This is a genomic window from Desulfonauticus submarinus (assembly GCF_900104045.1).
Classification (GTDB): Bacteria; Desulfobacterota; Desulfovibrionia; order Desulfovibrionales; family Desulfonatronovibrionaceae; genus Desulfonauticus; species Desulfonauticus submarinus.
In genome coordinates this window covers 1-42,444 of record NZ_FNIN01000015.1, presented here as the reverse complement: position 1 = coordinate 42,444, position 42,444 = coordinate 1, and the positions used below count along the sequence as shown (strand labels likewise).

General features: G+C 32.6%; 36 protein-coding genes, 2 tRNA genes and 1 other RNA gene. 20 read left to right on the top strand and 19 right to left on the bottom strand.

Annotation, left to right across the window (positions count from 1 at the left end):
- Positions 1–103 precede the first annotated feature (103 nt).
- On the bottom strand, positions 104–1,636 hold the full coding sequence (locus BLP60_RS09585; protein WP_159427727.1) for a sensor domain-containing diguanylate cyclase: 1,533 nt from the start codon (positions 1,634–1,636) through the stop codon (positions 104–106).
- A gap of 427 nt (positions 1,637–2,063) precedes the next feature.
- Here BLP60_RS09585 and BLP60_RS09580 point away from each other — a divergent pair, with 427 nt between their 5' ends.
- From BLP60_RS09580 to lon, 7 genes are all read left to right on the top strand, one after another.
- Positions 2,064–2,270 carry an AbrB/MazE/SpoVT family DNA-binding domain-containing protein gene (locus BLP60_RS09580; RefSeq protein WP_092066393.1) on the top strand — a complete coding sequence of 69 codons (207 nt, stop codon included), beginning with the start codon at positions 2,064–2,066 and terminating at the stop codon, positions 2,268–2,270.
- Positions 2,267–2,650, top strand: coding sequence for a type II toxin-antitoxin system VapC family toxin (locus tag BLP60_RS09575; protein ID WP_092066391.1), 384 nt, complete (start codon positions 2,267–2,269; stop codon positions 2,648–2,650). The genes BLP60_RS09580 and BLP60_RS09575 overlap by 4 nt, the downstream gene beginning before the upstream one ends.
- Positions 2,651–2,836: 186 nt before the next feature.
- Positions 2,837–2,920 (top strand) — tRNA-Leu (locus tag BLP60_RS09570).
- A gap of 25 nt (positions 2,921–2,945) precedes the next feature.
- Positions 2,946–4,292, top strand: coding sequence for a trigger factor (gene tig, locus BLP60_RS09565; RefSeq protein ID WP_092066389.1), 1,347 nt, complete (start codon positions 2,946–2,948; stop codon positions 4,290–4,292).
- A gap of 135 nt (positions 4,293–4,427) precedes the next feature.
- On the top strand, positions 4,428–5,024 hold the full coding sequence (clpP, locus tag BLP60_RS09560; RefSeq protein ID WP_092066387.1) for an ATP-dependent Clp endopeptidase proteolytic subunit ClpP: 597 nt from the start codon (positions 4,428–4,430) through the stop codon (positions 5,022–5,024).
- 12 nt (positions 5,025–5,036) lie between these two features.
- A complete protein-coding gene (gene clpX, locus BLP60_RS09555) occupies positions 5,037–6,290 on the top strand; it encodes an ATP-dependent Clp protease ATP-binding subunit ClpX (protein WP_092066385.1) in 1,254 nt (417 codons plus the stop codon).
- A gap of 30 nt (positions 6,291–6,320) precedes the next feature.
- Positions 6,321–8,759, top strand: a complete 2,439-nt coding sequence (gene lon, locus BLP60_RS09550) for an endopeptidase La (RefSeq protein WP_092066383.1) — start codon at positions 6,321–6,323, stop codon at positions 8,757–8,759.
- 62 nt (positions 8,760–8,821) lie between these two features.
- On the opposite strand, the gene BLP60_RS09545 is transcribed toward lon, so the two are convergent.
- From BLP60_RS09545 to BLP60_RS09535, 3 genes are all read right to left on the bottom strand, one after another.
- Entirely contained in the window at positions 8,822–9,655 is an 834-nt protein-coding gene (locus tag BLP60_RS09545; protein WP_092066381.1) for a transposase, read from the bottom strand.
- A 14-nt stretch (positions 9,656–9,669) separates the two neighbouring features.
- A complete protein-coding gene (gene topA, locus BLP60_RS09540; protein WP_092066379.1) occupies positions 9,670–11,904 on the bottom strand; it encodes a type I DNA topoisomerase in 2,235 nt (744 codons plus the stop codon).
- Positions 11,905–12,003: 99 nt separating this feature from the next.
- Positions 12,004–12,393: a Ros/MucR family transcriptional regulator gene (locus BLP60_RS09535; RefSeq protein ID WP_092066377.1), complete on the bottom strand. Its 390-nt coding sequence runs from the start codon at positions 12,391–12,393 to the stop codon at positions 12,004–12,006.
- A 514-nt stretch (positions 12,394–12,907) separates the two neighbouring features.
- On the opposite strand from BLP60_RS09535, the gene BLP60_RS09530 reads away from it, so the two are divergent.
- Positions 12,908–13,426 (top strand): hypothetical protein, encoded by a 519-nt coding sequence (locus BLP60_RS09530; RefSeq protein ID WP_092066375.1) that lies wholly within the window; start codon positions 12,908–12,910, stop codon positions 13,424–13,426.
- 77 nt (positions 13,427–13,503) lie between these two features.
- On the opposite strand, the gene pruA is transcribed toward BLP60_RS09530, so the two are convergent.
- Together pruA and BLP60_RS09520 are read right to left on the bottom strand one after the other, a co-directional pair.
- Complete coding sequence (gene pruA / locus BLP60_RS09525) at positions 13,504–16,515, bottom strand: L-glutamate gamma-semialdehyde dehydrogenase (protein WP_092066373.1); 3,012 nt, start codon at positions 16,513–16,515, stop codon at positions 13,504–13,506.
- Between the two features lies 1 nt (position 16,516).
- Positions 16,517–17,017 carry an Lrp/AsnC family transcriptional regulator gene (locus BLP60_RS09520; RefSeq protein WP_092066371.1) on the bottom strand — a complete coding sequence of 167 codons (501 nt, stop codon included), beginning with the start codon at positions 17,015–17,017 and terminating at the stop codon, positions 16,517–16,519.
- Between the two features lie 318 nt (positions 17,018–17,335).
- On the opposite strand from BLP60_RS09520, the gene BLP60_RS09515 reads away from it, so the two are divergent.
- The 3 genes from BLP60_RS09515 to BLP60_RS09505 are packed head-to-tail and all read left to right on the top strand — an operon-like array spanning position 17,336 to position 20,786.
- Positions 17,336–17,812 carry a hypothetical protein gene (locus tag BLP60_RS09515; protein ID WP_092066369.1) on the top strand — a complete coding sequence of 159 codons (477 nt, stop codon included), beginning with the start codon at positions 17,336–17,338 and terminating at the stop codon, positions 17,810–17,812.
- A gap of 15 nt (positions 17,813–17,827) precedes the next feature.
- A complete protein-coding gene (locus tag BLP60_RS09510; RefSeq protein ID WP_092066367.1) occupies positions 17,828–20,275 on the top strand; it encodes a UvrD-helicase domain-containing protein in 2,448 nt (815 codons plus the stop codon).
- Positions 20,268–20,786: a hypothetical protein gene (locus BLP60_RS09505; RefSeq protein ID WP_092066365.1), complete on the top strand. Its 519-nt coding sequence runs from the start codon at positions 20,268–20,270 to the stop codon at positions 20,784–20,786. Before BLP60_RS09510 ends, BLP60_RS09505 begins: the two co-directional genes overlap by 8 nt.
- Here the strand turns inward: BLP60_RS09505 and nadB are convergent.
- Genes nadB through nadC form a run of 3 tightly spaced genes read right to left on the bottom strand, consistent with a single transcriptional unit; the run spans position 20,783 to position 24,220 of the window.
- Entirely contained in the window at positions 20,783–22,354 is a 1,572-nt protein-coding gene (gene nadB / locus BLP60_RS09500; protein ID WP_092066363.1) for an L-aspartate oxidase, read from the bottom strand. The genes BLP60_RS09505 and nadB overlap by 4 nt on opposite strands.
- On the bottom strand, positions 22,354–23,361 hold the full coding sequence (gene nadA / locus BLP60_RS09495) for a quinolinate synthase NadA (protein WP_092066361.1): 1,008 nt from the start codon (positions 23,359–23,361) through the stop codon (positions 22,354–22,356). Before nadA ends, nadB begins: the two co-directional genes overlap by 1 nt.
- Positions 23,354–24,220: a carboxylating nicotinate-nucleotide diphosphorylase gene (gene nadC, locus BLP60_RS09490; RefSeq protein ID WP_092066359.1), complete on the bottom strand. Its 867-nt coding sequence runs from the start codon at positions 24,218–24,220 to the stop codon at positions 23,354–23,356. The genes nadA and nadC overlap by 8 nt, the downstream gene beginning before the upstream one ends.
- Positions 24,221–24,454: 234 nt before the next feature.
- Here nadC and mgtE point away from each other — a divergent pair, with 234 nt between their 5' ends.
- The 6 genes from mgtE to BLP60_RS09460 all read left to right on the top strand — a co-directional run bounded on the left by mgtE (position 24,455) and on the right by BLP60_RS09460 (position 30,478).
- Positions 24,455–25,846, top strand: a complete 1,392-nt coding sequence (gene mgtE / locus BLP60_RS09485; RefSeq protein WP_092066357.1) for a magnesium transporter — start codon at positions 24,455–24,457, stop codon at positions 25,844–25,846.
- A 52-nt stretch (positions 25,847–25,898) separates the two neighbouring features.
- On the top strand, positions 25,899–26,972 hold the full coding sequence (locus tag BLP60_RS09480) for an NAD(P)H-dependent flavin oxidoreductase (RefSeq protein WP_092066355.1): 1,074 nt from the start codon (positions 25,899–25,901) through the stop codon (positions 26,970–26,972).
- A gap of 25 nt (positions 26,973–26,997) precedes the next feature.
- Entirely contained in the window at positions 26,998–27,609 is a 612-nt protein-coding gene (locus tag BLP60_RS09475; RefSeq protein WP_159427726.1) for a CDP-alcohol phosphatidyltransferase family protein, read from the top strand.
- Between the two features lie 24 nt (positions 27,610–27,633).
- Positions 27,634–28,443: a pseudouridine synthase gene (locus tag BLP60_RS09470; protein WP_092066351.1), complete on the top strand. Its 810-nt coding sequence runs from the start codon at positions 27,634–27,636 to the stop codon at positions 28,441–28,443.
- 86 nt (positions 28,444–28,529) lie between these two features.
- The gene (locus BLP60_RS09465; protein ID WP_092066349.1) at positions 28,530–29,066 is read left to right on the top strand and encodes a NapC/NirT family cytochrome c; all 537 of its coding nucleotides are present in this window, start codon (positions 28,530–28,532) and stop codon (positions 29,064–29,066) included.
- A gap of 20 nt (positions 29,067–29,086) precedes the next feature.
- Positions 29,087–30,478, top strand: a complete 1,392-nt coding sequence (locus BLP60_RS09460; RefSeq protein ID WP_092066347.1) for a multiheme c-type cytochrome — start codon at positions 29,087–29,089, stop codon at positions 30,476–30,478.
- Positions 30,479–30,609: 131 nt separating this feature from the next.
- On the opposite strand, the gene ffs is transcribed toward BLP60_RS09460, so the two are convergent.
- The 6 genes from ffs to hisD form a co-directional block, all read right to left on the bottom strand.
- An RNA gene (gene ffs / locus BLP60_RS09455) (signal recognition particle sRNA small type) lies at positions 30,610–30,706 on the bottom strand.
- Between the two features lie 12 nt (positions 30,707–30,718).
- Positions 30,719–30,812 (bottom strand) — tRNA-Ser (locus tag BLP60_RS09450).
- 73 nt (positions 30,813–30,885) lie between these two features.
- Positions 30,886–31,839, bottom strand: coding sequence for a D-2-hydroxyacid dehydrogenase (locus BLP60_RS09445; RefSeq protein ID WP_092066345.1), 954 nt, complete (start codon positions 31,837–31,839; stop codon positions 30,886–30,888).
- A gap of 166 nt (positions 31,840–32,005) precedes the next feature.
- Positions 32,006–32,770: an enoyl-ACP reductase FabI gene (locus BLP60_RS09440; protein WP_092066343.1), complete on the bottom strand. Its 765-nt coding sequence runs from the start codon at positions 32,768–32,770 to the stop codon at positions 32,006–32,008.
- Positions 32,771–32,870: 100 nt separating this feature from the next.
- Positions 32,871–33,761: a phosphoribosylaminoimidazolesuccinocarboxamide synthase gene (locus BLP60_RS09435; RefSeq protein WP_092066341.1), complete on the bottom strand. Its 891-nt coding sequence runs from the start codon at positions 33,759–33,761 to the stop codon at positions 32,871–32,873.
- Positions 33,762–33,777: 16 nt separating this feature from the next.
- The gene (gene hisD, locus BLP60_RS09430; RefSeq protein WP_092066339.1) at positions 33,778–35,088 is read right to left on the bottom strand and encodes a histidinol dehydrogenase; all 1,311 of its coding nucleotides are present in this window, start codon (positions 35,086–35,088) and stop codon (positions 33,778–33,780) included.
- Between the two features lie 114 nt (positions 35,089–35,202).
- On the opposite strand from hisD, the gene ansA reads away from it, so the two are divergent.
- Positions 35,203–36,222: an asparaginase gene (ansA, locus tag BLP60_RS09425; RefSeq protein WP_092066337.1), complete on the top strand. Its 1,020-nt coding sequence runs from the start codon at positions 35,203–35,205 to the stop codon at positions 36,220–36,222.
- Here the strand turns inward: ansA and nspC are convergent.
- The 4 genes from nspC to BLP60_RS09405 all read right to left on the bottom strand — a co-directional run bounded on the left by nspC (position 36,215) and on the right by BLP60_RS09405 (position 40,280).
- Positions 36,215–37,405, bottom strand: a complete 1,191-nt coding sequence (nspC, locus tag BLP60_RS09420; RefSeq protein ID WP_092066335.1) for a carboxynorspermidine decarboxylase — start codon at positions 37,403–37,405, stop codon at positions 36,215–36,217. The two genes, ansA and nspC, sit on opposite strands and share 8 nt — an antisense overlap.
- Positions 37,406–37,436: 31 nt before the next feature.
- Positions 37,437–38,654: a saccharopine dehydrogenase family protein gene (locus BLP60_RS09415; RefSeq protein WP_092066333.1), complete on the bottom strand. Its 1,218-nt coding sequence runs from the start codon at positions 38,652–38,654 to the stop codon at positions 37,437–37,439.
- Between the two features lie 69 nt (positions 38,655–38,723).
- Positions 38,724–39,140: a hypothetical protein gene (locus BLP60_RS09410; RefSeq protein ID WP_092066331.1), complete on the bottom strand. Its 417-nt coding sequence runs from the start codon at positions 39,138–39,140 to the stop codon at positions 38,724–38,726.
- Positions 39,141–39,149: 9 nt separating this feature from the next.
- Positions 39,150–40,280 carry an OmpA family protein gene (locus BLP60_RS09405; protein WP_092066329.1) on the bottom strand — a complete coding sequence of 377 codons (1,131 nt, stop codon included), beginning with the start codon at positions 40,278–40,280 and terminating at the stop codon, positions 39,150–39,152.
- Positions 40,281–40,578: 298 nt separating this feature from the next.
- Between BLP60_RS09405 and BLP60_RS09400 the strand changes: the two genes are divergently transcribed.
- Together BLP60_RS09400 and BLP60_RS09395 are read left to right on the top strand one after the other, a co-directional pair.
- A complete protein-coding gene (locus BLP60_RS09400; protein ID WP_092066327.1) occupies positions 40,579–41,202 on the top strand; it encodes a hypothetical protein in 624 nt (207 codons plus the stop codon).
- 65 nt (positions 41,203–41,267) lie between these two features.
- Positions 41,268–42,335, top strand: coding sequence for a hypothetical protein (locus BLP60_RS09395; RefSeq protein ID WP_092066325.1), 1,068 nt, complete (start codon positions 41,268–41,270; stop codon positions 42,333–42,335).
- Positions 42,336–42,444 lie beyond the last annotated feature (109 nt).

Sequence of the window (42,444 nt, the reverse complement as noted above, 5' to 3'; positions counted from 1 at the left end):
GCGCCAATGATACTGCCCTATTTAAAGGGTGGGAAAGTAGGTCGATCCCAGAACGGTCTTCTCTTCTATATCCCACATAAATCAATCCTAACTCTGATTAAAATTAATAAACTATTACATCTCGCCCTCTTCTTTTAGCAACGTATAATTTATCATCAACCTCTTTTAAGAGTTCTTCTATGCTTTTATTAGAATTGTATTCTGCAATGCCAATACTTATTGTTATTTTTTTATTTATTTTAAATTTATGGCTTGCAACTGCTGTTTTGAGCCTAGTTGCAATTACTTGAGCCTCTTCCATAGATGTCTCAGGGCATAAAATCATAAATTCTTCTCCACCCCATCTACTAATGGTGTCGGTAATGCGAAAAATTTTTTTAGTAATGTTAGCAATATCTTGTAAAACAGCATCTCCTGCTTGATGACCATAAGAGTCATTTATTTGTTTGAACCAGTCTATATCAAACATAATAATAGAGAATACCTTACCATATCTAGTAAATCTATTTTTTTCATTTTCCAATTCCTCAATTATTTTCCGTCGATTGAATAGCTTAGTTAACTGGTCAGTTATTGACATCATTGCAAGTTGGTTATTGGCTTTTTGTAATGCTTTATTTTTATTATATAATTCACTCCTTGTAAGCTGTTCTATATATGACGCAATTGCCCCTATTTCATTTTTAGGATATTTAGGAATTTTATTGGATAAATTATGTCCTTTTACAACCATTTCAACGTCTTTTTTTAGATTTAATAATGGCAATACAATTTTTTTACTTAATGATCTACTATATAGCCATCCTAATAATATAGATATAAAGCTTATACTAATAATAATGACTAATATTTTGTTTATTATTGGACTAGTAATTTCGCTCATATTAACAGTAGTGATTACAACCCATCCTACTGCATCTATACGGTTAAAATAGGCAAGTTTTTTTGAATTATTATAAGTATACGTAAATGTACCTGACTTATTTTTATTAAAATCAATTGATATATGAAAAATATCAAAAATTTTTTTACCAAAAAAATTTTTGTTTTTATAAGCTATAAAACTTCCATCAAGTTTAATAATATAGCTGAACAATGTATTTAAATTCTTGTCCTTTGCGTTTAGTATATGTAAAATTCGGTCAAGAGAATAGTCTACAGCTATGACTCCAGAAATTTTATTTTGATCATCTACCAAGACTTTACTTACAGAAATTAACCATTCTTTACTTTTCATTTCTTGATATAAGACTCCATCAGATATTTTAGGATTAGACTTAATCGCAGCTTGGTACCATGGACGAGTAGTAGGATCGAAATTAATAGGTGGTATATAGTTATTTATAACTAGTGATTTATTTTTATATCCTGAATAGATATAATTAATGCTTTTATCTATTTCAGATAATGTTTTGTATAATCTCAAAACATCTTTTTTAGCACTTTCATCTAAGGTTAATAAATTCCTAACCTTTTTATTTTTACTTAAAAATTTAACAGAATTATAGATTTTTATAAATTCACCTTCTATAAAATATTTTAGGGATAGGTTTTTGTATTTCAAAATAGTATTTATGTTTTCTATGCGAGAGTAATAAAAAATAATAGAAAATGATATTGAAAATATCATTATCATGAATATAGCATATAATATGCTATATTTAAATAGTTCTTTTTTTAATGTTCTATTGTTTTTCATTTTTTTACTAAAGTAAATAATTGGTTTATGAAAAATTTTATATCCATAATTTATTATATTTAGAAACTATTAAGTTGTTTTCTTAGTATAGTTTTTTAGATATTTTTTTTGCTCTTAAATTATAAGTTTTATTTTTACAATTTCTTTTTTATTGAAAATTTGGTTTGAGATTATATTTTAAGGTAATTCCTAAATTTATTCCATAGCTGTTTTATCTAAATTGTCAAAATAAGAAAAAAGAGATGGATTGTGTTAAGTAATTACTTAAAATTTATATAGCTCGCCTTTAAAATATTAAATTAATTTGACAATTTTTATCGTTCGAACTAAAGTTTTACAAAATATCTATCGATGGAGATTTAGTATGCAAATTATAACAGTGTCTCCTAAATATCAAATTGTTATACCAAAAACAATTAGAGAATCTCTGCGTCTTCATCCTGGCCAAAAAATGTATATTGTGGAATATGAAGGCAGGATTGAACTTATTCCTGAGCGAGATATAAAAGAGCTTCGCGGATTTCTTAAAGGAATAAATACTGAATTTAAGCGTGAGGAAGATAGGGTATGAATAACAACATTGTGGATTCTTCAGGTTGGTTAGCTTATTTTGCCGATGAACCAAATGCAAAACATTTTTATGAACCTTTAAGTAATTTTAATTCACTTATTGTTCCAACCATAACAATATATGAGGTTTTTAAGGTAGTATGTCGGGAAGCAAGTGAAACTAAAGCTCTACAGGCAATTGTGGCTATGGGAAAAGGAAAGATTGTGGATTTAACACCCTCTATAGCAATTGCTGCGGCGAAAATAAGCCTAAAATATCAAATACCAATGGCTGATAGTATTATTATCGCAACGGCAGAAGAATATAATGCTACTATATGGACTCAAGATTCAGATTTTAAAAATATAAATAACGTGGAATATTTTCCTAAGAATATGTAAAATGTTAATTATTTAGGACAACACTATTTTTTGTTCTTAGGTTGAAAAATTCATTTTTAATTGGATAAAATTTTTTTAGGTTTAGTTAAAAATGATTTAATATTTTTAATTTTAGGAAAAAGAATAACATTTAACATTTGGTTGACAAGACCTAGGTAAGAAGATTAAATCTTATTTTTCCTTTTTGCGAGAGTGGCGGAATTGGTAGACGCACTGGACTTAGGATCCAGCGGCTTGTCCGTGGGGGTTCGAGTCCCCCCTCTCGCACCATTATTTTAAGGAGGTTATTTTTATTATGGAATATCAAGTGGAACAGGTATCCCCTGTTAAACGCAAAATTAATGTTCAAGTACCTAAGGAAGAAGTAGAAGCTGCTCTTTCTGCGACAATTGCTCTTTATAGAAGAGATGTAGATTTGAAAGGTTTTAGAAAAGGTAAAGTTCCTGCTTCAGTTATTGAGAATCGTTTTAGGAAACAAATTTATAACGAAGCTCAGACTGATTTAATTAATTTACATATAAATGAAATTTTAAATGAATTAAAAATTACCCCTATTTCACGAATAGATGTAGATGCTAGTGAATTAAAAAAAGGAGAAGAGTATTCTTATTCCTTTAGCTTTGAAGTGGCTCCTGAATTTGAATTGCCAGAATATAGAGGGTTGGAAGTTGAAGAAGAAGAGGTGGTAGTTAAGGAAGAAGAAGTTGAAGCAGTAATTGAAAGGCTTAGAAATAGAATGGCAGAGTTTGTAGTGGTAGAGGAAAATAGAAATCCTCAGCCTGGGGATGCAGTAGTGATAGATTTTAAGGCATTTGATGGAGAAGAGCCTATAGAAGGAATTGCTGCGAGTAATTTTCAGTTAGTTTTAGGAGAAGGGCAGGCATTAGAAGATTTTGAGAAAATTATTTATGGTTTGAAAGCAGGAGAGAGTGGGTCTGGAGATGTAAAATTACCAGATGATTTTATTAATAAAGATTTGGCAGGCAAAACTATTAAGATGGAAGTGACTTTGCACGCAGTAAAAGAGAAAAAATTGCCTGCTTTAGATGATGGTTTTGCTCGTAAGGTGGGTAATTTTAAGAATCTTAAAGAGTTACGGGATTCGATTTTTAAATCCTATGAGGCTACGCGTAAAGAATTAAGTAAAAGCGTAGCTCAGAAAAAGCTTTTAGATGACTTAAAAAGCAAAGTAGAATTTGACTTACCTCCTTCCTTGGTTGAATTTCATCTTGAGCAAAAGATCAAAGAATATATAGATAAATTGGAGAGACAAGGTAAAAATCTTGAATCCACAGGTAAGACTATAGAGGATTTGAAAAAAGAGTTTAGAGAAGAAGCTGAAGAAATTACAAAGTCAGAGATTTTTCTTTTAGCTGTGGCTCAACAAGAGGGGTTAAAGGTTGATTATAGTGAAGTTGATGCAGAATTACAAAAAATAGCTACCTATAGTGGACAGTCTTTTGAAGCGATTAAAGAGTTTTATGAAAAAAATAATTTGTTAGTTGCTTTAAAGGATAAAATTTTGGCAGATAAGGCCATGGAGTTAATTTATTCTGAAGCTAAGGTAAAGAAAGTACCTCCTCAAGATAAGGAGCAGGAGGCAGATGAATCTTCTACAGATAAAGATAAAGAAAATAAATAAAGAAGATTAGGGCCGCTTTTTAAAGCGGCCCTAGTTTTATCTCCTTCCCCTTATATTTTCTTTCAAAAAACTCTAGTCAGGGATTTAAAAAAAGTTTATCTTACTAAATATTAAATTAGTTAAAAGGAGAAAGTTATGTCTTATTCCATTCCGATGGTTATAGAAACCACTGGAAGAGGCGAGAGAGCTTATGATATTTTTTCTAGATTATTACGCGACAGAATTATTTTATTAGGAACACCTATTGATGATCATGTCGCTAATCTTATTTGTGCAGAGTTATTGTTTTTAGAATCTGATAATCCTGAAAAAGAAATTAACTTTTATATTAATTCCCCAGGAGGTTCTGTTACCGCTGGCTTGGCTATTTATGATACTATGCAATATATTTCTGCACCTGTGGCCACTGTTTGTATCGGACAAGCAGCTAGTATGGCTGCATTGCTTTTAGCTGCTGGAGAAAAAGGGATGCGTTATGCTTTGCCTCATAGTAGAATACTTATTCACCAACCTATGGGGGGATTTCAAGGACAAGCTACTGATATTGATATCCAAGCTAAAGAGATTATCCGCTTAAAGAGTATTTTAAATGAAATTTTGTCTAAACATACGGGTAAAGATATTAAAAAGGTAGAAAAAGACACTGAAAGAGATTATTTTATGGGAGCTAAAGAAGCTTTATCCTATGGGATTATAGATAAAGTTTTAACGTCACGAGAAGATATAAAATAAGGAGAATTTTTTATGGGTAAGAAACCTTCCACTTATTTAAAAGATATAAAGTGTTCTTTTTGTGGAAAGAATCAAGATGAAGTGGATAGATTGATTGCAGGACCAAATGTTTATATTTGTAATGAGTGTGTAGCATTGTGTGAGGAAATTATTTCCCAAGAAGAAGAACCTACTCAGGTAGCACAAGAAGAATTACTTCCACCAGCAGAAATAAAAAAAGCTTTAGATGCCTATGTTATAGGACAGGAGCAGGCAAAAAAAGTATTGTCAGTAGCTGTGTATAACCATTATAAAAGAATTTATTATAAAGATTTTAAAGTAACTAAAGATGATGTAGAACTAGATAAATCCAATATTTTGTTAATTGGGCCAACAGGCTCTGGCAAAACTTTATTGGCCAAAACATTAGCTAAAATATTAAGAGTGCCATTTGCTATAGCAGATGCTACTACTCTTACTGAGGCTGGATATGTTGGAGAAGATGTAGAAAATATTTTAGTTCAATTAGTTCAAAATGCTGATTATGATCTTGAAGCTGCTTCAAAAGGAATTATTTATATAGATGAGATAGATAAAATAGGACGTAAAGGAGATAATCCTTCTATTACCAGAGATGTTTCTGGAGAAGGGGTGCAACAAGCACTTTTAAAAATTATAGAAGGAACTGTTGCTAATATCCCCCCCAAGGGTGGTCGTAAACATCCTCAGCAAGAATTTTTAAAAATAGATACTTCTAATATTCTGTTTATTATGGGAGGAGCTTTTATTGGATTGGAAAAAATTGTTCAACAGAGAATTGCTGGCAGTGCTTTGGGGTTTGGCGCAAAGATTGTACGAAAAGAATATGACGCCAATGAGCTTTTATCTCAAGTAGTTCCAGAAGACTTAATTCATTTTGGTTTAATCCCAGAATTTATAGGTAGGATACCAGTGATAACAGCTTTAAGAGAGCTTACAGAAGAGGATTTAGTTAGAATCTTAATAGAGCCTCGTAACTCTCTTACTAAACAATATCAGAAGTTGTTTGAATTAGATAATGTAAAATTAAGATTTACAAGGAATGCGCTTAAGGCAATAGCTAAAAGAGCTCATGCTAATAAAACTGGTGCTAGAGGACTTCGTAGTGTAATGGAAAGTATTATGTTAGATATTATGTATAAGTTACCCTCTATGCAAAGAGTAAAAGAATGCTTAGTTAATAAAGCTGTAGTAGAGAATAATTTAGAACCAATTGTAATATATGACCAAGAAAGTAAAAGTGCTTAAATAAAAAAACGATAGAGAGGTATAAGGCTTATGAATAAGGATAGCCTTTTGTATTTTGCTCCAGATGAAGAGATATTGCCTGTGATGTCCCTTAGAGAAGTGGTAATGTTTCCTAAAGCGATAATACCACTTTTTGTGGGACGTAAGCAGTCAGTTAAAGCGATAGAAGCTGCTTTGAACGATTTTGATAAAAGAATTTTTTTGGTGACTCAAAAAAATCCAGAGGTTGAAGAGCCAAGTTTAGATGATATTTATGAGGTTGGATGTGTAGCCAGAGTGCTGCAAATGTTTAAATTGCCAGATGGAACTCGTAAGGTTCTTTTTGAAGGTATTTATAGAGCTAAAATAGATAAACAAAGTTTTTCAAAAGAAGAATTTTATAAATCTAGAGTATTTAGTTTTCCAGATAGTGATTATGATGAAAAAAAAGCTGAGACTTTTATTCGATTAGTGCAAGAAGCTTTGGAAGAGTTTTCTAAGTTAAATCCAAAAATGGCTAAGGAATCTTTGTTAACATTAGCTAATATAAAGGACCCTTCTTTTTTGGCTGATGGAATATTACCCCATTTAAGTAATGTTAAATTCCAAGAAAAACAACAAGTTTTAGAAATAGCTGATCCTTTAGTACGTTTAGAAAAGGTTTATGGGTATTTAATGGGGGAAATAGAGATTATAGCTTTGGAGCAAAAAATAAAAGAACGAGTTAAAAAACAAATGGAGCAAAATCAGAGAGAGTATTATCTTTCTGAGCAGCTAAAGGCTATCCATAAAGAGATGGGAAGAGATGTTGATCCCAAGGCAGAGCTGGATAAACTAGAGACAAGAGTAAAAGAAAAAAATATGCCAGAAGAGGCAAAAGAAAGAGCTTTTGAAGAGATTAAGAAATTACGTATTACGCCTACAAATTCAGCTGAATATACCGTTAGCTATAATTATATAGATTGGATTTTGTCTTTACCTTGGAATGAGATTAAAGAAATAAATATAGATTTAAAAGAAGCCGCTAAAATTTTAGATAATGATCATTATGGATTAGAGAAACCAAAAGAAAGAATTTTAGAGTATTTAGCAGTGCAAAATTTAGTGGATAAAATTAGAGGACCTATTTTGTGTTTAGTAGGTCCTCCTGGAGTGGGAAAAACTTCTTTAGCTAAATCTGTTGCAAGGGCCATGAAAAGGGAGTTCGTGCGTCTTTCTTTAGGGGGAGTTAGAGATGAGGCAGAGATTAGAGGTCATAGGCGTACTTATGTAGGGGCCTTACCAGGTAAGATCATTCAAAGTTTAAAAAAAGTAAAATATAATAATCCTGTTTTTTGTTTGGATGAAGTTGATAAAATGAGTACAGATTTTAGAGGAGATCCTTCTGCTGCTTTGCTTGAGGTGCTAGATCCAGAACAAAATTACGCCTTTAATGACCATTATTTGGATTTAGATTATGATTTATCTAATGTTTTTTTTATAACTACTGCTAACAGCCTTCATACTATTCCTCTTCCTTTGCAAGATAGAATGGAAATAATAAAACTGCCTGGTTATCTTGAGACAGAAAAGAAAAAGATAGCAAAATATTTTTTATTGCCAAAACAGTTGAAGATGCATGGACTAGATAAAAAACAAATAAAATTTTCTGATGGAGCTATAGAAAAAGTTATTAGAGAATATACAAGAGAAGCTGGGGTTAGAAACTTGGAAAGGGAAATTGCTTCTATTTGTAGAAAGGTTGCTAAAAAAATTGTAGAAGATAAAATAGAGCAAGTTCAGATTACTAAAGTTAATTTATCTTCTTATCTTGGAGTACCTAAAGTACGCCATAGTGAAAAAGAAGAAGAGCCTTTAGTTGGTGTAACAAATGGTTTGGCTTGGACAGAAATGGGAGGGGAGATATTGTTGGTTGAAGTTACTATTATGCCTGGTACTGGAAAATTAGAGATTACTGGCAAGCTTGGAGAGGTGATGCAAGAAAGTGCCAAGGCCGCATTTAGTTATGTCCGATCTCGTTCAGAGGTGTTTGGTTTAAAACCAGATTTTTATAAAGAAATAGATGTGCATATTCATGTGCCAGAAGGAGCAACTCCAAAGGATGGTCCATCTGCAGGAATAACTTTAGCCACTAGTTTGGTTTCTGCATTGCTTAATATTCCTGTCCGAAATGATCTTGCTATGACAGGAGAGATTACTTTAAGGGGAAGAGTACTTCCGATTGGAGGATTAAGAGAAAAATTGTTGGCTGCTAAGCGCTCCGCAATTGAAAAGGTTATTATTCCTTTAGATAATGTAAGGGATTTAGATGAAGTGCCAGAAGAAATTTTAAAAGGCCTTAAACTTATAAAAGTTAAACATATGGATGAAGTTTTGCCAGAAGCCTTGTTAGGCGTAAATAAAGATTCTATTTTTTGTGGACAACATAATCATATTTCTTTGACTCAAAAGCTGTTGAAAGCAGAATTTAGATCTTCTGCTCAACAATAAAATTTTTTTACTTATAGATAGGGAGACTGACTTTTAAAATAAAAAGGAAAATAATGGTATTTTTATTGTTTCTCTATAAAGGATGCTAGGTATTTTAGTAGTCTGAGAAAGAAGTCTTTTTGTTTGTAATTATATCTAAACTCTAATTCCTTGAAGTAAAGAAGAAAGTTTAGTTCACTGGTCGTTCTGAAACTATGTAAACGTCTTTTAGCAAAAGGCCAGAAATTTTTATTACCATCTAAGGCAATATATCGCCCTTGATGCTTTAAATTATATGTAGTTGTAATTTTATGATCATAAACTAATAAGCTTAAATATTGTCTTACAGGTGCAGTATAGATTATTTGACCAATTTTTTTACTTGGAAGTTTAAAATTTAATTTTAGGTGAACAAAACTTTCTAAATCTAAGTCTGGCAAAAAATCTATGAATACGTGTTTTTCTTGTTCTATTAAGCCAAATACTGGTGGATTTTGAATTCTAGCTTTCTTTTTAGAGGGAAAGGAATATAGATTAAAATGCTTGATAAGAGAAGATCCATCTAAAGAATTGGCTAAGATAGCTAGTCTAATAGAAGTTAGGGCTTTTCGTATAGTATTATAACTCAGGCCCAGTTGATGAGCTATTTCATCAGGCCTTGTTTCCATCTCAAAAAGCTTTACTATTCTTAACCAGTCATCTGGCTTAATTCTGACTATATTAAAATAACGAGCAGTAAAATCTGTAAAAATGGTATTACAACGTAGGCACTTTCTTTTTTGAGAAGAAAGTTTTTTAAATTTTCTGCTTTTGCAACTTGGACAAAAACGTTGGTAATTGGGCCAACAAAGTTTAGCAATAAAGTTTGCAGCTTTTTTTGGGGAATAGACTAATCGTTCATATTCTTTTAATAGCATTATGCTAAATGATTTTATTCAATTTTTTCCCAATATCTACATCCTTTTACAGGACAGGCCAGATATTCTCCTCTAGCTTTACTTTCCTTTTTTACCAAGATGGAGAATCCACATTTAGGGCATTTTTGGGCTACAGGATAGTTCCAAACAGCAAACTTACATTTAGGATAATTAGAACAAGCATAAAAGATTTTTCCTTTTTTAGTACTTCTTTCTACTAACTCTCCATCACAACCTTGTTCTGGACAAGGTACTTTAGTGGAATAACTGGCAGTATAGTTACATTTAGGATAATTAGAACAGGCTAAAAATCTAGCCCCTGTTCTTGCTTTTTTTTCTACTACAGGGTTACCACATTTTGGACATTTACCTACAATTTTAGGAGGTTGTTCTTCTGGTTTTATTAGAACGATTTCTCCATTTTCAGTGCGTTTAAAATTAGAAGTGTTTTTACATTTAGGATAATTAGAACAGGCTAGAAATGGGCCATTTTTCCCAAACTTGACTAGCATAGGATTCCCACATTTACTGCATTTAATTTCAGTTTGTTCTCCATTTTTTAAGGAGCGCATTTCTTTTTGAGCTGCTTCTAACGTTGGATAAAATTCTTTGGCAAATTCCCTTAATACTTCTTGCCAGTCCTTTTCTCCTATAGCGATTTTATCCAGTTCTTCTTCCATTTTTGCTGTAAAATTGACATCTAATAGTTTAGGAAAATGTTGTATAAGAAGATCGCATACAGACATTCCAAGTTCTGTGGGAATAAGCTGTTTTTCTTCTAATAATGCATATTTTCTAGCAAGAAGAGTAGATATAATCGTAGCATAAGTAGAAGGACGCCCTATTCCTAGTTCTTCCATTTTTTTTACTAGAGTTGCTTCACTGTACCTAGCCGGGGGTTGGGTAAATTTTTGTTTTATATCCAATTTTTCTAAGTTAAAGTTTGTACCTTCTGTAAGATTAGGTAAAAGGTTTTCTTTAATTTTACCAGGAGAATAAATTTTTAAAAAACCAGGAAATGCGATCTGCTCACCTTTTGTTTGCCATAATGTTTTACCTGCTTGGATATGAAAAATTGTAGCTAAAATTGTAGCTGATGTCATTTGTGAAGCAATGAATCTTTCCCAAATTAGTTTATAGAGTTTAAATTGATCTGCAGGGAGATAAGCTCGTATTTCTTCAGGAGTTAGAGTTGGGTCTACAGGTCGAATAGCTTCATGAGCATCTTGGGCAGTAGATTTGGTTTTATATTTTTTTGCCTTAGGAGGACAATACTTAGAGCCTAAGGTCTTTTTTATCCATTCTCTAGCCAATTTTTGAGCTTCTGGAGCAATGCGCACAGAGTCTGTACGCATATAGGTTATAAGTGCAATGGTTCCCTTTTCTCCTAGGTCCACTCCTTCGTATAGACGTTGAGCAATGCTCATTGTTCGAGACGCAGAAAAGTTAAATCGGATATTTGCCTCTTGTTGAAGCGTAGATGTAATAAAAGGTGGTTTAGGGTTTCTTTTTTGTTGTTTTTGTTCTATTTTATGTAATATAAACTGCTGCTTTGCTAAATAATCTTTTAATTCAGATGCTTGTTTTTCATTGGTTATTTTAGCCTTTTTATTACTTATTTTGACGAGGTCTGCTTGTAATTCATATTCACTTTTTTTTAGTAAAGCCTTAAATACCCAATATTCTTGTGGTTGAAAACTATAACGTTCTTTTTCTCTTTCTACTAATAAACGTAAAGCCACAGATTGAACTCTACCAGCAGAAAGACCTCGTTGGACTTTTTTCCAAAGTAAAGGTGAAATTTTATATCCTACTAAACGATCTAAAATGCGTCTTGCTTGTTGAGAATTGAATAATTTTTCATCTAATGATCTAGGGTTATTTAAAGCTTCTAAAACAGCTCTTTTGGTTATTTCATTAAATTGGATACGTAAAAAGTTAGAGTTTTTTTGTTTAATAACTTCAGCAATATGCCAGGCAATAGCTTCACCTTCTCTATCTGGATCAGGGGCTAAATAAATATTTCCCACTTTAGCTGCTATTTTTTGGAGCTTATTAACGACCTTTTCTTTGCCAGGGATAATGACATAGGTAGGTAAAAATTCTTCACCTTCTGTCACTCCTAATTCTTTGGTAGGTAAATCTCTGATATGTCCTAAGGATGCTTCAATTTTATAACCTTTGCCAAGGAATTTTTTAATGGTTTTTACTTTTGCTGGGGATTCTACAATAATTAAATGTGTTGCCATAATGATTTGGGGATATATCCATAGGATAGAGTCTTGGCAAGAAAAAATAATAAAGGGACTCTTTAAAGAGTCCCTTTATTATTTTAATATCAATTAAAACTAATTCTTTTTTCTTTTTTCCCACAATTTCATAGATTCCATTTTTTTACGTCTTTCTCTAGCTAAGCTTTTACATACTAAAGAAACGTTCTTTTTATATCCCCATTTTTCTTTGTATTCTTGAGGAGTTAATCCATGAGATGCTAAATGTTTTTTTGTTAAAACTTTAAAGCTCTTACCGCATTCTAAGCAAATGATACTTTTTTCTCTAATTGCTTTTTTAGGTTCTACAGCAGGTTTTTGCTCTACCTCTGTGTCTGTTCCTTCACTTACTTTTTTGATACCTTCAGCCACTCTTTGAACCATAGAAGTGATTTCTTCTTCTGTCATGGTTCTAACAGAAGCTTGGGCTTTCACAATTTCTAAAGCTTGTTTTACATATTCTTCCATTCTTTCCCTCCTTATTATTATATGATAGATGAATGTGCTAAGTAAAGTATTCTAGATATTTATATTGCTTTGTCAATAGCATATTAAAAAAATATGGATTGATAGCTTTTCATTAAATCAACACTATTTTTTTATTAAAGCTAATTTTACTAAAGTTAAATAATTATTATAAGTTAGAGAAAAAAAGGTTAAATTAATTGTTCCTAATTTGTTCCTTTTTTTAAAAAAATAAAATAAAAAAAATGGAAATTAAATATAGCATAGTACTCTATAAAGAGTTTTAGGAAAGTGAGGAGTTAAGTTATAATGTTCCATTGGTTTGGATAGGAGAATCTTAATTATTTTTATTGAGAGTGTTGTTTGCCTATGTTACCTAGAAATTTACTTTTCATTTTTCTGGCAGATTTGATTTGTCTTTTATAATTTGGTTAGAGTATATTTGCGCACGAGTTTTTATGTATTTTGGGCAAGAGGATAGAAAATATAAGAAAACTTACTTAAAAGGAGAGTAAAGATGAAAAGAGTTTTTTTATTTTTAGTCGTATCTCTATTTTTAGGAAGTAGTTTAAGTTTTGCTCAAGATTACGATAAAGAAATAAAACGTTTAAAACAAAAAATCATTGAGCTTCAAAATAAAGCCCCGTTTGGAATAGAAAAGATGTTGCCTTGTAAGAAAATATTTAATTTTGGGATGTATGTTCCTACAGAATCTACTAGTTTAAGGAAGGGCGATACTCTATTGATTTATATAGAACCAAAAAATTTTTTTATTTCTTCACGTGATGGAATGTATGAAACTTGGATAACAGAGGACATAAATATTTTAGATGAAAAAGGTAATGTTGTTTTTAAAAAAACTAATATGGTAGAATCACATATTGTTAGCAAATCTCCTATATTTGATATTTTTTTCCAAAATAGTTTGAACTTAGGCGGTGTTCCTGAAGGACATTATAAGTTTAGGGCTATTTTATATGATAAATTAAAAGGTACATCTACATATAAAGATGTAGATTTTTATGTCTCAAAATAAAATTTTTGTGATAAAAGCCCCAAGCACTAATTAGTACTTGGGGCTTAAAGGGGAGGTGAAGATAAAAAATAATTTAATTATTCTATCCAATCATCGTCTTCTTCAATAGGAGCAAAACCTCTTCTCATGGTATTTTCTGTTACGCATCTAGGATCCATAAATTGGAGAAGGTAATCTGGGCCCCCTGCCTTAGAACCAACTCCAGACATTTTAAATCCTCCAAAAGGCTGTCTTTCTACTAAAGCACCTGTAATGCCTCGGTTAAGGTAGAGATTTCCAACCCTAAATTCTTTTCGTGCTCTCTCTAAATGTCGTGGGCTTCTGGAGAATATTCCACCTGTAAGAGCAAATCTAGTGGAATTTGCCCATTCTATTGCTTGATCTAGATTTTTTACTTTCATAATAGCGAGCACAGGCCCAAATATTTCTTCCTGAGCTAGTCTATGTTCTGGGGTAATATTTTCTACAATAGTTAGAGGAACGTAATATCCTTTTTCAGGGATATCGTCTCTTATAAGAAGAATGTTTCCTTCTTTTTTAGCCAGTTCTACATATTCTGATATTTTCTTTTGAGCATTTGCGTCAATAACTGGGCCCATATAATAATGAGGATCTTCTGCAGGCCCAATAGCGATGGATTTGGCTGCTGCTACTAAACGTTTTACAAAGCGATCATAGATGCTTTCCAATACAATTACTCTAGAGCAGGCAGAACATTTTTGGCCTTGAAACCCAAAGGCAGAATAAATGATATGGATTATAGCTTCATCTAAATCTGCATCATCATCTATGATGATAGCGTTTTTACCTCCCATTTCTGCTATGACTTTTTTAACTTGTTCCTGTCCTGTTTGTACTTTTGCGGCTTTTTCTATAATTCTTAAGCCTACCTCCATTGAACCTGTAAAAGCAATTAGACTTATGTCTGGGTGTTCAACTAAGTAATCACCTATTACACTACCTCTACCAGGTACATAATTAAATACGCCTTTGGGGATACCAGCAGCTTCATATATTTTGGCTAAGGTGTATCCTACCACTGCTGAAGTTCCTGCTGGCTTGTACAACACACAGTTGCCAGCTACAAGCGCTGCAGATGTCATTCCACAAGAGATAGCTAGAGGGAAGTTCCAAGGAGCAATTACTGCAGCAATGCCTTTGGGTTGATAAAAAAGATGGTTTAATTCTCCGGGAGCACGTCCCATTTTTCTGGGATTGCCAAGTCTGATCATTTCTCTTGCATAATATTCTAGAAAGTCAATAGCTTCAGATACATCTGCATGGGCTTGATCCCATTGTTTCCCTACTTCCAAAATTTGCCATGCAGAAAGATGATAAATATTTTTACGCGCATAATCAGCTGCTTTAAATAAATATTTGGCTCGTTCCTCAGGGCTCAGATCTCTCCACGCAGGAAAAGCATCTCTAGCCGCGCTAATCGCTTGGTCAATCTCTTTGACAGAGGCTTGACAGATATGGCCTATTACCTCATCTGGGTTGGCTGGATTTACAGAAGTAAGCTTATCTTCAGTTAAAACCTCCTCCCCATTTATAATAAGAGGATAAGTTTTTCCCAACTGTTCTCTTACTTCTTTAATTGCCCGAGGAAAGGCATCTCGTTCGAATTTTTTAGTAAAATCTACAAAGGGATGATTCTCAAATGGAGGGATTTTCCCTTCTTGTGCTTTTTTGAGTTTTTGTTTGCGTTTTTGTTTTTCTTCTTCTGCTAAGATTACAGGATCTTCTAAGAGTCGATCAAGTTCTGCTCCTTCTGCAAAACTCTGGCGTAAGAAGGATTCATTAGCAGTGTTTTCTAATAGCCTTCTTACAAGATAAGCCATTCCTGGAATAAGATCTCCATAAGGAGCATATAATCTTACTCTTTTAGCTACATTCAAAAGGCCTTTGCGAACAGGTTCTGCCATTCCATAAAGTACTTGGAATTCATATCTGTTTTCAGGAACTCCTAATTCCAAGGCTGTTTCTAAAACAGCAGAAATAGTCCGAATGTTGTGAGAACCACACGCAAAATAACATATATCGTGGTTTTCTAAGATTTTTTGAGCTTGACGTTCAAATGCTGCATCACTCTCAGCTTTTATAGTATAAACAGGGATTTCTTGCCCTTTTTGTTTAGCTATTACTGTTTCATAATCCCAATAGGCACCTTTTACGAGACGGATGGCAATATTTATTTTTTCTGCTCTTGCCCAGGAAAGAAGTTCATCCAAGTCTCTATCTGTATCTTTTAGATAAGCCTGCAATACAATTGCCAATTCATTAAAATCCCGAAACTCTGGATCCATTTTTAATCGACGATAAACTTCTAAGGTAATATCTTTAAAGGCATATTGTTCCATATCTATACATAAATGACCATTTAATTCCTTAATTTTTCTAATTATAGGTTTTAGACGTTCCGCAATGGTTTCAACAGTATTTTCAAAGTCAACAGGTTTGGCTTGAGAATATAAGGCAGACGGCTTTATAGAGGCATTTATTTTGGGAGCATATCCCCAGTCTAGGTCATCACCTGTAAATAGACCCTTCCATTTTTTTGCTTCTTTGGCCAAAGCATCTAGAAGATCAAGATAGCTTTGCTGATACTGAAACCCTTCTTCTTCACTTACAGTAGCTTCACCTAAAATATCTACAGTAAAAGCAAAATTATCTTTTCTGAGTTTATTCAAAGTTTTGATAGCTTGTTTAGTGTTTTCACCAATAATAAATTGTTTAGCCATTGACTCTAAATTGGATCTAATTGTTTTGGCCAAAAGTTTCCCAGCTAATCCCTTGCCAAAACCTGCAGCTCCCTTAGCTCCCCATTTTAAAACAGCTGGTAGATCATGTTCGTCTCCTGTAAAATATTCTTCAATATGTCTAGTTAAGGATTCGGTAGTATCTAAATAGGGGAGTACATCTACAAATCTAAACAACTGGACTTTAAAATTTTCATTTTGCATTGCCCAATCCATAACTTTGCCAGTCCACCAACTTTTATTAAAGACAGAGGGCGCCTCTCCTCGGATACTGGTAAAAAATTCTTTACCTCGTTCTTTGATTTTTGCATTTAAATTTGCTTTGTCCATCCTAATCCTCCTTATTATTGTTCCGTTTTCGTTTATTTTTTTTCTCTTTTACTTGAGAAAGATCAACTCTGAGAGTTTCTAAGATTTCTTGTAAAACTAATGTGGTCCTAGTGTCTTTTACTCCTTCAATTTGACCGAATTTTTTTAAAAGATTAGTAAGAGAATCTGTATGAGCTACTCTTGCCTTAATTAAATAATTAAATTCTCCAGCAATATAATAAACTTCTTGTACTTCTTCTATTTGCGCCAATTGATAACCTATAGTTGTTGAGCCAACAGAATCTTCTGTCTTAACTAAAATGAATACAGTTAAAACTAAGCCTAATTTTTTTGGATTTAATCGTACTTCATATTTTTCTATAATTCCATTTTTTTCAAGCTTTCTAATTCTTTCTAAGATCCCAGATGGAGCCATGTTAAGCTGCCTAGCAATCTCAGCATTAGAAATCTTACCATTTTTTTGGAGTAAATTCAGTATTTTTTTGTCTATTTCGTCTATCATTCTAGAAACCCTCTTTTTTTCTGTAGTTAATTCAAAAAAATGCTGAAAGTCAAGAATAAAATAAAAATAGTTTTTATAAGGTAAAAAGTTGAAGGTAGTTTTATTTTGAGATGAGTATTGGGTTATGGAGAATAACTAATATTGGCGAGACAATGATAAGCAAGTTTGTCCTAAATTAAGAGAGATATTATAGAAAAATAGGTGATATATAATTCCTGAAACTAGTTGTTTTTTAGAAAGAATTTTGGCAGAAAAAATAAGTAGAGGCTATAGCTTGGTTTATTTTTAAGAATTGTTAGAAGTTAATAAGGAGTTTGGATGAATTTATTTCAATGGTTAAAGAGATTTTGGATATTGGAGTTGATGGTCATTTTTTTGTTAAGTATGATTTTTGGCCTTATAAGAGGATTGTTTTGTTTTTTTCCTGGTATAGGAGGAATGATAGCAGGAAGTATAGAGGGGTGGATTAGCGGTAAGGTATCTAAAGTGAGTGAGATTAATCTGATAAATTTCGGACAGAGGTTAAAATTTTTGGCTTTGGCTGTAGGTATATATTGTATAGTAAGTGTCTATATAAGTGGTTTTTTTAGATCTGGACCTGATGCTACAATTGGAAACTGGCTTTTAAGCATATTAGATGGGTATAAACAGGAGCCTTTTATTGGTGTGTCTCGATATAGTGCTCAAGTAGTTGAAGGAGGTCTTAAAGGTCCTTGGTGGTTGTTTTTTATTTTTTTAGATGGAATATGTTTTGCGTTTTTATTTTTGATTTCTTATGGTATTGCAGAAGATTAATTTTTTAGAGAAAAAATGGATAATATATTTGAAGAATTGAATTTTCCGTTTGTCTTAAAGTTGAGAGCTTCTGCTGGAGCAGGAAAAACCTATCAATTAATGATTGCTTATTTATGGCTTCTGTCAAAGCAGAAACGCGTTTCTTTGGATTCCTTAAAATCTATTGTTGCTCTTACTTTCACTAACCAAGCTACTTTTGAGATGAAACATAGGATTTTGCAAGGACTAAAAGATATTGTTTTGGAGAATGATAAAGGGAAAGCTCTAGTTAAGGTCACAGGCCTTATTCCTTCTCAAGCTAAAAAATGGTTGGATCTAATTTTAGATCGTTATTTTTGCTTTCAAGTAAAAACTCTTGATAGTTTTTTATTTAATCTTTTTCGCTTGCTTTCTTTGGAACTAGGATTTCCTCCTACTTTAAAGCCTGAATTTAATGAAGAATTTGTTTTAAATCAACTAATAGATAGGTTGTGGCGTATTTCGTTGCAAGATGATAATATTCAACAAGTGGTGTCTTCTTTAGTTGATGTTTTTTTAGAGATAGAACAAGTGCATGGATTTAATATAGAAAACAAATTAAAATCACGCCTTAGAGAAGTATTTTTTGAGCTATATAAAATTAAAAAAGACATTAATTTAAATTTTGATGTTGATAGTTTAAAATATCAAGAAAAAAGAATAAAAGAACTTGGTAATAAAATACTTAATTGGGTTGATGAAGTTGGACTAGAATTCAAATATTCTTGGCGGAAGGCTTTTTTAGATCCTATTGGATATTTTAATAGTGATAAATCATCTTTTTTAAATAAAGAAAGTATAAAAGAAATGTGTCGTGCAAATAAAAATAAAGATGTTTTAGATTTTTCTAAAATAGATAAATATTTTTTTAGATTTAAAAAAGAATTAGATACATATTTTTACTTAAAAGCAGATTTAAAAGTAAAACCATATATCCAAATTTGTTCTATTTTGAAAGATTTTTTGGCAGATTATTCCAGAGAAGAAGGAATAGTTTTACCAAATGATTGGATGTATTTATTAGAACAAAAGATAAAAGAACTAGATATTCCAACAATTTTTGCATTTTTAGGAGAGAGATGGAAACATTTTTTAATTGATGAATTTCAAGATACTAGTAATATTCAGTGGAATATTTTAAAGTTTTTTATTCAGAATAGTTTGGCAGAAGGAGGAAGTGTCTTTTTAGTAGGAGATCAAAAACAATCTATTTATATGTGGAGAGATGCTGATCCAGAGTTATTTTTAAATTGTCATAGAGAGTTACCAAATGCAGATTTTCATGAAGACACTTTAAAATATAATTGGCGTTCTTCACCATATATTATTGATTTCAATAATAAAGTATTTTCTTTTTTTTCTTCGGCCACAAATGAGATAGCTAGTATCTTTAAATTAGAAAATAATCGATTTCAAAGTAAATTGAAAGATTATTTTTCTTCTTTAGAACAATCTGTATGTGAAAAAAATAAAAATCTTAAAGGAAAGGTAAAGAGGTTTTTTAAGCAAGAAGACTGGGAACAAGATTTTTTAAGATTATTAAATAATATTTTAGAGAATAACGAGTTAAGTGATATTGCTATTTTAGTGCGTTCAAACGAACAGGCAAAAGAGATATCATCTCTTTTATTGGCAGCAAATATTCCTGTTATTTCTGAAAATAATTTAGTTTTGGAAGCTTCTTTTGTAATTAAGGGGTTAATAAATTTTTTACGCTTTGTAGATGATCCTATGGATGATGAGAAGGTTTTATCTTTTTGTTTAACTCCTATTTGTCCGTTGGAAAATGAATTTATTCTAAAAAATTATAGAGAGCTTGAGAAAGGTTTATTGTGGGACTGGTTAAAAAAACAGGATTTAGAAGAGGTAGCTTTCTTGAAATATTGTGTTCAAAAAAGTGCTTTTTTATCTGTATATGAGTTGATTCTAGAGATTGTTAAAGAGTATAGTTTAAAAACAAAATTCCCAGATCATTTGGCTTTTTTGAATAGGTTTTTAGAGCTAATTATTTCTTTACCAAAAACAAAAGTTTTGAATATTTGTATGTTTTTAAAAGAGTGGCAGATCATAAAAGAGAAACAAAAACTAGGATGTTCTGAGCATATAGATGCTGTTCGAGTAATGACTATTCACGCAGCTAAGGGATTAGAATTTGATATAGTTTTCTTACCATTTTTAGATTGGAATATTCCTAGGCTAAATATTTTAGTTTTAGAAGATGGCAGTATTGTAAGAGTTAAAAAACCTTATTCAGCAAATATTGCGTCAAAGTTAGAGCAGGAGAAAGAAAAACATATACTAGAAACTTTAAATTTACTTTACGTAGCCTTTACAAGGGCTAAAAGAGAATTGTATTATTGGGTGGAAGATAGTGATAAACGGAAAAAAAATATCCCTTTTCTTTTAAAAATAATAGAAGAAACAATAGGTTGTAATAATGCTTGATTATTTTTTAGAAGAACAAGAAGATAGTATAGATTCAAAAGAAAAAATGTGGGGTGAATTATATCATTTGGTATTTTACTTCTTGTCTAATTTTAAATCTGTTAAAAAAGATATAGAAATAGCAGTAAAGCAAGCTGTGGCAATTTATGAGATGACAGATTATCTTCTTTATTTGGAGGATAAAAACATTTCATGGTTAGAGGACACGCTAACTTTTTTTGTTTATAATTTTTTAACTTTACCCTTAATAAAGCAGTTTTTAAAATTTGATCTTCATTTAAATGAAGTTGAATTAATAGATAGGCAAGGTAAAATTTATAGAATTGATAGGATATTATTTAGTAAGGAACAAGTAGTTGTCTTTGATTTTAAATTAAAATTTGATGAAATTTATAAACCAAAATATGAGTCTCAAGTGAGAAAGTATATTTCTCTTTTATCTGGAATAGGTTATAATAATATAATTGGATATCTTGCTTATATTAAAGATGGCAGGATTGATAAAGTTTAGGTTACATAATGACATCCAATGCTTTTTTTATTTTTTAGAGCAGAAGTGGTGACAATATATGCACTTTGACATGCATGGTAAAGTTTGATCAAGTCTGAATTTAAAACTGTTTGACTATAGAAATCGTGTATTCTTTTATTTAAAATTCTTAAATCTTCAAATGCTCTCTTAAGTCTTGCTTTTGTTCTAATGATGCCTACATAGTTCCACATAGTATGTTTTATGTTAGCCCAATCTTGATTAATTAAAGCAGGATCTGGAAATTCAGGGTTTTTAGGATATTGCCATGATGGGATTGAGTTTAAAAGATTAGATTTTATTTTTTTAGAGCGATTAAAGTCTTTTTTTATTTTTTGTCCGATTCTATATCCCCATACCAAGGCTTCTAAAAGAGAAGTACTTGCCAAGCGGTTAGCTCCGTGTACACCAGTACAACTACATTCCCCTCCTGCAAATAATCTAGGAAGGGTTGTTTGCCCATTTTGGTCTACTAAGATTCCTCCGCAAAAGTAATGGGCTGCAGGTACTACTGGAATGAGACGTGTTTTTTCAATAGGGATATTCATTTTTTTACAGGTTTTATAGATTGTAGGGAATCTTTGAGAGAAGTTTTTAACCTTTTCAATATTTAAGAATACGTGTTCAGATTTAGATGAGATCATCTCTTCTACAATTGCTCTTGCTACAATATCTCTTGGCGCTAGATCTTTTTGGTGATGGTATTTATTCATAAAAGGTTCGAGTTTCTGGTTGACCAGAAAAGCTCCTTCTCCTCTTACAGCTTCGGAAATAAGAAATTTTCTTTCTCCAAGGTGGAAGAGAGAAGTGGGATGAAACTGAATATATTCTGCATTTAATATTCTACATCCTGCTCTATAGGCCATAGATAAACCTGATCCAATACTATTTAAAGTATTAGTTGAATGTAAATAAATTTGCCCAAGACCTCCAGTGGCTAGAACAGTATAGTGGGATAATATGGTTTTAACTTGACCACTATTTTTTTGAAGTACGTATGCGCCTAAGCATTGGTTCTTTAAATGATATCTAAATTCTAATTTAGTACTATGGTGATGGCTTGTAATGAGGTCTATTGCTTGGTGGTTAGTGAGTATAGATATATTAGAATATTTTTTTATTTCTTTTATTAGATTGTCCATTATGGCTTTGCCTGTAAAATCTTTACAAAACAAGATCCTAGGGATGGAGTGTCCTCCTTCTTTAGTTAAGCTAAAAGTGTTTTTTTGTTTAGCAAAATCTACTTTTAATTTGTCGATTAGAATTTTTTTGACAATTTCTGGACCCTGAGTAGCTAAAATTTTTACCGCTTTAAGATAATTCTGTTGGCACCCTGCATAGAGAATATCTTTTGCTAATAGTTTAGGAGAATCTTTAGCACTTTTATAAACAATTCCTCCTTGAGCTAAGGAAGAGTTATTTTCTGTGAGTTCTTTGCTATCTGTTAGAATTGTTATAGAGCAGTTTGTTTGGGCTAAGGAAAGAGCGGTGGTCAGCCCTGCTAGACCTGAGCCTATTATAAGTATGTCTGTTATTAATTTTTCTTCCATTATTGACACACTTTAAGCATTGTGGATAGCGCTTTAAATGATAATTTTGCTATATGTTCATCTACTTTAACAGGGGCTAGATTTTTTAAATTTTTTAAAAGATATTCTAAAGTTTTGAGATTGACTTTATTCATGTTGGAACAAAAAGAAGGAAAAAGAGAGAAAATCTCTTTTTGGCCTTTGTATTTTCTAGCCAATCTTTGGACCAAGTTTTCTTCTGTACCAATATATACTTTAGATTTTTTAGGCAAACTATTTACGTATTTTATCAACATAGAAGTAGATCCAGCCATATCGCTTTGTTCCACAACTTGTGGAGAACATTCGGGATGGACAATAACTTTGGCATCTGGATGTGATTTCCTAGCTTTTTCGATATGTTTTACTTTGTACTTAAAGTGTACCGCACATACTCCAGGCCATAAGAATAAAGTTTTATTTTTATCTAGTTGCATGGAATATTTATTTTTTATATTTAAAATAGTTATTTTAGATGGAGGTAGGTTAATTTTTTGGGCAGTATTTAGACCTAGATGTTTATCTGGTAAGAATAAGACCCCATCTGCTTGTTCAAGTGCCCATAAGAGCATTTTTTCGGCATTTGCTGAAGTACAAACACTGCCTCCATATTCTCCACATAGTGCTTTTATGCTGGCAGAGGAATTTACATAGGCTAAAGGAATGACTTTTTTTTCTTCATTTAATAATTCTAGGATTTTTTTTACTTTTTTATATGGGGCTGTATTAGCCATTACACAGCTAGCATTAGGCACAGGAAGAAATACCTTTTGATGTTTTTGAGCAAGAATAACTGCTGTTTCAGCCATAAAGTGAACGCCTGCAAATATAAGGTACTTTGTTTTTAATTCAGGAATTTTTTGAGCTAATTCTAAAGAATCTCCTACTTTATCTGCTAAATCTACTATTTCTTGTTTTTGGTAGTGGTGAGCTAAAATTGTTAAATTATTTTGATATTTTTCTTTTAGGCTAAGTATATAATTATTCATTTAGATCTCCTATTTTTAAACTCAAATCTAAACTAGTTGCAGAGTGAGTGATTTGACCTACAGAAATATAATTAGGTCTTAAATAAGCATACGCTTCAATATTTTGTAGAGTTATATTGCCACTAATTTCTGTTTCAATATGGGATGGGATTAATTGAAGAGCTTTTTGAGCAAGATCAGGAGACATATTGTCCAACATAATTCTATTTACTTTTGACTCCACTGCTTCTTTTACTTGACTGAGAGTAGAACATTCTACCTCTATAGGAGGACAATGGGTAATCTGTGTTCGTAATTTTTGAACAGCTTGTTTAATACTTGGGTAAGCTATAAGATGGTTATCTTTTAGCATAAGCATTTCTTCTAAATTCAAACGATGGTTTTGTCCTCCTCCAACTCTGACAGCATATTTTTCTAATACTCTATGTCCTGGAAGAGTTTTTCTTGTATCTAATAATATTACATTATAAGGAGAGACTTTTTCTACATAATGTGAAGTAAGAGTTGCTATCCCAGACAGATGGGATAAAAAATTTAAAAATATTCGTTCATAGGCTAGAATTTCTTTTACTGGTCCACTTATTTTAACTATTTTGGTTTTAGGAAATATTTTTTGTCCTTCTTTTACTAAAAAGGTTAATTTAAGATCGGATTGGTTTTGTTTTAGAATAAATTGGAGTAAAGGTAGGCCTGCAATAATGCCGGTTTGTTTGGAAATAATATGTGCTACACCCAATTTAGAATTAGAAAAAAGATAGTTTGATGTTAAATCTTGTCCATCTTCAGCAAGAGCAAGCTTGATAAGGGTAAGGAGATGTGTTTTATAATATTTTTCTGGGAAAAATTCTATTTCAGACATGAGAAAGAAAGGTATGTTATCTCTATGTGAGCGTCAACCCTAAATAGAGGAGATTGCCAAGGGAGGCATAATTTTGACCTTTGTTTTTCAACAAAATAAGTGGGTTTAATTGAGCTTGTGTTTTTTTATTGGTTGTTAAGATATTTTAGTTAAATAGGATATTATTAAAATATTTATTGGGTTAATTGAAATATATTCTTTGACCTAAAAAGTTTTTTTGGTTAGGGCGAGGCCATGTCAAAAAAGCAAAAAAATACAATTAAATCGTACAGTGTTGCTAAGGGTAATAAGCGCGAAAAAAAGCAGGAAAGTGAAGTAAATTATCAAGAAGTTAACTGGCCTAAGGCAAGCATAGATAATCTTCATCCTGCTGATGCTGCTGATAAACTAGAGGATCTTCCTTTAGAAAAGCAAAAAGAGTTTATTTTAAGCCAGCCTATAGAGATAAGCGCAGAATCCATTGCAGAAATGGAGAGACATGAGAGAATTGCTTTAATGTCCACTTTGCCTCCTGCATTAGCTGCTGATCTACTTGAAGAGATGTCTCCTGATGATGCCACTGATATTTTAAGTGAATTAGATCCAGATGTTAGAGCAAAAATTTTAAAAAAATTGGAAAAAGAAGATGCAGTAAGAATTAAAGATCTTTTAAAATTCGATCCAGATACTGCAGGCGGTGTAATGAACACCGAAATTTTAGTGCTGGATCGAAATTTGACCGTTGATCAAGCAATTCAGCTTATAAGAAGCAATGCTGGAGAGATTGAAATCCCTTACTATGCTTATATTGTAGATGAATTTAGGCATTTAATAGGGGTTTTGTCTTTAAGAGATTTGCTTTTGAGCCTTCCTGCAAGAACTTTAAAAGATTTGCTTCAAGAACAACAACAGCATCTTATTTTTGTCACCTATGATCAAGATAAAGAGGAGGTAGCAAGGCTTTTAGGTCGTTATGATTTGCTTGCTATTCCTGTTGTTGATTATGATATGCGGCTTTTAGGTATTGTTACAGCTGATGATGTTATTGATATTATTCAAGAAGAAGCCAGTGAAGATATGCAAACCATGGTGGGTGCAGGTTCAGATGAAACCCTCAGTACTCCATGGGTGTATTCTGTAAAAAAGAGATTGCCATGGCTTATTATTAATGTTTTTAACTCTGCTATTTCTGCTTATGTTGTCCATTTGTTTGAAGGTTCTATTGCTCAGATGGCAATTTTGGCAGTACTTATGCCTATTGTGGCTAATCAGGCCGGTAATACTGGCCAACAATCTTTAGCTGTTATGATAAGACAACTGGCTTTGGAGCCTTTTGATCCGAGAAAGTTTTGGAGTGCAGTATTAAGAGAAGCCAAAATCGCTCTTGTAAATGGCTGTGTAGTCGCTCTTTGTGTCTATTCAGGCGTGTATTTTTGGACTCATAACTTTCACTTAGCTCTGGTAATGGGTTTGGCTTTACTTTTGGATATGATTTTAGGAGCAGTTGCAGGAGCTTCTATTCCTCTTATTCTAAAGGCTTTAGGTAGAGACCCTGCTCAGGCATCTACTATTTTTCTCACTACTTTGACAGATAGTGGAGGATTTTTTACTTTCCTTGGTCTTGCTTCTTGGCTCTTGCTAAGATAGATACTTATAAGTTATAAGTAAGCACTAAAAAAAATAAAAACAGGAGTTTAATATGAAAGTGTCGCCCTTAAAGATAGGGGAACACCAGGTAGAGTTGCCAATTATTCAAGGTGGCATGGGTGTAGGAGTTTCTCTTTCAGGTTTGGCCTCTGCTGTGGCAAGGTGTGGAGGAATTGGAGTTGTTGCTGCAGCTGGAATTGGTTTTTTGCGTTCTGATTATGCTAAAATTAAACATCAAGCAAATTTGGCAATGTTAAAGCAGGAAATAACAAGAGCAAAAGAAATGGCTCCTGAGGGTGTAATCGGGGCAAATATTATGGTAGCTCTTACTGATTTTGAGCAGATGGTTAGAGGGGCCTTAGAAGCTGAGGTAGATATAATATTTTCAGGAGCAGGGCTTCCTTTAACTCTACCTAAATTAAAACAAGAATTCCCCAAAAGTAAAACAGCTTTAGTGCCTATTATTTCGTCTCCAAGAGCAGCATCTATTATTTGTAAAAAATGGAAAAGACTTGGCTATGTCCCAGATGGCTTTGTTTTAGAAGGGCCAAAGGCAGGTGGGCATTTGGGTTTTTCTTTAGATGAGTTACAGAAAGAACCTGCAATAGTGGATTTACTTAAAGAAACAAAAAAAGTTTTAGAGCCTTTTGAGGCAGAGGCTGGTCAAGAGATTCCTGTAATTGTAGCAGGAGGAGTGTATACAGGAGAAGATATTGCCATGATGTTGAGACAGGGTGCCAAAGGAGTTCAAATGGGTACTCGTTTTGTGGCAACAGAAGAGTGCGATGCTCATATTAGATTTAAACAAGAATTTATTAGAGCTAAAAAAGAAGATATTGTATTTATTAAAAGTCCTGTTGGCCTCCCAGGAAGGGCTATTAAAAATAGTTTTTTGGAAGCTGTAGAAAGAGGAGAAAAGACACCGTTTTCTTGTCCTTATCATTGTATAAAAACTTGTGATCCTAATACTGCCCCGTATTGCATTTCTTTAGCTCTTATTAATGCACAAAAAGGTAGACTAGAAAAAGGATTTGCTTTTGCTGGAGCTAATGCTTATAGAATAGATAAAATTATTACAGTCCAACAATTAATGGATGAACTTGTTATTGACTTGCAAAAGGTTTGAACTTGAAAAGGAGGAGTTAAAAGTTATGAATTGGAAAACTTATTCTATAACTTTACGTTATTATGATTTTTTGGAAAAAAATTTTTTCCCGATTTTGAAAAATAAAAATATTTCTCCTGCGCAAATTAGTTTTGCAGGATTTGTTTTTGCCCTGTTAGTTCCTTTAGGGTTTTGGCTTCATATTTTTTGGGGACTTTTACTTATTTTGCTTTCTGGATTTTCAGATAGTATAGATGGACAGTATGCAAGAATTACTAAGAGGGTTTCGATTCAGGGTGCTTTTTGGGACTCTGTGTTGGATAGAATTAGCGATGCCTTTTATTTAATGGGGATTTTTATTTTATTCTTAAAACAAGGAAAATGGGTATTTGTCGCTGGGAACGTGATATTGTTTGTTTTATTGTTGTGCTTTTTAATCAGTTATATTAAAGCTAAAGCAGAATCCTTAGGTATTAGTTGTGAATCTGGTATTATGGATAGAGCTACTAGAACAGTTTATTTGATAATCTGGCTATTTCTGATTTTAATATTTGGCATGAAAGATGGGCTTATGTGGGTTGGTTTAACTTTGTTTATGTTGCTGTGTTTTATTACTGTTGTGCAGAGACTGATAGAGGTAAATGTTAAAATTAAATAAAGCCCCAAAAGGGGCTTTTTTGTTATGTACAAGCGTTTAGATATTGCTGTAGCAAAGCAGTTTAAAATAAGTCGAAGACAAGCTAAAGAGGCTATACGTCAGGGAAGAGTTTTAGTTAATGGAAAGAATGTTAGACAGGGAAGTTTTTTTGTTCAAGAAAGTGATGATATAAGATTTTTATCTGAGGACTATAAATTTTTTACCTTACCCTTAATAAGGATTATAAAAGAAGAAAGAAATTTTGCCGCCATAAGTAAGCCAGAAAAGATTCATTCTGCTAAAGGTAAAGATAAGCAGAATATAGAGGAAAATTTATCTTTTATTTTCCCTAACAAAAATGCACAGCTTTTAAATAGATTGGATTTTTTGACCTCGGGAATTTTAATTATAGCTTTTAATTCTCAAGCAAAAGAAGAATATTCGTATTATCAATCTCAAGGCAAGACAGTAAAAATTTATTTGGCAAAAGTTTGGGGAGTTTTAACTCATTCCTTACTAATTAAGTGGCAACTAGATGTAAAAAAAAGAAAAAAGGTTAAAGTAATAAAGCAGGAAGAAAGGTCTAGTTTGAGATTTACATGGGTGGAACCGATTTTTCAAGAACAAGATACAACTGTGGTCAAGGTTAAAATTTTAAAAGGTAAACGCCACCAAATTAGAGCACATTTGGCTTCTGTAGGATATCCTATAGTAGGAGACAATCTTTATCTTTCTTCCCAAGATACCACTTCTTCATTATTTTTACATCATACTGTATTTTCTATGCCTGGTTTTAAGGTTATAGATAAGCCTAGCTGGCTCTCTCAGAGTATATTTTCTTCAATTAATTTCTAATTTAATTATTTATATTTTTTTAAAAAAAACTTGCCAAAATTTTTGTTTCCTGTATAAACTATTTTTCAAATTTTAGAGGAGGGAACATGAGAATTTTGTTAAAAATAATTTTATTATTTTTTCTCATAGTTGGTATAGGTTTTCCTCTCTTTAGTATGACTTATTATACAATGGTAAGAACTTCAACTCCAAAGTTTTGCTCTTCTTGTCATGAAATAGAATGGGCATATGATACATGGAAAAGTTCAGCCCACGCCTTTAATTCTAAAGGAGTTGTTGCTGATTGCATGGATTGCCATTTACCAGCACCCCATGATACGTGGAGTTTTTTCTTTGCAAAAACTTATCATGGCTTAAAAGATATTATTATACATTTGAGCTATGACGATCCTATCAAAGAATATAATCATGAAGAAAATCGTAAAAAAGTATATGCAACTATGAAAAATGAACAATGCCAGAAGTGCCATCGTAATTTGCTGTATTTAAGTAATAATAGGGGAGCTATGTTGGCTCATAGGTCTGTGTTATATCCTAGAAAAGGATATGAAAAGCGGTGTGTAGATTGTCATCAAAATTTGGTTCATAAACAGAGAAGTTTTTTTGTACTAAATAAAATGTAAAAAATATATTAGGAGGGGGTATGAGGGCAAAATTTAGATGGATTGTATGTTTGGTGGGTGTGGTAGGGCTATTTATTGCTATATCTGGATATGCAAAAAACAATCCCAAGACTAAAGAATTTCGGGTCGAAAGGGGAATGTCAAAACAAGGACAAGCTTGTATTGAGTGCCATAAAGTAGAAACTCCTGGTTTGTTTGTGGACTGGGCAAATTCTAGGCATGCACATGCAAATATTTCTTGTATTGATTGTCATCAGGCAGAGGAGCATGACTTAGATGTGAGCAAAACTCATTTTAAACAATATCAGCGCTCTGATAGTAAGTGGGGAACTTCGGATTATAGAGTTCCTATCTCTGCTGTAGTAACTCCTAAGGACTGCTCTAGATGTCACCCTGATGAAGTAAAACAATATTCTCGCAGTAAGCATGCAAATACTTTAGAAATTATTTGGAAACTTGATCCTTGGTTAAACCAAGGGATGAATACAGATTGGGAACGCACTGCAGGTTGTTTTTATTGTCATGGTACGGTATTAAAAGTGGATAAAAATGGTAAATTTGATCCTAAAACTTGGCCAAATGTTGGAGTTGGACGACTTAACTTAGATGGCAGTTTAGGAAGCTGTACTAGTTGTCATACAAGGCATAGATTTTCTGTCATGGATGCTAGAAAGCCAGAAGCTTGCGGACAATGTCATCTAGGTCCAGATCACCCTCAAATTGAGATTTTTAAAGAATCAAAACATGGAGATATCTATGATGCATTTAAACATGAGTATAATTTTGACGCAGCGCCTGGTACTTGGACGCCTGGAGTAGATTTCAGGGGACCAACTTGTGCTTCTTGTCATATGTCTGGGGCAGGAACAGTGATGACTACTCACGATGTGACTGAACGTCTTTCTTGGGAAACTCAAGCCCCACTTACTATTCGTCCTTCTGAATTTAAACCATTCCCAGCTAAAACTAATTGGAAAGTAGAAAGAAATAAAATGAAAGAAATTTGTAAACAGTGTCATGGTCAAACATGGGTTGATGATCACTATATTAAATTAGACCAAGTGGTAAAAGAGTATAATGAAAATTACTTTAAACCTGCGAAGGCAATGTTGACTAAACTTTATGAAAAAGGTTTACTTGATAAGTCGAGATTTTTTGATGAGAGACTAGAAGTAGAGTTTTATGAATTATGGCATCATGAGGGTAGAAGAGCAAGAATGGGTGCAGCTATGATGGCCCCTGATTATGCATGGTGGCATGGATTTTATGAGTGTAAACATCGTTTTAATAGATTTATGGCTGAAGCGAATCATCTTTTAAAGACTGGCAAGAAAGCTGAAAAATATGATAACTTTCCAGGAACAGGAGGAAATACTACAAGACCTTATCAAATTTTTGGTAGAAAAAAATAGTTTCACTGTAGAAAAATTAAAGGAATAAAAAAGCCTCTCATATGAGAGGCTTTTTTATTAGTAAATTGGTGTATTTATTTTTTGTAAGCTAACTTACTAAAATAAAAGAAGCGCCCATCTTGGTGGGCGCTTCTTTTAGGGAAACCAGGCACCCACAGACAACTGCTACCGCTGCTCCCTCTCGGGCCTGACGGGGTTTGCAGCGCCTGTGCCGCCTGGCTCCCCTATGTTTTTGTCATCTGGCGGAGAGGGAGGGATTCGAACCCTCGGTACCGGTTTTGCCGGTACACACGATTTCCAATCGTGCTCCTTCGACCAACTCGGACACCTCTCCACCTCAAAGAGAGAGACTTCTAACTAAAAAGAAAATAAAAAGCAAGAGTTTCTTATTATACAATATAGCATTTTTAATTAACAATATTTTGGGGTTTACCTTGTAAAAAAGCTGCTAAGTTTTCTATAGCAATATTTAAAAGTCGTTGACGAGCTTCTTTAGTTGCCCAGGCAATGTGAGGAGTAAAATGAATATTAGGACATTTAAATAAAGGATGATTTTTAGGAGGTGGTTCTTGACTCAAAACATCTATGCCAGCCCCTGCAATTTGTTTTGTTTCTAAAGCATATTTTAAATCTTTTTCGTTTATTAATTGTCCTCTGCCACAGTTTATAATAAAAGCGCTCTGTTTCATTTGCTGGAAAAAATTTTTATTTATTAAATGATGAGTAGTTGGAGTCAAAGGACAATTAAGAGAGATAAAATCACTTTCGTTGGCCAGTTTTTTAAGACTGACAAATTTAACATAATTAGGGGCGGTTTTAGGAACAGTCCGCGTGTTTACTAAAATATTCATCCCAAAGGCATGCCCTAATAAAGCCACTTCTTTTCCTATTTGTCCATATCCGATAATTCCAAGAGTCTTATTAGATAATTCTATGAGAGGATATTTCCAGTAGCAAAAGTCTGTTTTTTGGGACCATTCACCATTTAAAACACTTAAATGATGTTCATAAACATGGTTTGTAAATTCTAGGATATGGGCAAAAACCATTTGAGCTACTGTTTTTGGCCCATATCCTGGGACATTTGTAACTATAATTTTGTGTTTTTTACAATATGATATGTCAACTACATTATATCCCGTAGCTAATACTCCAATATATTTTACTTCTGGAAGTTGAGATAAAACTTTTTCATTTAAAACAGTTTTATTAGTAAAAATAATTTGAGCATCTTTAGCTCGTTTGATAATTTTTTCTTGGGGTGTTCTATCGTATATTTTTACTTCACCCAAGGATTTTAAAGGTTTCCAATCCAAATCTCCTGGATTTAAAGTATATCCATCAAGAACAACTATTTGCATGGTTTGTTTTTATTGTTTGATTTATTGTTTTTATTTTTGTCTGTTAAACTACAGACGTTTTTACTTCCTCACGTTGGTAGTCCTAATTTAGGAAATATAATTTTTATTAAAATAAACCATACAACTATAATACCAATAAGGATAAGATAATCATTAAAATTCATTATTAGATTCCCAAAATGTTATAACCAGAATCTACAAAAATTACTTCTCCTGTTACTCCTGATGATAAATCTGAAGCAAGATAAAGAGCAGTTTTTGCTACATCTTCTTGGGTTACATTTCTTTTTAAAGGTGCTTTTTCTTCTATTGTCTTAAATATGGTTTTAAATCCAGAGATTCCACTTGCCGCCAATGTTTTAATTGGTCCTGCACTAATAGCATTTATCCTGATATTGTTTTCTCCTAAATCTAAGGCCAAATAGCGTACACTTGCCTCAAGTGCAGCCTTAGCAACTCCCATTACATTATAGTTTCTAACTACTTTTTGAGCTCCATAATAACTTAAAGTAATTATAGATGCTTGTTCTGTAAAGAGTGGTTCAAATGCCTGACAAAGTCTGACCAAAGAATAAGCAGAGATATCTAAGGCTATATGAAATCCTTCCCTTGAGGTTTCAATAAAACGACCTTTTAAGTCTTCTCTTTTGGCAAAGGCTACAGAGTGAATTAAAATATCTACTTTTCCCCATTTTTCTTCCACTAATTGTTTGGCCTGTTCAATTTGTTCGTCATTGCTTACATCGCAGTCGAATATAAAATCTCCTCCAAGTTCTTTACTTAGAGGTTGAACTCGCTTTTTTAACGCCTCTCCAAGGTAGTTAAAAGCTAAAGATGCCCCCTGTTCTTTAAAGGCTTTGGCAATCCCATAAGCAATTGATTTGTTATTTGCTACACCAAAGATTAAAGCCTTTTTGTCTTTTAAAAGCATAGTCTTCTCCTTTTTAAGCGCTTTTCTTAGCTATTTTTTAGGTTTATTTACGTTTTTAGTTAATTTAAAGATTTCTAAAATAAACGTTTGATTATTGGTTTTATAGAGTTTTTCCTGTTAAAAATTCATAGGCTTGAAGATATTTTTTTTGAGTTTGTTCGATAACCTCTGGAGGAAGTTTTGGTCCAGGTGGTGTTTTGTCCCATCCTGAGTTTGTTAGCCAGTCACGTAAGTATTGTTTATCAAAACTTGGTTGATCTTTACCAGGAGTATAAGTTTCTTTAGGCCAAAATCGAGAGGAATCTGGAGTTAATACTTCATCTATGAGATATATTTTTTTGTCTTTTATCCCAAATTCAAATTTTGTATCTGCTATTATAATACCCCTATCCCATGCATATTCTTGAGCTTTAGAATATAATGTTAAAGATATCTCTTCAATGGTATTTAAGAGAACCTCGCCGATTTTGGCTTTGGCTTGGGATAAAGTAATGTTTTCATCATGTTCTCCTAATTCCGCCTTAGTGGAAGGAGTAAAGATTGGGTTGGGTAATTTTTCTGATTTTTTTAGATCTTTAGGTAAAACATGACCACAAACTTTTCCTGTTTTTATATAATCTTTCCAGCCTGAACCAGTAATATAGCCACGCACAATGCATTCTATGGGAAGAGGTTTTGCTTTACGAACAATTACGCTTCTTCCTTCTAATTCTTCAGCATATTTTTGAAGAGGTGCGGGAAATTTTTTTACTTCTGTTTCTATAAGGTGGTTTTCTACTATTGAAGAAAATTTATTCATCCAAAAGATAGTAAGTTGATTTAATACAACTCCTTTAAAAGGAATAGGATCTGGTAAGATCACATCAAAAGCACTCATTCGATCAGTAGTAATAATAAGGAGTTGGTCATCATTTAATTCATAAATGTCTCGCACTTTTCCTTTTGAAAATAGTGGATATTCTTGTATGGATGTGTTTTTTACTACTTTCATATGTTTAGCTCCTTCTTTAATCTTCTTTTAAGCGTATTTCTATGCTTTTAGCATGTGCCTCTAGGCCTTCTAGTCTAGCTAGTTTGGCGATTTTATCACCATGTTTTTTAATATAACTAAAAGGAGTATATAGAAGGCTGGTTTTTTTGTAAAATGTTTCTACACTGAGTGCTTGGGCAAATCTAGCAGTAGACATGGTAGGTAAAACATGATTTGGTCCTGCAAAATAATCTCCTATGGGCTCGGGAGTATATTCCCCTATAAAGACAGCTCCTGCATTCTTTATTTTTCCTATAAACTGCCAGGGATTGTCTGCTAGGAGCTCAAAATGCTCTGGCGCAATAAGATTTACTAATTCTATTCCTACTCCCAAATCAGGGACTTCTATTAAAGCTCCCCAGTTAGTAAGAGATTCTGTAGCGATTTTTTTTCTAGGTAGAGAGGATAGTTGTCTTTTTAATTCGTCTTCTACAGTCTGAAGAAGAATCGAAGATGGAGAAATTAAAATACTTGCTGCCATAGAATCATGTTCTGCTTGAGAGAGTAAATCGCTGGCAATGAATTTGGGATCAGCTTGTTTAGAAGCAAGAATTGTAATTTCACTAGGGCCTGCAATCATATCAATGCCAACTTGTCCCTGAAGAAGTTTTTTAGCCATAGTCACAAATATATTTCCTGGTCCAACTATAATATCTACTTGAGGGATCGTTTCTGTTCCAAGGGCAAGAGCAGCAATTGCCCATGCAGAGCCTATTTTAAATATTTTTTTTAATCCTAATAAGTGCGCAGTAGCTAGAAGATATGGATTTAAAGTGCCATCTTTTCTAGGGGGAGAAACTAGAATGATTTCTCTTACTCCAGCAATAATAGCTGGAATGGCATTCATTAAAAGTGAAGAAATAAGAGGAGTCTCTCCTCCTTGGCCACCTGGGATATATAACCCTGCTTTGGGAACAGGGTTTACTAATTGGCCTAAAATTGTTCCGTCAGAATTGGGCGTAAACCATGATTTTTCTTTTTGATGTTCGTGGAATTTAAAAATGTTATCTCTGGCTTCTTTTATAATATTTAAGTCTTGTTTATCAATTTGAGATATTGCTTGTTGTATTTCTTCTTCTTTTACAGATAAAAGTTTTGAGTTAAAATTTGGGCAATCAAATTTTTGTGTATATTTTATTAAGGCTGTATCGCCTTTTTCCTTTACTTGGTTAATAATTTCCCAAACTTGTTCTTCTATTTCTAAATTAGGTTTATTTCTTTTAGAAAGCCATGTTTTAATATTGCCCCAGTCTCCTTGATTTCGGTAGATAAATTTGTTGATATTCATAGAGGCTCCTTTGCTTTAAAAAGCTATTGTCAAAGGGTATCTTTAGACGATAAGCTTCGTCAAGTATTTATAATTATACAAATAAGCAGAACTAATTCTTCAAGGAGGGTAAAGTTGAAAAAGAAAGTTTTGATTATATATACTGGAGGAACTATTGGAATGTGTAAAAAAGAAAATGGTTATGCACCCAAGGAAGGCTTTTTTCAAAAACTTTTAGAAAAAAAAATTCCAGAACTTAAAGATCCTCATCTCCCTAAGATTGAAATTTTAGAATATAATCCCTTGTTAGATTCTTCAGATATTAAACCAGAAAATTGGATTAAAATCGCTAAGGACATTTTTGCCCATTATAAAGAATTTGACGGATTTGTTATTCTTCATGGCACAGATACTCTAGCGTATACTGCTTCTGCCCTTAGTTTTTTGTTACATGGTTTAGATAAGCCTGTAATCTTAACAGGCTCTCAAGTACCCCTTGTGGAGACAAGAAATGATGCTCGAGAAAATCTTATTTCTTCTTTGGTGTTATCTACGTGCTATCCTATTTATGAAGTTTGTATTTGTTTTGGCAATAAATTATTAAGAGGGTGTAGAGCTACAAAGGTTGATGCTCAGTCTTTTGATGCCTTTGATTCCCCTAATTTTCCCCTTTTAGCAAAAGTTGGAGTAGAAATTGTTTTAAATGAACAGGTTTTAAATAGGAAAGAATCTCAATATTTTAAACTGCTATTAGATCAATTAAAGTCAGAAAAATTGGCAATAGTTCCCTTGTTTCCTGGTATAAGCCCTGATGTAATTTATTCCTTGTGTGAGGCGGAAATAAAGGGAATTATTTTAGAAAGTTTTGGAACAGGAAATGGTCCTGGTCAAGATAAGATGTTTTTAGAAGCTATAAAAGCAGGGGTTGATAAAGGAATTGTTTTTGTAAATAGAACGCAATGTTTAAAGGGTAGAGTTATGGCAGAAGAATATGCAAGTGGAAGAGCTTTAATAGATGCAGGTGTGATTAATGGAAAAGATATGACTAGAGAGGCTTTGGTAGCAAAGATGATGTGCTTATTTCAATTAGGTTTTAGTTGTGAAGATTTTAAAAAAGAAATAATAAAAAATTGGTGTGGAGAAATTTCTACATAGAAGAATATTTTTGAATAAAATCTTGATATGTGAAGTGACGAGAAAAGGTGATTTGTTGTTGATTATTAAAAGTAATGATGCTGGGGAGGTTAATGCCATTAAAGGTGGTATTTTTCACAAAAGAGTATAATGCCATATCTGTAAAAACTAACTTTTGTTCTCTTTGAAGAGGTAATTTAAAAGAGTAATCGCCAATAATGTCTCCTGCTAAACAGGTTATACCTCCAAGTCTATAAGTATAAGGATAGTGATTAGGTTCTGCTGCACCTACAATTTGAGGCCTATAGGGCATAGCCAGAACATCTGGCATGTGATTTTCTGCTGATGTGTCTAAAATAGCAATTTTTATATCATTTTCTACAATATCTAAAACCTTAGTAACTAATACTCCAGCATTTAAGACTACAGCTTCTCCTGGTTCTAAATAAACAGTAAGATCGTATTTTTTCTGTAGGTTAAATATAATTTCCATTAAAAGATCTTTATTATATCCTTGTCTGGTAATATGATGTCCTCCACCTAAATTTATCCATTTAAGTTTATACAAATAATTTCCAAAGTGATGTTCTACAGAGCGAAGAACATTTTTTAGGGTAGGGCTATCTTGTTCACATAAAGCATGAAAATGAAATCCATCTATTTTTTGAAGTGTATCAGTATTTAGCTGATGAGGTAAAATTCCAAATCTAGATCCTGGTTGGCAAGGATCATAGAGTTTTGTTTTTATTTCTGAATAAAGTGGGTTTATGCGCAGGCCTATTTGTATTTTAGGATTTATTTTCTTTACAACTGGTAAAAAATTATAAAGTTGATAGATAGAGTTAAAGATAAGGGTAGTAGAACAAGATGCAATTTCTTCAATTTCTTCTTTTTTATAAGCTGGAGAAAAGGTATGGACTTCTTTTTTAAAAAAATTAGACCCTACTTTGGCTTCAAACAGACCACTGGCACATATACCACAGAGATATTTACGAATTATTGGAAAAGTAGATGGCAGTAAAAAGGCTTTAAGGGCCAAGAGAATCTTGGCCCCTGTTTGATCTTGAATTTGTTTTAAGATTTTACAATTGTCTTCAATTATTGGCTCGCTAATAAGATAGCAAGGTGTTTGCACTTTTTGTATAAGTTTGCTTGGAAAGTTTTTTTCCACATTTAAGAGAGAGTGTTTAGCAAGGTCTAACATCAAATATTATACTTAGTCTATGGCATTAAGCTTATTCTGGCAAAGAACCAGAAAAGTCCTGTACTTCCCATGGGAGTCCATTTTCTGCAATAGTTTTCAAAAAGGGATCAGGATCAAGTTCTTCTATATTAAAAACACCTTTGCCTTTCCAAATCTCTTTTAAAACCATCATTGCACCAGCCATAGCAGGTACCCCTGTGGTATAGGATACAGCCTGGGCTTTTACTTCTTGATATGCTTTAGCGTGGTCGCAAATGTTGTAAATATATTTTTTTATTTTTTGGCCATCCTTAAATCCTTGAAAAATACAGCCAATTACAGTTTTTCCTTTATAATTTGTTCCAAGACTAGCAGGATCTGGCAAAAGGGCTTTTAAGAATTTTAAAGGTACTATTTTACATCCTTCAAATTCCACTTCATCTATTCTTGTAAGTCCTACGTTTTTTAAAACCCTAAGATGGGTAAGATATGTGTCAGAAAATGTCATCCAAAATCTGATTTTTTTAAGACCTTTTATATGTTTGACTAAGGACTCCATTTCTTCATGATAGAGAAGATAACTTTCTCTTGGACCTACCTCAGGATAATTAAATGTAAAGTGTATGCAGTTTTCTTCTATCACAGGTGGAGTTTCCACCCATTTCCCATTTTGCCAATGGCGAACTGTTTGTGTAATTTCTCTAATATTTATTTCAGGATTAAAATTTGTAGCAAATGGATGCCCATGATCACCTGCATTGCAGTCTAAAATATCAATCTGGGTAATTTCATCAAATAGATGTTTTTGAGCATAAGCACAAAAAGCGTTAGTAACTCCAGGATCAAATCCACATCCTAAAATAGCCATTAGGCCAGCCTGAGCATATTTTTCTTGATAAGCCCATTGATATTTATATTCAAATTTAGGGTTATCTTTTGGCTCATAGTTTGCAGTATCTAAATAATGAACACCAGCCTCTAAGCAGGCATCCATAATACAAAGATCTTGATAAGGTAAGGCTACATTTATAACTATAGTAGGCTTAAAATCTTTTAGAAGGGATACTAAAGCAGGAACATTTTCTGCGTCTATTTGTTGGATATGAATATCTTTATTATAATTTTCTTTTACCTGTTTGGCTATTTTTTCACACTTTGTTAACGTTCTGCTAGCAAGGAGAATTTCTTCAAATACTTCAGGATGGCTAGCGCATTTTTGAGTAACTACATTACCTACTCCTCCTGCACCGATTATAACTACTTTGCTCATAATTCCTCCCTTGGCTAAAACTAATATAGGAGTGTTTAAAGCTGATAAGGGCTAAGGTCAATAATGAAATTATTGCCAGCCTTGATTTGTGTAGTGAAAAATTTCTGTAAGCCGTCTTATTTTTACAGGATAACAGGTAGTATTTTTTAATTGATTGAGATCTGTTGAAGTAGCTTGATAGATGACCTCGTCGTATTCTAAAATTCCTAAATAAGAGTCAGGTGTTTTTTTTAATCTAAACACAATACTTTCAGGATTTATTTTAGAAAATTGTAAAATATATATTTGCCCATTTTGAATAATTTGGGGGTTGTTAGAAGTGTATTGAAAGTTTGTTTCAACTTGTTCTATCCATGAGGCAATAAAAAGAGCAAGCTTTTTCCAGATGATTAAGTCTTGGTCTGTATTGGGATTAAAAGCAAGTGCTGGCAGGCTAAAAAATAATAGGATGTATGCTCCAAATATAAGCCTGCCAACACTTTTCACTTCTTTCTCCTATTTGAGAGTTATCTCAACCCGTCTGTTTAAACTTCTTCCCTTTTTAGTTGCATTAGAAAATTTAGGCTTACTTTCACCATAACCAATGGTTTTAATGCGTGTTTTTTTAATCCCTTGAGCGATTAAGAATTTTGCTACACTTTGAGCTCGTTTTTTAGAAAGTTTTAAGTTATATTTAGCTGGACCAAGGCTACAGGTATGACCTGCAATAATGATTTTTTTGTTAGGGTATTGTTTTAGGATAACGGCTACTTCTTTTAATATGGGAAGAGCTTCTTTTTTGATTTTAGCGGAATTAAAGTCAAAATTAATAGAACGAAGTAGAATTGATTGCTCTACTTTAACTATAGGAGCCACCGTTTTAGGTTTAATTGAAGGCTTTGGTTTTACAACTTTTGGTTTGGGTTTTACTATAGGCTTTTGAATAGGAATAGGTTTAGATTTGGTTGCTTTTTTAGTTATCTCTGTTGTTTTCTCTCCATAAAAAACTTTTTCTAAATAAGAAGTTACTTCTTGTTGTGAGGATAAATCCTTTGCTTCTATAAAAAAGCTACATTCTTTTAGTTCTGTTAATTTTGTTAAGAGCTTGGTTTGTTTGGGATTGCTACCTACTCCAATAAAATAAAAACATACATTTGGATATTTTTCATAAATTTCTTTTAAGGAATCAATTGGAGATAATCCTTTATTTTGCCCACCATCAGTAATAACAATAACTTTTGTTTTACCTTTTAATTTACTTAATATAGGTTCTATCTTTTTTAAATCATTGCCTAAAGGCGTTAATCTACCAAATACGGAAAATCTTTCAGAAATATCGTCTATATTATCTTTAAATTTAGTTTTGTCGTAAGGGGCAATTGAGAGATACTCTTCAAAAGGAGTAATGGTGTATAGGCCCATTTGAACTTTTAACGGAGGTAAAAGTTCATTGATTTTAGTAAGCACTTCTTTTGCTTTATGTATTTTTAGTGTTTCCTCAGTTAAGTGCATGGCCATAGAGCCAGAATGATCTACAAGAAAGATGAAGTTATCTGCTTTTGGAGTATAAACAACATCGTTTGCCCTTGTTTGAACAGGTATTAATAAAATAATGTTTAAGAAAAGATATAAGAGAAATTTACGCATTTTCTTCTCCTTTTTAAGGATTTAAATCTTCCTATCCCTATCCACTCTGTTTTCTAAAGTCAATACTATATAGAGATTATAGATTTTCGCAATAAGTTCTGTTTTTGATTTTTAAAGTCAATTATTCAAAATTTTTGTTTATATAAATTTCTCAAATTACCTCCTATAGTTTTAATAGGAACTGTTAACTTCTTAGCTAAGGAAAAAATAAGACGAAAATGAAAAGATTTTAATTGACGAAGTGTTTTTTTTTTTTACTATAGAACAATTTAATCCAAATCTAATCAAGGAGGGAGATATGAGCAAGAAGGAAGTATTCAGATTAGGAGTAGTAGTGTTACCCCTTACTCGTAAAACCGAAACCTTTATAAATAACGGGCTCTTTATACTAAGTATGGAAAATAAAAATAATAATTACTTTACAAAAGCAGTAGCAATTGGTTGTAGTGTAGCAACAATATTATGCTCAAGTTTATTTGGGAATGTTAAAGAGGCTCAGGCTTCTGATGAATGGAAAATTAGTTTAAAGTCTGGAAATATTTTAGATAAGAATGGAGGGTTTGCTTGTAGTTTATATCAAGCAATAGATAATACACATGGAACAGTTAGAGAGGTATTAAAATACTTTACTCACGCAGATGAGAACGCAAAGACAGGATATTTGCATCCAAACTTTCAAAGGATGTACAAAGCAGATCTTAACAAAGACGGTTATTTAACCCCAAGTGAAATAGTAAAAGCATTTGAAGAAGGAAGGGTTGGTTTAACAAGTAGTATGAACATGAATTTAGCAGATGTAATAAAAGCAATAAAGGATATGAGAAACAGTGGTAACGGATTAGAAAACGGTTTGAATGATAGTGTAAATAAAAGTACTGGAGGTTGGACTCCAAAACATGGAGACGGTGTTACAGAGGAATGAATTTTTTATTTACTTTTTATCAGTTGATAAAAAATATTAAATATATTTCTTTTTAGTTCTTCCGTATGGATAGAAAACAATTGTTTTTAATTTACATATTTGCACTATTTTTCTGTTTTTCTTTTACCTATGCCACTACATATACAGCAACATATATTTTTAAAGAGACAACAGGAAAAGATTTTAGGGCAGAAATATGGAAGAGTAATTCAAATTTTGATACTCTTTATAATACTAAATACACTGAAGGAGATTCTACAAATGGAGAGTGGACTTTAACTTTTACTTCTACTCAAAATAAATATGGAAGACTATTTTTGTCTCCTTATAATAAGGATTATGTTTTAAGATATTTTCGAATAAATTATGAGTATGAAGGAACTTATAATAAACCTTTTACCTTCGGCAAATACAGAAACAAGAACATACCTGTCTCAGCAGGTACGAGATACGCACAGATAGACGGCACTTGTAGAGCGATTGGCATAACTGATTTGGGTGGTTATTCTTACAGCATCTCTTCTTCTTTGAATTCAATTAAAAAGCTTGATGGAACAGACGTAAAAAACATAGAGGTGGTGGATCATCTTTTAAAGAAAAATTATTATATGAAAGCGTTTTCTTATCTTGAAATTTCAAATGATAAGCATTCCTATTTCTTAAAACCAACAAACTCAGACGGAACTTATGTTTATAACAATGAGAGTTTTAATTCTCCAAATGGAGAGACGACCTCGCAAACTCTCGGAGAAGAAATTTTTAACCAATTTAAAACTGCAGATGGAAGAATTCCCTACATTCTTCTAAAACAAAATCCTGTTACAGTGCAGTTTGATAAGGCAGAAATAGAAAGAATTTTAGCCGATGCGAAAAATCTTTGCGAAAGCGGAAATTATACCTACTGTGGAAACTGGAATATCGAACTAAATGTAATCCCAATCGATGGAAAGTGCGATTTGGATGGAAACGGAAAACTCGAGTCCGAAAGTGAGATAGTGCGGTTTAGTAAAAGCGTAAAGAGAGTGCAGATCGTCTCTCCAGAACCAGAAACGCAGATGAGAGATCTGGAGTGCGTTTATAAAGTAGTCTCAAAATCACAAGGAGAAGAGCTAGAACTATTTAATTTGAGCTAAGTGAAATTTAGTCATTACTTTTCATCTTCCTTAACCCAGACTTCTTTTCCATCAGAGACAATGGCGAGTTTGAAGATGTTGTTATAACCTTGGGCTAAGAGTTCCTTTT

Excerpts from the sequence above, each read along its gene's own strand:
- BLP60_RS09585 (WP_159427727.1), bottom strand. The coding sequence starts at position 1,636 with ATGATAATGATATTTTCAATATCATTTTCTATTATTTTTTATTACTCT.
- BLP60_RS09580 (WP_092066393.1), top strand. The coding sequence starts at position 2,064 with ATGCAAATTATAACAGTGTCTCCTAAATATCAAATTGTTATACCAAAA.
- BLP60_RS09575 (WP_092066391.1), top strand. The coding sequence starts at position 2,267 with ATGAATAACAACATTGTGGATTCTTCAGGTTGGTTAGCTTATTTTGCC.
- tig (WP_092066389.1), top strand. The coding sequence starts at position 2,946 with ATGGAATATCAAGTGGAACAGGTATCCCCTGTTAAACGCAAAATTAAT.
- clpP (WP_092066387.1), top strand. The coding sequence starts at position 4,428 with ATGTCTTATTCCATTCCGATGGTTATAGAAACCACTGGAAGAGGCGAG.
- clpX (WP_092066385.1), top strand. The coding sequence starts at position 5,037 with ATGGGTAAGAAACCTTCCACTTATTTAAAAGATATAAAGTGTTCTTTT.
- lon (WP_092066383.1), top strand. The coding sequence starts at position 6,321 with ATGAATAAGGATAGCCTTTTGTATTTTGCTCCAGATGAAGAGATATTG.
- BLP60_RS09545 (WP_092066381.1), bottom strand. The coding sequence starts at position 9,655 with ATGCTATTAAAAGAATATGAACGATTAGTCTATTCCCCAAAAAAAGCT.
- topA (WP_092066379.1), bottom strand. The coding sequence starts at position 11,904 with ATGGCAACACATTTAATTATTGTAGAATCCCCAGCAAAAGTAAAAACC.
- BLP60_RS09535 (WP_092066377.1), bottom strand. The coding sequence starts at position 12,393 with ATGGAAGAATATGTAAAACAAGCTTTAGAAATTGTGAAAGCCCAAGCT.
- BLP60_RS09530 (WP_092066375.1), top strand. The coding sequence starts at position 12,908 with ATGAAAAGAGTTTTTTTATTTTTAGTCGTATCTCTATTTTTAGGAAGT.
- pruA (WP_092066373.1), bottom strand. The coding sequence starts at position 16,515 with ATGGACAAAGCAAATTTAAATGCAAAAATCAAAGAACGAGGTAAAGAA.
- BLP60_RS09520 (WP_092066371.1), bottom strand. The coding sequence starts at position 17,017 with ATGATAGACGAAATAGACAAAAAAATACTGAATTTACTCCAAAAAAAT.
- BLP60_RS09515 (WP_092066369.1), top strand. The coding sequence starts at position 17,336 with ATGAATTTATTTCAATGGTTAAAGAGATTTTGGATATTGGAGTTGATG.
- BLP60_RS09510 (WP_092066367.1), top strand. The coding sequence starts at position 17,828 with ATGGATAATATATTTGAAGAATTGAATTTTCCGTTTGTCTTAAAGTTG.
- BLP60_RS09505 (WP_092066365.1), top strand. The coding sequence starts at position 20,268 with ATGCTTGATTATTTTTTAGAAGAACAAGAAGATAGTATAGATTCAAAA.
- nadB (WP_092066363.1), bottom strand. The coding sequence starts at position 22,354 with ATGGAAGAAAAATTAATAACAGACATACTTATAATAGGCTCAGGTCTA.
- nadA (WP_092066361.1), bottom strand. The coding sequence starts at position 23,361 with ATGAATAATTATATACTTAGCCTAAAAGAAAAATATCAAAATAATTTA.
- nadC (WP_092066359.1), bottom strand. The coding sequence starts at position 24,220 with ATGTCTGAAATAGAATTTTTCCCAGAAAAATATTATAAAACACATCTC.
- mgtE (WP_092066357.1), top strand. The coding sequence starts at position 24,455 with ATGTCAAAAAAGCAAAAAAATACAATTAAATCGTACAGTGTTGCTAAG.
- BLP60_RS09480 (WP_092066355.1), top strand. The coding sequence starts at position 25,899 with ATGAAAGTGTCGCCCTTAAAGATAGGGGAACACCAGGTAGAGTTGCCA.
- BLP60_RS09475 (WP_159427726.1), top strand. The coding sequence starts at position 26,998 with ATGAATTGGAAAACTTATTCTATAACTTTACGTTATTATGATTTTTTG.
- BLP60_RS09470 (WP_092066351.1), top strand. The coding sequence starts at position 27,634 with ATGTACAAGCGTTTAGATATTGCTGTAGCAAAGCAGTTTAAAATAAGT.
- BLP60_RS09465 (WP_092066349.1), top strand. The coding sequence starts at position 28,530 with ATGAGAATTTTGTTAAAAATAATTTTATTATTTTTTCTCATAGTTGGT.
- BLP60_RS09460 (WP_092066347.1), top strand. The coding sequence starts at position 29,087 with ATGAGGGCAAAATTTAGATGGATTGTATGTTTGGTGGGTGTGGTAGGG.
- BLP60_RS09445 (WP_092066345.1), bottom strand. The coding sequence starts at position 31,839 with ATGCAAATAGTTGTTCTTGATGGATATACTTTAAATCCAGGAGATTTG.
- BLP60_RS09440 (WP_092066343.1), bottom strand. The coding sequence starts at position 32,770 with ATGCTTTTAAAAGACAAAAAGGCTTTAATCTTTGGTGTAGCAAATAAC.
- BLP60_RS09435 (WP_092066341.1), bottom strand. The coding sequence starts at position 33,761 with ATGAAAGTAGTAAAAAACACATCCATACAAGAATATCCACTATTTTCA.
- hisD (WP_092066339.1), bottom strand. The coding sequence starts at position 35,088 with ATGAATATCAACAAATTTATCTACCGAAATCAAGGAGACTGGGGCAAT.
- nspC (WP_092066335.1), bottom strand. The coding sequence starts at position 37,405 with ATGTTAGACCTTGCTAAACACTCTCTCTTAAATGTGGAAAAAAACTTT.
- BLP60_RS09415 (WP_092066333.1), bottom strand. The coding sequence starts at position 38,654 with ATGAGCAAAGTAGTTATAATCGGTGCAGGAGGAGTAGGTAATGTAGTT.
- BLP60_RS09405 (WP_092066329.1), bottom strand. The coding sequence starts at position 40,280 with ATGCGTAAATTTCTCTTATATCTTTTCTTAAACATTATTTTATTAATA.
- BLP60_RS09400 (WP_092066327.1), top strand. The coding sequence starts at position 40,579 with ATGAGCAAGAAGGAAGTATTCAGATTAGGAGTAGTAGTGTTACCCCTT.
- BLP60_RS09395 (WP_092066325.1), top strand. The coding sequence starts at position 41,268 with ATGGATAGAAAACAATTGTTTTTAATTTACATATTTGCACTATTTTTC.